We start from the raw sequence: 56305 nt of genomic DNA on the forward strand, positions 1-56305 counted from the left end.
CGCACCCCACAAGGCCAGACCGTTGCTGAAGATGGCTACGACCGCACTGGCTCCGCTACCGTCGCTGAAGATGGCTTCGACCGCACTGGCTCCGCTACCGTTGCTGAAGATGGCTTCGACCGCACCGGCTCCGCGACCGTCGCTGAAGATGGCTACGATCGCACCGGTTCCGCCAACCTCAGCTAATCCTTGTACGCGGCATCACAGCCCGGCTTCGGCCGGGCTTAGTCGTTTTTGGCAACCCACAAAAGCGCTCCGGTGCTGGAATTCAACGGGGCGCCGCTGCACTATTCCCCCTTCGCCCACCAGAGCCCAGACCATGCCTGACGATATTCATTTCTACGAACCATCCCAGGGCCACGGCCTGCCCCACGACCCGTTCAATGCCATCGTCGGCCCGCGCCCCATCGGCTGGATCTCCTCCCAGGACGCCGCCGGCCGCCTGAACCTGGCGCCCTACAGTTTCTTCAACGCCTTCAACTACATTCCGCCGATCATTGGTTTTTCCAGCGTCGGGCGCAAAGACAGCCTGAACAATATCGAGCAGACCGGGGAGTTCGTCTGGAACCTGGCGACCCGGCCCCTGGCCGAGCAGATGAACCAGAGTTGCGCGGCAGTGCCCGCCGAAGTCGACGAGTTCGAACTGGCCGGCTTGACGCCGGTGGCCTCGCGGGTGATTGCCGTGCCACGGGTTGGCGAGAGCCCGGTGTCTTTCGAATGCAAGGTCACCCAGATCATTCAACTGCAAACCGCAGACAAGGCCCTGGTGCCGAGTTGGCTGATCCTCGGCGAAGTGGTTGCCGTGCACATCGCCAAGTGGCTGCTCAAGGATGGGATTTACGACACCGCCGCGGCAGAACCGATTCTACGCGGCGGTGGGCCAGCGGATTACTTCCAACTAGGGCCGGAAGCGCTGTTCAAGATGCACCGCCCGGGCGCGGTCAGATAGTTTCCCAGCTCAATTCGCCGTCTTCGTTTACGTCGATCAATTGCGTCAGCTTCAGGGCAGCCGCTTGATCGGCGTCATCGGCGGTCTTGAATTTTTGATCATCCAGGACTTTATGAAAACGCGGAGCCCCCGATTCTCCCAGGGCTTTGACCGCGATGGCGGCGCTGTACCCGCCCTCTCCTGGAACCACGGCGGAAACCGCCTCGTATTGCGCGAACTCTTTACGTGCCATGTTGCAGGTCCTGGCCTATGGAAAAGTCGGCCATTCTAAACCTTCAACCGGCCAGTTGCTGCACCGGCGCCCGCTCCAGCAGCGCGTATTCGCCCTGGGCCTGGGCCGCGCAAACGTTGCTGAAGGTGTGAAAATCCAGGCTGTTGACCACCAGTTCCTGCACCAACTCGGTAAAGACCGCCAAGGCCGGCGAGTTGAAGTAAGCAGTCATCGCCTGCTGGCTGCTCCAGAAACCCGAGACCAGCCACAACTCTGCGTCGCACTGGGAATGCTGCAGGGCAAAGTGCAGGCAGCCGGGGCTTTGCCGCGAAGGCTCGATCAGGCCGCTCAAGCGTGCGCCCAACTCCGCTGAACGCCCGGCGCGGGCACGAACGAAGGCCAGATGACTGACCGGAATAGGCATGGACATGTGTGACCCTCCCAGGGTGATGTCGAGGCAGCCATGGGACGGGCTGCGACAGGGTCAACGATAAGGGCCGGGAGGTCGCCGTCGTTAGTCGATTCCTGCCGGGGGTTTGCCCAATCCTGCGACGATGCAAGCGGTTAGGTGCTCGGAAGCAGGGATGGCGTCACACGCTCCACACAAGTGTTTCAAGCAAGTGACAGGCTCTGGCAAGGTTCCATGCTGTTCATCGCCCGCACGCGCGGCAGGATCAGGCAAGTTTTACGCAGGAATCGCCTACCCTCCTCCCTTGCACAAATTTAAGCTGTGCCGATCCCACAACCCCCGGAGGGTGCCCCATGCCGTCACTCGAAACCCCGTTAGCGCCCCTGGACGAGGAGATGGAAAAACAACGTGCGGAGCTGGCTGGGATCATTCGCCGCAATACCTCCGAGGACGGTAGCTACGCCACCGCCATCGATACCTTGATGGTCTCGCGCCACAGCAGCTCCCATCAGTTCGCCCCGGTACTGGCCCAGCCAGCGTTGTGCATCATGGCCCAGGGCCGCAAGGAAGTGCGCCTGGCCGACGAGACCTTCAATTACGACCCGCTGAATTACCTCGTGGTGTCGGTCTCGGTGCCCCTCAGTGGCAAGGTGGTGATTGTCTCTCCGGAGGAGCCCATCCTAGCCCTGCGCCTGGACATCGATCCCGCGGAAATCACCGCACTGATCGCCGACGCCGGCCCCCTCGGCGTACCGAGTCGGCCCACCGGACGCGGCCTGTATGTGGAGCGGCTGGACCCGCCGATGCTCGACGCGGTGCTGCGCCTGGCGCGCTTGCTGGACACGCCCAAGGACATCGCCATGCTCGCTCCGCTGGTGCGACGCGAGATTCTGTATCGGCTGTTGCGCAGCCGCCAGGGCCATCGGTTGTATGAAATTGCCATCGCCAATAGCCAGAGCCACCGGGTCAGCCAGGCGATCAAATGGCTCAACGGCCATTTTGAACAACCGTTGCGCATCGACGACCTGGCCCGGGAAGTGAACCTCAGTGTCTCGACCCTGCACCACCGCTTCAAGGCGATGACCGCCATGAGCCCCCTGCAGTACCAGAAACAGCTGCGCCTGCAGGAAGCCCGGCGCCTGATGCTGGCCGAAGGGCTGGAGGCCTCGGCGGCAGGTTACCGGGTGGGCTATGAAAGCCCGTCGCAGTTCAGCCGTGAATACAGCCGGCTGTTCGGCGCGCCACCGTTGCGGGACATGGCGCGCCTGCGGATCAGTGTGTGAGCGGCCCATGGGGCCGCCCCGTACCTAGACCGCGCGGATCACGTGCTTGATCTCTTGAAACGCCTGTAAACCCCAGGGGCCCAGCTCGCGACCGATGCTGCTCTGTTTGTAGCCGCCCCAGGCGGTTTGCGGAAAGATCACCTGGGGCGAGTTGATCCACACCAAACCGGCCTGCAAGGCATTGGCGACCCGCTCGGCCCGCTCGCTGTCGCTGCTGACCACACTGGCCACCAGGCCGAACTCACTGTCATTGGCCAGGGCAATGGCTTCGGCTTCGCTGGCAAAACTGCGCACGCAGAGCACCGGGCCAAAGATTTCCTCGCACCACAGGGCGCTGTCCAACGGGACTTCGGTGAACACCGTCGGCCGCATAAAGAAGCCACGGGGCAATTCACTTGGGCGCTCGCCACCACAGACCAGTTTGGCCCCGGCACTCAGGCCGCGATCGATGTGCCCCAGGACGCGCTGATACTGCGCCTGATTGACCAGGGCGCCCATCTCCACCTCCGGGTCAAAAGGGTCGGCCACACGAATGGCCTCGGCCCGCTCTTTGAGGCGCGACAGAAACTCATCGGCCACGTCGTCGGCCACCAGTACCCGGCTGGTGGCCGAGCACATTTGCCCGGCATTGAAAAACCCGCCGCCACACGCCAGCTCCACCGCCAGCTCGAGGTCGGCATCGGCCAACACCAGCAGCGAAGACTTGCCCCCCAGCTCCAGGCTCACGCCTTTGACGCTTTCCGCTGCGCGCTGCATGACCTGCACCCCCACCGCGTTGCTGCCGGTAAAGGAGATTTTCGCCACCCGCGGGTCCGCCGCCAGCGGTGCGCCCACCGCCAGGCCAGTGCCACAAACCAGGTTGAACACGCCGTTGGGCAGACCGCTGTCGGCAATGATCGCGGCCAGTTCCAACTCAGGCAGCGGCGTCACTTCCGAAGGCTTGAGCACCACACTGCATCCGGCCGCCAGCGCCGGGGCGAGTTTCCAGGCCGTGGTGACCATGGGAAAGTTCCAGGGCACGATCAACCCAACCACGCCGCAGGGCTCGCGGCGCAGGCGTGCCTTGAAGTCCTCGCTGGGCAATGCCACGTCGCGGTCTTGCTGGGCCTCCAGACCTTCAGCCAGGCCCGCGTAATACTCAAATGTGGCGATCACATCGTCGACGTCGATGGACGCCTCGAACTGCGGCTTGCCGTTGTTGCTCGACTGCAAGTACATCAAGTGCTCACGGCGCGCGGCCACCCCTGCGGCAATCTTGCGCAGCACCGCGCCACGCTCGGCGGCCGGGGTATTGGACCAGCGAACGAAACCCGCCTGGGCTGCGTCGATGGCCTGCTCCAGCGCCTGCCGGTCACCCCCGCTGACAGTCGCCAAGGCTTCCTCGGTGGCCGGGTTGATCACCGCCAACAGCTCGCCACCGGCGCGCCACTGACCGTCGATGTACACCCCCTTCACGGTTGCTTCAGCGCTCATGCCTGCACCCCCTGCATCCAGTTGTTCTGGTCGATTTCAATCAGAGTCGGGCCATTGCGCTCCGCTGCTGCGGACAGGGCATTGCGCAGTTGAGCGACCGTGCCGACCGCCTCGGCCTCGCAGCCCAGGGCCTTGGCCAAGGCAATGAAGTCGGGGGTATAGATGTCCACGCCCACCGGTTCAATGGCGCGGTTGACCATGTACTTCTTGATCTCTTCATAGCCCTGGTTATTCCACAGCAGGACGATGATCGGCGTGCGCGCCTCGACCGCGCAGGCCAGCTCCGCCAGGGTGAATTGCAGGCCGCCGTCACCGATCAGGCACGCCACCGGCCGGCGGTTGCCGCGCTCGGAGCCACCGCCAAGCCAGGCACCGATCGCCGCCGGCAAGGCATAACCCAGGGTCCCGTAGCCGGTGGACGAGTTGAACCAGCGCCGCGGCTGCTGGGGGTTGAAGGTCAGGTTGCCGGTGTACACCGGCTGCGTGGAGTCGCCGACCAGTACCACTTCCGGCAAGGTCTGCACCACGGTGTCGAGAAACAGGGTCTGGGCCCGGGTCGGGGCGTCCCAGCCAAGCGCCAAGGCGTCGCGCAAAGCGGCGGCGCGGGCCTCGCCCCAGTCACTGCGGCGCTCGGCCAGAGGTTGTCGCTGCACCTGTGCCAACAGCGCCTGGGCAGCCACCTGGGCGTCGGCCACCAGGGCCACATGGGGCGGGTAGTTGCGCACCGTCTGGTCCGGGTCGATGTCGATACGCAGCAAGGTCCCGGGGATTTCAAAACCGCCGGCAAAGGTCACGTCGTAGTCGGTTTCCGCCAACTCCGTGCCGATGGCCAACACCACATCGGCCTCCGCCACCAGGGCCCGGGTCGCCACCAGGGATTGGGTAGAGCCGATCAACAAGGGGTGCTCGCCGGGCAACATGCCCTTGGCATTGATGGTCAGGGCCACCGGCGCTTGCAGGTACTCGGCCAATTGTGTCAGTTCGGCCGCCGCATCAATGGCGCCGCCACCGGCCAGGATCAACGGCCGCTGGGCCTGGCTCAGCCACTGGCTCATTTGCTCGATGGCTGCCGGCGCGGCACCGGCCCGGGCGATGTTCACTGGGCGACTGTCGAGCAAGTGATCAGCAGGCTGCACCAGCACGTCGAGGGGAATCTCGATGTGCACCGGGCGCGGCCGACCGGCCTGGAACAGGGCAAAGGCCCGGGCCAGTACGACGGGCAACTCGTCGGCGCACATCAGCGTATGGGAGAACGCCGCCACGCCACTGACCAGTGCGCTCTGGTTCGGCAACTCATGCAGCTTGCCACGCCCCCCTCCCAACTGGCTGCGGGACTGCACGCTGGAAATCACCAGCATCGGGATCGAATCGGCATAGGCCTGGCCCATGGCGGTGGTGATGTTGGTCATTCCAGGGCCGGTGATGATGAAGCACACCCCCGGTTTGCCGCGGGTGCGGGCGTAACCGTCGGCCATGAAACCCGCCCCCTGCTCGTGGCGGGGAGTGACATGCTTGATGCTGGAACCGGCCAGCCCACGGTACAGCTCGACGGTGTGCACCCCGGGAATGCCGAACACCTGCTCGACCCCGTAGCCTTCAAGTAACTTGACCAATACTTCGCCGCACGTCGCCATGTCATCGCCCTTCTTGTTCATTGGAATCAGGCCCCCGGACAGCGCGCAGCAGGCGCGTCAGAGGCACAGAGAGGGGCTTATTGGACGGCCGGCCGGTAGCGGGAACAATGGATAAAAAGTCATACTAGCCATGTCATTTCGTCATGCCTTGGCGGCCCCATGAAACGCCTTCCTCCCCTGCCCGCGCTGCACACATTTCTGATCACCGCCCAGTGCTGCAACTTCACCCGGGCCGCCGAGCAGTTGCACATCACCCAGGGCGCGGTGAGCCGACAGATCGCCGGCTTGGAGCAGCACCTGGGGTATGCCCTGTTCCAGCGCCAGGCCCGGGGCTTGAGCCTGACCGCGCAAGGTCGGGCCTGGTTGCCGCAGATCGAGAAAGTCTTCGCCTTGATCCACGAGACGGTGGAGACGGTCGGCGCGGGCCACGAAACCCTGCAACTCAAGGCCCCGACCTGCGTCATGCGCTGGCTGCTACCGCGCCTGTTGCAGTGGCAGAAGGAGCGCCCCGACGTACCGGTGCAACTGACCACCACGGTGCAGCACGGCGTTGATTTCGCCCGGGAGCCGTTCGACGCCGCGGTGATGTACGGCGCACCGCCACCCGCGCAGTGGGCCTCGCGTCATCTGTTCGACGAGCAATTGACCCCGGTCTGTTCCCAGCCCCTACTGGACGGCCCCATCGCCCTGAAGACCCCGGCCGACCTGCAACACCACCTGCTGCTGCACCCGACCCGGGACGAAGGGGACTGGAGCCGCTGGCTGCAAGCGGCGGGCACGCACGTGAACAACCTGGGCAAAGGGCAGCATTTCGAGACCTTGGACCTGGCCATGTCCATGGCTTCCCAAGGCACCGGGGTGGCGATCGGTGATTGGGCGTTGATTGGTGAAGACCTCAAGGCCGGGCGCCTGGTGATGCCGTTCGACCTGAAGGTGCCCACCGGCCAGGGTTATTACCTGGTGTACCCACGGCGGGGGGAGCCGGCGCCACGCCTGCAGGCACTGCTCGACTGGCTGGTGGAACAGGTACAGCAGCGCTGATCGCCGCCCTGCGCCATGTAAAACGCCGACGTACCCGCGACAACGGCATCAAGGCCGTGGTCGCCGGTACGCCGGCGTTGGTAGCGCTCGACTCAGTAGCCGACAGTGAAACGCTGGCGAACGTGTTTCGGGCTTTCCACTTCATCGATCAGGGCGATGGCGTAGTCGGCGAAGCTGATCCAGCTCTTGCCTTCGGTGCTGACCAACAGATCGTCCTGGCCCAGACGGAAGGTCCCGGTCCGCTCACCCTCGACAAACTCTGCGGAGGGCGAAAGAAAGGTCCAGTCCAACACCGGCTCCTGGCGCAAGGTCTCAAGGTAAACACCGCCGGCGCTGGCTTCAGCCCGGTAGGCGTCCGGGAAGCCCGGGCTGTCGATGACTTTGCCCCCGCCCGGCAACAGCAGCGAACCGGCACCGCCCACCACCAGCAGACGCTTGACCCCGGCCTGTTTCACCGGATCGATAATGGCGCGGGCGGGAATGGTGGAAAAATGCGCAGCGCTGATCACCACGTCATGACCGGCCACCGCCGCTTGCAGCGCAGCACTGTCGGTAACGTCAACATCCTTGGTCACCACCCCGGCACGCGCGCCGATCTTGGCGCTGTTACGGGCAATCGCGGTGACGCTGTGACCACGACGCAGGGCTTCTTCCAGCAGTTGGCTACCGGCACGGCCGGTGGCACCGATGATTGCAATCTTGCTCATGAACAACTCTCCCAAGGGGCTAGGTAAGGTGGCGGTTCAAGCGGTTTTCACCACTGCATTTCGCCTTTGGCAACCTTGGCGCTGAGCTCCAGGGAGCTTTCTTCGCCCAGGTCCGGGTAACGCTTTTTCATCGCGGCGATCAGCTCGGCGGAGTTCTTGGCCTTGGCGGTTTCCTCATCAAAGGCCTTGATGTAATCGGCGGTGAACTGCACAGCAGCCAGGGAGCGTTTGCTTTCTCCCAGGTAGTGGCCTGGAATCAGGGTTTTGGGGTTCAGGCCTTCGATGGTGCTCAGGGTCGCCAGCCAATCCTGATGGGATTGCGCGGTCTGGGTATCGGCCATCCACACGTGAATGTTCTCTGCGACCACCACACCGCCCACCACGGCCTTGATCGACGGGATCCAGACAAAGGTGCGATCCGGCTGCTTGCCGTCCAGGCCGATGATTTCCAGCTTCTGTCCTTCCAGGGTCAGGCTGTGGCCGTCCAGCACGCTGGGCACCAGGGTCTTGGCCGGGGCATCAGCTTCCATCTTCGGTCCCCAGAACGCGACTTTGCCGGCCACGGTGGCCTTGATGTGGTCGACGGTGGGCTGGGTGGCCACGACCTTGGCCTTGGGGAACGCCTGGGTCAGGGTGTCCAGGCCAAAGTAGTAGTCCGGGTCACCGTGGCTGATGTAGATGGTGGTCAGCTGCTTGCCACTGGCGCGGATTTTCTGCACCAGTTGCTCGGCCTGGGATTTGCCGAATTGAGCATCCACCAGAATGGCTTCTTTCTTGCCGCTGACCAGCACCGAGCTCACCGGAAAAATCGCTGCTGCTCCCGGGTTGTAGACATCCAGGGTCAGCGCCGGCTCCGCGGCGGCGGCATGGGCGACAAACCCCAGGGTAGCGGTGGCCAGTAACAGGCGTTTGAGGGAAGTGAGTCCGATCATGGGGCGCTCCAAATCTGTGGTCTTGGGTTGAGGTGCAAGGAGCTTAGTGGCCGCACAGGTTCCAAAAAATGCGATGCTTGAACATAGTTTGTTTCTGAAAGCGGGCAAATCATGGATCGTCTTCAAGCAATGCAGGTGTTTGTCAGCGTAGTGGAACTGGGCAGCCAATCGGCCGCAGCCGACCACCTGGATCTGTCACGCCCGGTGGTCTCGCGTTATCTGGCCGAGTTGGAAAATTGGGTCGGTGCGCGGTTGCTGCATCGCACCACGCGCAAACTCAGCCTGACGGCCGCGGGCACGGAAATCCTCCCGCGCTGCCGGCAGATGCTGGAGCTGTCGGGCGACCTGCAGGCGGCGGTCAGCGAACCGGACGAGGCGCCACGCGGGCTACTGCGCATCAGCGTCAGCACCTCATTCGGCCAATCCCAACTGGCGGATGCCATGGCCGCCTACGTCAAGCGCTTCCCCGGGGTCAGCGTTGACCTGCAAATGCTCGATCGCACGGTCAACCTGGTGGATGAACGCATCGACCTGGCGATCCGCACCAGCAATGACCTGGACCCGAACCTGATCGCCCGGCGCCTGACCGTGTGCCGCTCGGTGATCTGTGCCGCCCCGGCCTACCTCAAGGAACACCCGACACCGCAGCGGGTGGAAGACCTGAGCCAGCACAACTGCCTGACCCACTCCTACTTCGGCAAGAGCCTGTGGCACTTCGAACAGGACGGCGAACAGGTGTCGGTGCCGGTCCAGGGCAACATCAGCGCCAACGAAGCCAGCACCCTGCTGCGGGCGACCATGGCCGGCGCCGGCATCGCCATGCTGCCCAGCTACCAGGCCGGCGTGCACATTCACCAGGGTGAGTTGATCCGCCTGCTGCCTGGAGCCGAGCCCCGGCAAATGAACATGTACGCGGTGTATGCCTCGCGCAAGCACATGCCGACCGCCCTGCGCAGCATGCTGGACTTCCTGGTGCTGCGGTTTCCCGAGGAACCCGAGTGGGACAAGGGGTTGTAGGGCCTGAATCGACGTTTTTGCCTGGCGGCCATCAACCCGGTGAATGCCCGTTCAAACAGCGGACTTGGGGGCCTGGCAAGCCCTGAATGCTGACCTATGCTGATAACAGTGCCCCCCAAAACCACCGCGAGGGCATTCGTTCAGAGGTCCTGCCATGAACATCAAAACAAGAAGGTACCTGGCCATATTCGTGACCTGCGGCATCACCCTGGCGCTGTACGGCACCGCCGCCTACCGGGTCGAGCAAGCGCGCCAACTGCCCAGGAACTACGCCAGTTGCAACGTGGAGCAATGCCTCCCTCACAACGCCACGCTGAACACCCTGAGATAAGCCGGCAGCCTACTCGGCGGCGTCCTGGTCGCTTTTCAGGCGATCACGGAAGGCCTTGGGCGAGACCCCGACACGACGCCGGAACAGGCGGGTGAAGTTGGTAGGGTCGGAAAACCCCAGCGCGTCGGAAATTTCATAGATGGTCATGCCGGTGTAGGTCAGCAGGCGCTTGGCCTCCAGCAACTGCCGTTCGTGCATGATCTGCAACGCCGGCTGCCCCGCCAGCTCGCGGCAGGTGCCGTTGAGGTGGGAGACCGAGATCCCCAGTTTGTGGGCCAGGTCCTCGACTTTCACATGCTCGCGATAATGGGCTTCGACCAGTTGGATAAAGCCATTGAAATACTCCCGGGCCCGCTGCGGACGCTGGTTGGCACTGCGCCGCTGCAACGCCTGGCGGCTGACCCAGACCACGATCGTGCTGACCAGGGCATGCATCAGCATTTCGCGCGCGGGCTGATGCCCTTGGTACTCGTTCTGCAAATCTGAAAACAGCCGATTGAGGTAGGCGCTGTCGCCCCGAGCGGGGTAACTCTCGGACACCGCCAGGGCATTCACCGAGTGCCCCAGTTGCCCCTGCAGGTGGGCCACCAGCGGCGCCGCCAGGGTCACCACGAAGCCTTCGATGTCCTCGGAAAAACGAAAGCCATGCACCGACAGCGGCGGCAGGACCTGGATCGCCGACTCGCCCAGCACTGTGCGCTGGCTTTCCACTTGCAGCTCCGCCTGGCCCCGGTACACAAACAGCAACTGACACAGATCGGCATGGCGGTGGGGCTTGATTTCCCAGTGGTGCTCGCGGCTGCGCTTGGAAATGGTCTCGCAATGCAGCAGATCGGGCGTCGACCAGTCCAGGCTTTCGCCATAGAGCTTGAACACCGGAATGCTCGGAAGGGCAGGCTTGTTCATCACTGCAGTCCAGGCCTCTAAATGACGGGCGATAATCGCACCGATTGGCGAAATGAACAGGTATCGGCTCAGTTTTCCCCTTCAATTGACAGGGTCGCCCGTGAAAAATGCAAGCACTCGAAACATAAAAATAACCTTTCACCGAATCCATTCGCGTGAAGCTTGCGAGTCATAAAAACAATGAAAACCTTGAAAACTCAAGTCGCCATCATTGGCGCCGGCCCCTCGGGCCTGCTTCTCGGCCAACTCTTGGAGAAGGCCGGTATCGATACCCTGATCGTCGAACGCCAGAGCCCGGACTATGTCCTGAGCCGGATCCGTGCCGGGGTGTTGGAGCAGGGCATGGTCGATCTGTTGCGCCAGGCCGGAGTCAGCCAGCGCATGGACGCCGAAGGCCTGGTACACGACGGCTTCGAGCTGGCCTTGAACGGCCGCCAGGTAAAAATCGACCTGCATGCCCTGACCGGCCAGAACGTGATGATCTACGGCCAGACCGAAGTCACCCGGGACCTGATGCACGCCCGTGAAGCCATGGGCGCCACCACGCTCTACGAAGCCCGGGACGTGCGTCCCCATGACATGAAAACCTCCCAGCCTTACCTGACCTTTGAACATCAGGGCCAGCCCGTGCGTGTGGAGTGCGACTACATCGCCGGCTGCGACGGCTTCCACGGCATTGCCCGGCAGTCGATCCCTGCCGAGACCCTGAAGGTTTTCGAACGGGTGTACCCCTTTGGCTGGCTGGGCATTCTGGCCGACACGCCGCCGGTTCACGAGGAACTGGTGTACGCCCGCCACGAGCGCGGTTTCGCCCTGTGCAGCATGCGGTCCACCACCCGCACCCGGTATTACCTGCAGGTGCCGGCCGAGGAAAAGGTCGAGAACTGGTCCGATCAACGCTTCTGGGACGAGCTCAAGACCCGTCTGCCCCAGGCATTGGCCGAGCAATTGGTGACCGGCCCGTCGATCGAAAAAAGCATCGCGCCGCTGCGCAGTTTTGTGGTCGAACCCATGCAATACGGACGCATGTTCCTGGTCGGCGACGCTGCCCACATCGTTCCGCCCACCGGGGCCAAAGGTTTGAACCTGGCGGCCAGCGATGTCAGCACGCTGTTCAATATCCTGGTCAAGGTTTACCGCGAAGAGCGCACCGATCTGTTGGAGAAATACTCGGAAATCTGCCTGCGCCGAGTGTGGAAGGCCGAGCGCTTTTCCTGGTGGATGACTTCGATGCTGCATCAGTTTCCCGATGCCGACGCCTTCAGCCAGCGCATCAGCGAAGCGGAACTCGAGTACTTCGTCGGCTCTGAAGCCGGGCGCAAGACCATCGCAGAAAATTACGTCGGACTTCCTTACGAGGCTATCGAGTAGGAGCCTATCGAGTAAACTGGCGAGCATTCCCGCTCGCCTTGCCTCCTGCAGGTTCCTTTCGTGACCCACCTCCACACCCCCGGCCCTACCAAACCGGCCATTCGCAGCGTACTGATCGCCCTGATGCTGGCGATTTTTCTCGGTGCCCTGGACCAGACCATCGTCGCCGTCTCCATGCCGGCCATTTCCGCCCAGTTCAAGGATGTCAGCCTGCTGGCCTGGGTCATCTCCGGCTACATGGTGGCCATGACCGTGGCGGTGCCGATCTACGGCAAGCTGGGCGACCTCTATGGCCGGCGCAAACTGATGCTGTTCGGCATGGGCCTGTTCACCCTGGCCTCGTTGTTTTGTGGCCTGGCCCAGAGCATGGAACAACTGGTGCTGGCGCGGATCATCCAGGGCATCGGTGCCGGCGGGATGATTTCGGTCAGCCAGGCGATCATCGGCGACATCGTGGCGCCCCGGGAACGCGGGCGCTACCAGGGCTACTTCAGCAGCATGTACGCCGTGGCCAGCGTCGCCGGCCCAGTGCTGGGCGGCTACATGACCGAGTACCTGTCCTGGCGCTGGGTGTTTTTGATCAACCTGCCCCTGGGCCTGGGCGCCTGGTGGGTGGCCCATCGCACTCTGGTAGGCCTGCCCGTGCCGCAGCGTGTACCGATCATCGATTACCTGGGCACCGTGTTGCTGATCGTCGGCCTGAGTGCGCTGCTGCTGGGGATCACCCAGTTCGGCCAAGGCCACGCCTGGCACAGCCAGGAAGTCCTCGGCCTGCTGGCCTGCGCGGTGGCCGCATTGGCCGTGTTTGTCTGGCACGAACGGCGTGCCCGGGAGCCCCTGCTGCCCATGCACCTGTTCGCCAACCGCAATGCACTGCTGTGCTGGTGCACGATATTTTTCACCAGTTTCCAGGCCATCTCGTTGATCGTACTGATGCCCCTGCGCTTCCAGAGCGTCACCGGGGCCGGGGCCGACAGCGCCGCGCTGCACCTGCTGCCGCTGGCCATGGGCTTGCCCATCGGCGCCTACTGCGCCGGGCGCCTGACCTCGGTCACCGGGCGCTACAAACCGATGATCCTCGGCGGCGCCTTGCTGATGCCGGTGTCGATCCTCGGCATGGCCTTCGTACCGCCACAAGCCTTACTGCTCAGCAGCGCCTTCATGCTGCTGAGCGGGATCGCCGCCGGCATGCAGTTTCCGACCTCGTTGGTGGGCACCCAGAATTCGGTCGAGCAGCGCGATATCGGCGTGGCCACCAGCACCACCAACCTGTTCCGTTCCCTGGGCGGCGCGGTGGGGGTGGCGCTGATGTCAGCACTGTTGCTGGCGTTGCTGCAGGACTCAAGCCTGGCCCATCTGGGTGGGGCCTCGCTGCTGGTCGAAGGCGGTTCGGGCAATGCCCTGCTGGACGGGCTGAATGCGGCGCCCGGCCCGGCCCAGGATGCCTTGCGGGCAGAGCTGTTGCTGACCTTCCGGCATTTGCTGATGGTCAACGCGGCGGTGTCGTTGCTGGGCCTGGCAGCGGCCATCGCCATGCCCAACCGCGTGCTGCGTGGGCGGGAAGACAAGGCCGGTTGAACGGGCGAACCGGTAGCCGCTGAAACCTCAGCGGCTACCGCACCGGACTTACGGGCTGTAGTAACCCACCGCCACCAGGAAATGCCCGACCTTGCGCAGGTAGGCATGCTTGTCTTCGACCTTGCCGGTCACCGGGTTCTTCCAGCGGTACTCATATTCCCCCTGGGGCTGCCGGGCAATCAGCGCCAGGATCGGCTCGCCCACCGGCTTGCCTTCAGGGTCCTTGACCTTGCCGAAGTCCGTGTTGATCAGCCGCAGATTGGTGCCGTGGGCGACGTAACGCTGGGTATCGAGATCGACCACGAACACATACAGGTCATCCTGCAAGAAACCGCCCTTGAGGCTGTTGATCGCGGTGAGGGTGCCCTTCTCGTCACTGGCCAATTGGGTCGCCGCCTTGTCCAGCAGCGCCTTGGCCTGATCCGCCGAGGCCCGGGGCAGGTAATAACCCACCGCCAGGATCCGCTCGCCAACGCGCTGAAAGTACACGTGCTTGCGTTCGATCTTGCCGTCGCTCCAGTTCTGCCAACGGTACTCGGCCTGCTGGATGCCATTGCCCTCGGGAATTTTCAGCGCGTCCTTGAAGGCCTTCTGCAGGTCTGGCCCCAGCACTTCGGACACATCACGACCAATCAACGCGGAAGACGGCCCGCCGCTGGCCAGCATCACGCCCCGGGTGTCGACCACGAACACATAGCGGTCCTTATCGACAAACTCGCCCTGGCGGCTGAACACCGCAAAGGCCTTGTCGCCCTGGTCGTGGTAGTACGCCAGGGCCTTTTCCAGCAGCGCCCTGGCGGCCGTGCCTTCGTCCGCCGGCGCGGCGGCGTGGGCCTGGCCCAGGCACAGCAGCAGCCAACCCAACCACGTGATCTTCAGCAAAAGCCTCATTGCCCGCCCCTCATTTTTATAGGTGTCTGAAGAGCGTAGACGGCTGCGCAAGATGAGCGAACATTCAGCAAACACGGGGGCATAGAGCCTTCCCGCGGAGCTCGCGGGAAGGCTGGAGGGGCTCAGGGACGAGCGTCGAGTTGTTGTTGCAGGTTCTGGATCTGGCTTTGCAGGGTGTTGATGTTGCGGGTGACCTGGCCACGGAACGCATCGAACTCAGCGGTGCTGGCGCCATTCTGCGCAGCGGCGGCCGGACGATTGTCTTGCTCGCTCTTGAGCACAATCATGTCCTGCTCCAGGCGCTCGATGGCAGCGCTGGGGTTGCCCTGCTTCTTCAGGGTCGCCAGGTCGGCGCTCAGGCTCTTGAGCTGGGCATCGACTTTACTGCCATCGGTCTGGGCCCCCTTGAGTGCAGCCAGTTCCGTACCCAGGGCTTTGACCTGGGCCTGCAACTGAGCGTTGGCCGTCTGTTGCTCGGTGGTTTGCGCGCTCATTTGTGCCAGACGCTTGTCCAGGTCCGTCGCCTGCCCGGCCACGCCCTGCTGTTGCTTGCTCTGGTCCTGCAGTTTGCTTTCCAGCTGTTTGATCTGCAGCTTGAGCGCCTCGCTGTCACTGGTGACGTTGCTCTGGCTGGCCACCACCTTGCCGGAAATGTCCTGCAGGCGCCCGGCAGCCTCTTCACTGATACGGGCAAAGCTTTCCTGGGTCGCCACCAGTTGCTGCTCCATCAGCGAGATCTGCTGGAAGCTCCACCAGGCCAGGCCGGCAAAGGCAAACACCAGCGCCCCGACCAGCGCCCACAGTGGCCCGGTGCTCGGGCCTTTTACCTTGACCACCGGCGTACTGCGCGAATGCACCGTGGTGCGCTCGCGGGCCGCGGGGGTGGTGGGGAAATCGTCATCATCATGGGGGTCGGCGCGCAGGCTGGGTACATCATCGAAGTCGTCGTGGGCATCATTACGCATGGGGCAACCTTTCTGAACCGCGTGGTGACTGAGTGCGGCGAGTATAAACCGCTATTTCGCCGCACTCATCGACACTGCCGGGCAAACCCGGTTCAGTGTTTATTTTCAAAGCATGTCCTGGGCCTTCCACCAGGCACAAAATTCATCGAGGGCCGTCCACAGGCTGACCTTGGGCTCATAGTCCAGGTAGTGCCGGGCGCGGCTGATGTCCAGGGTGAAATTCTTGTTCATCACTTGCATGCCCAGGCGCGACAGGGTCGGCTCCGGGCGCCCGGGCCAGAGTTTGCAGAAGCCTTCGTTGAGCGCCGCAACACTGTAGGCCAGGCCATAAGAGCGGTAGCGGGTGACTTGCGGCACCTGCATCTGGCGCATCACGTAATTGATCACGTCCCACACCGGCACCGGCGCCCCGTTGCTGATGTTGTAGGCCTTGCCCAGGGCCGAGCCGGTGGCCAGCAGGCTGCTGAGCAGCGCCTCGTTGAGGTTCTGCACGCTGGTGAAGTCCACCTTGTTCAGGCCATTGCCGACAATCGCCAGGCGCCCCTTGCGCTGCATCTTCAACAGCCGCGGAAAAATGCTCATGTCCCCCGCGCCGGTAACAAAGCGCGGGCGCAGAGCCAGGGTTTCCAGGCCGAACTCCTGGGCACCGAAAACCTTCTGCTCGGCCAGGTACTTGGTGGCCGCATAGGGGTGCTTGAAGCGCTTGGGCACCTGCTCTTCGGTCAGGTCCAGGTGGTCACGGCCGTCAAAGTAGACCGACGACGAAGACAGGTGCACCAGGCGCCGAACCCGTTGCTTGAGGCAGGCTTCCACCACGTTTTCAGTGACCAGCACATTGCCTTGGTGAAAATCCTGATAACGCCCCCACAGGCCCACGGCACCGGCGCAATGCACCACCGCCTCGACGTCGCGGCACAGTTCGCGCACCAGATCGGCGTCGCCCAAATCCCCCTGGATAAACTCGGCGCCACGCCGCACCAGGTGCTCTACACCTTCGGCACGGCGACCGTTGACCCGGACTTGCAGGCCTTGCTCAAGGGCAAAGCGAGCAAAACGCCCGCCTATAAAGCCGCTTGCGCCGGTGACCAGAATTTTCATGAGTTCTCCTAGAAATGCAGTGACTCGCGCCAGGCTGAAGGCGCCAGGTCAAAACGACCCGCAGACTCTTCACCGGCTGCATGCAGCTTGACGCTTATGGCTGCCCCCAGGGCACCAACCATTGCGCCGAGCAACGGGCCAGGTGCTCGGTCAACAACCCCAGCAGTTGGCCGCCATTGCGCCAATGATGCCAGTACAGCGGCACATCGATCGGTTTATCCGGCAACAACTCCACCAGCCAGCCCCGTTCGAGTTGCTCGCGCACCTGCAATTCAGGCACCAGCCCCCAACCCAGGCCGGCTTCGGTCAAGCGAATAAAACCCTCGGACGACGGGCACAGGTGGTGCTCAAAACCGCCTTCGACTCCCAGCGAGGCCAGGTAACGGTGTTGCAGGAAATCGTCAGGACCGAATACCAGCGCCGGGGTGCGGGCCAGTTCTTCGGCGCGAACGCCATGGGGAAAATGCCGGGCGATAAATGCCGGGCTGGCCAGGGCCCGATAGCGCATGGCCCCCAGCAACTGGCTGCGACCGCCCGCCACCGGCCGCTCGCTGGCACAGACACAGGCCGCCACCTCGCCGGCACGCATGCGCTTGAGGCCCACGGTCTGGTCCTCCACCACCAGGTCCAGCAGCAGGTGATGCTCGGCACAGAAATCTCCCACCGCCGCCGCCCACCAGGTGGCCAGGCTGTCGGCGTTGAGGGCGATCCGCAGACGCTCCGGCAAGCCCTCTTCATCCAGGGCCGGCACCAGGCTTTGCAGGTCGCGCTCCAGCAGGCGCACCTGCTGCACGTGGTTGAGCAAGCGGCGACCGATTTCCGTTGGTGCTGGTGGCGTCGCACGTATCAACACCGGCTGGCCGATGCGGGCCTCAAGCAATTTGATCCGCTGGGAAATCGCCGACTGAGACAGGCCCAGCACTTGCGCGGCACGTTCAAAGCCAGCCTGTTCGACGACGGCGGCCAAGGCGGAGAGCAATTTATAGTCGAACATCAGTTTTCCTAATGAGCGATCAGCAATATTGGTTTTTCTTATACAGGCTGAGCCCGGAAAATAGCCAGCATGCCTCTTCGCTCAAGGACCTTTTTCATGACCGGTGAAACCTCCCTCGCCACCCTGTTGCGCAGCATGAGCCCGCACCTCAACGACGGCGACTACGTATTCTGCTCCATTGCCCAACGCAGCCAGCTTGGGGACTGCGACCCCCTGGGCAGCTTTCGCGAACAGGAAGGGCTGACGGTGATCCTTGAGCGCCAACAGGCTGAACGCCTGGGGCTGGGCTTCGATTACGTGGCGGCGTGGATCACCCTCACGGTGCATTCGGCCCTGGACGCGGTCGGCCTCACCGCCGCTTTCGCCAGTGCCCTGGGAGACGCTGGAATCAGCTGCAACGTGGTCGCGGGCTATTACCACGATCACCTGTTTGTCGGCCGGGCCGACGCACAGCGCGCCATGGACGTGCTGCACAAACTGGCAACCCAAGGGGAATAGGCGCATGTGGCAAAGCTATGTAAACGGACTCTTGGTGGCGGCCGGCCTGATCATGGCCATCGGCACCCAAAACGCCTTTGTCCTGGCGCAAAGCCTGCGCCGGGAGCATCACCTGCCGGTGGCAGCGCTGTGCGTCACCTGCGACGCCTTGCTGGTGGCTGCCGGGGTATTCGGCCTGGCCACCTTACTGGCGCAGAACCCGACCCTGCTGGCTGTGGCTCGCTGGGGCGGCTCGGCCTTCCTGATCTGGTACGGCACCCAGGCCCTGCGGCGCGCCTGCGCCCGGCAAAGCCTGGAGCAAGGGACCCAGCAGAAGGTGCGCTCATTGCGCGCGGTATTGCTCAGTGCCTTGGCGGTGACGCTGCTCAACCCTCACGTGTACCTGGACACGGTATTGCTGATCGGCTCCTTGGGCGCCCAACAGACTGAACCCGGTGCTTATGTGATGGGCGCCGCCAGCGCTTCCCTGCTGTGGTTTTTCACCCTGGCCCTCGGCGCGGCGTGGTTGGCACCCTGGTTGGCCCGGCCTGGCACTTGGCGGGTTCTCGACCTGTTGGTGGCGGTCATGATGTTCAGCGTCGCCTACCAACTCATCAGCGCTCCATGAGTTATTCCAAAAGGCTCTGGAACCTCTATCCCACACAGTTGTTGCGTGGTTAAGCCGCACCCCCGGTGCTATGATCCGGTCCCTGCGCCGCAAAGAGTACAAACTCCCCGGCGCTTGTTTGGCCGCCCGTGATCGGCCTTGCGCTCACCGCAACTGACCTGATTAGGAGAATCATCATGGCTTTCGAATTGCCGCCGCTGCCTTATGCACACGATGCCCTGCAGCCGCACATCTCCAAGGAAACCTTGGAATTCCACCACGACAAACACCACAACACCTACGTCGTGAACCTGAACAACCTGGTGCCAGGCACCGAGTTCGAAGGCAAGACCCTGGAAGAGATCGTCAAGTCTTCTTCGGGCGGCATCTTCAACAACGCCGCTCAGGTCTGGAACCACACCTTCTACTGGAACTGCCTGGCGCCAAACGCCGGCGGTCAACCAACCGGCGCGCTCGCTGAAGCAATCAACGCAGCCTTCGGTTCGTTCGACAAGTTCAAGGAAGAGTTCACCAAGACTTCCGTCGGCACCTTCGGTTCCGGTTGGGGCTGGCTGGTGAAAAAGGCTGACGGTTCCCTGGCCCTGGCCAGCACCATCGGCGCCGGCAACCCGCTGACCAGCGGCGACACCCCGCTGCTGACCTGCGACGTTTGGGAACACGCTTACTACATCGACTACCGCAACGTTCGCCCTAAATACGTCGAAGCGTTCTGGAACCTGGTCAACTGGAAATTCGTGGCTGAGCAGTTCGAAGGCAAGACCTTCGTCGCCTAAGCCCGTTTGCAGTGTAAAAAACCCGGCCTGTCCGGGTTTTTTTTCGCCTGTAGCCCAGCCGATTTCTTGCTCCGCCGCACTGGCGCGCTAACATCATTTTCGGGTAAAAGTTAAGCCCCAGCCCTCAAGTTACAGGGCTTGTTTACCGACACACTACCAGCAGGCGTAATTGTTCTTGATCGGAACACCCCAGCCAAGCCTGCCGGCGATAGACCCCGGCCATGATTGTCTCTTTACGGCCAAGACGGGAATGCCAATACTGATGGCACTTTGACGCTACGCGCACGGAACAAGGAATAGCCCTTTGAAGCTGGAACTCAAAAACAGCTTGTCGGTGAAGTTGCTCCGGGTTGTGCTGCTGTCGGCACTGATCGTGGGCGTGGTCCTGAGCTGCGCACAGATCGTTTTCGATGCTTATAAGACTCGGCAGGCAGTGGCCAACGATGCCCAGCGCATCCTCGATATGTTTCGCGACCCCTCGACACAGGCCGTCTACAGCCTGGACCGCGAGATGGGCATGCAAGTCATTGAAGGCCTGTTCCAGGACGACGCCGTGCGCATGGCGTCCATCGGTCATCCCAACGAAACCATGCTCGCGGAGAAAAGCCGCGACCTGCAGAACTCCCCCAGCCGCTGGCTGACCGACCTGATTCTTGGCCAAGAACGCACCTTCACCACCCAGTTGGTCGGCCGTGGCCCCTACAGCGAGTACTACGGCGACCTGAGCATCACCCTCGACACCGCCACTTACGGCCAGGGCTTTATCGTCAACTCGGTGATCATTTTCATCTCGGGTGTGCTGCGCGCCCTGGCCATGGGCCTGGTGCTGTACCTGGTCTATCACTGGTTGCTGACCAAACCGCTGTCGCGAATCATCGAGCACCTGACCGACATCAACCCCGACCGTCCCAGCGAACACCAGATTCCTTTGCTCAAGGGCCATGAAAAAAACGAACTGGGGCTCTGGATCAACACCGCCAACCAGTTGCTGGCCTCCATCGAGCGCAACACCCACCTGCGCCACGAAGCGGAAAACAGCCTGCTGCGCATGGCCCAGTACGACTTCCTCACCGGCTTGCCAAACCGCCAGCAATTGCAGCAACAGCTGGACAAGATCCTGGTGGACGCCGGCCGCCTGCAACGCCGAGTAGCGGTGCTCTGTGTGGGCCTGGACGACTTCAAGGGCATCAACGAACAGTTCAGCTACCAGACCGGCGACCAACTGCTGCTGGCCCTGGCCGACCGCCTGCGTGCCCACAGCGGCCGCCTCGGTGCACTGGCCCGCCTGGGGGGCGACCAGTTCGCCCTGGTCCAGGCCGACATTGAACAACCCTACGAAGCAGCGGAACTGGCGCAGAGCATTCTCGACGACTTGGAGGCGGCGTTCGCCCTCGATCACCAACAGATCCGCCTGCGCGCCACCATCGGCATCACCTTGTTCCCGGAAGACGGCGACAGCACCGAAAAGCTGCTGCAGAAAGCCGAACAGACCATGACCCTGGCCAAGACCCGTTCGCGCAATCGCTATCAGTTCTACATCGCTAGCGTGGACAGCGAAATGCGCCGCCGCCGCGAGCTGGAGAAGGACCTGCGCGACGCCCTGGCCAAGGAGCAGTTCTACCTGGTCTATCAACCGCAGATCAGCTACCGCGATCACCGGGTGGTGGGCGTCGAAGCGCTGATCCGCTGGCAGCACCCGGAACACGGCCTGGTGCCACCGGATCTGTTCATTCCCCTGGCCGAACAGAACGGCACCATCATCGCCATCGGCGAGTGGGTGCTGGACCAGGCCTGCCGCCAGCTGCGCGAATGGCATGACCTGGGCTTCAGCGACCTGCGCATGGCGGTCAACCTGTCCACCGTGCAACTGCACCACGCCGAACTGCCGCGGGTGGTCAACAACCTGATGCAGATGTACCGCCTACCGCCCCGCAGCCTGGAACTGGAAGTCACCGAAACCGGCCTGATGGACGACATCAGCACGGCCGCCCAGCACCTGCTCAGCCTGCGTCGCTCCGGGGCGCTGATTGCTATCGATGACTTCGGCACCGGCTATTCATCCCTGAGTTACCTCAAGAGCCTGCCCCTGGACAAAATCAAGATCGACAAGAGTTTCGTCCAGGACCTGCTGGACGATGATGACGATGCGACCATCGTCCGGGCCATCATCCAATTGGGCAAAAGCCTGGGCATGCAGGTCATCGCCGAAGGCGTGGAAACCGCCGAGCAAGAGGCCTACATCATCTCCGAGGGCTGCCACGAGGGTCAGGGCTACCACTACAGTAAACCCCTGCCGGCACGTGAGTTGAGCGCCTACCTGAAACACGCCCAGCGCAGCAACGCGGCGATCCTCTGAAGCTGCCTCGGCACCGGCCCCACTGACCCAGCGCAATCAACCTGTGAATAAGAAATATTTACAGGTACAACCCTTTACACCTAATGCAAATCTTTCGCATTATGTTGCAGTTTTGCGCGCCCCCGCGCCCGTCTACCCCTCTCGAAGCAGGATGTTCGCCATGATTCGTATGCCTCTGGCTACCGCCAGTCTGTTGGCCATCGCTATTTCCCTCGCCGGTTGCGGCGAAGGCAAAGACAAGGCTGCCGCACCGCAAGCGCCAACCGCAGCTGCCAGCACGGCTGCTCCTGCGGCGGCTGCCAACGCCGGCAAAGTCGACGAAGCCGCCGCCAAGGCCGTGGTCGCGCATTACGCCGACATGGTCTTCGCCGTCTACAGCGATGCCGAATCCACTGCGAAAACCCTGCAAACCGCAGTCGACGCCTTCCTTGCCAAGCCCAATGACGAAACCCTGAAAGCCGCCAAGGCGCCTGGGTCGCTGCACGCGTGCCTTACCTGCAGAGCGAAGTGTTCCGTTTCGGCAACACCATCATTGATGACTGGGAAGGTCAGGTGAACGCCTGGCCGCTGGACGAAGGCCTGATCGACTACGTCGACAAGTCCTACGAACACGCCCTGGGCAACCCGGGTGCCACCGCCAACATCATCGCCAACACTGAAGTCCAGGTCGGTGAAGACAAGGTCGACGTCAAAGACATCACCCCGGAAAAACTCGCCAGCCTCAATGAGCTGGGCGGTTCCGAGGCCAACGTCGCCACCGGCTACCACGCCATCGAATTCCTGCTCTGGGGCCAAGACCTCAACGGCACCGGCCCAGGTGCCGGCGCTCGTCCTGCGTCCGACTACCTGGAAGGCGCCGGCGCTACCGGTGGCCACAACGAACGTCGTCGTGCCTACCTGAAAGCCGTGACCCAACTGCTGGTCACCGACCTGGAAGAAATGGTCGGCAACTGGAAGCCCAACGTGGCTGACAACTACCGCGCCACCCTGGAAGCCGAACCGGCTGAAACCGGCTTGCGCAAAATGCTCTTCGGCATGGGCAGCCTCTCCCTGGGCGAACTGGCGGGCGAGCGGATGAAAGTATCCCTGGAAGCCAACTCGCCGGAAGACGAGCAGGACTGCTTCAGCGACAACACCCACAACTCGCACTTCTACGACGCCAAGGGCGTGCGTAACGTCTACCTGGGCGAATACACCCGCGTCGACGGCACCAAGCTGACCGGCGCCAGCCTGTCGTCCCTGGTGGCCAAGGCCGACCCGGCCGCCGACGCGGCCCTCAAGGCCGATCTGGAAGCCACCGAAGCCAAGATCCAGGTCATGGTCGATCACGCCAACAAGGGTGAGCACTACGACCAGTTGATCGCCGCCGGCAACACCGCAGGCAACCAGATCGTGCGCGACGCCATCGCCTCCCTGGTGAAGCAGACCGGCTCGATCGAGCAGGCTGCCGGCAAGCTGGGCATCAGCGACCTGAACCCGGACAACGCCGATCACGAATTCTGATCGCTGCGTCTGTGTAAAAAGGCGGCCTGATGGCCGCCTTTTTTATTTGCCCTGCATCAAACCAAACGATAATTCCTCTTATTCAATCCCCCCTGCCCTGTTAGACTTTGCGCCCTTGTTTTGCTCGTCTTGCAGGATGTCCGATGCCCCCGCTGCTGCTTCGCTGCACCGCACTCTTCATGGCCCTGGGCCTGAGTGCCTGCGATGATGCCCCGCGCTTTACCCAGGCCGAACCGGGTGAAGCCCGCTCGGGCGGTGCAGCGACCGTGCGCAAGACCGACCAGAATGCTTATTCCCTGCCTTCCGCCAACCTGTCGCCGACCCGGCGCCTGGACTTCAGCGTGGGTAACAGCTTCTTCCGCAGCCCCTGGGTGATCGCCCCGTCCACCACCACCGCGCGCGATGGCCTGGGCCCGTTGTTCAACACCAATGCCTGCCAGAACTGCCATGTCAAAGACGGCCGCGGCCATCCGCCGGCACCGGATGCGGAAAACGCCGTGTCGATGCTGGTGCGCCTGTCGATCCCCGATGCCCCGCAATACGCCAAGGTCATCGAGCAGATGGGCGTAGTCCCGGAACCGGTCTACGGCGGGCAGCTGCAGGACATGGCCGTGCCCGGCGTGGCCCCGGAAGGCAAGGTGCGGGTCGACTATGAGCCGCTGCCCGTGCGTTTCAAGGACGGCACCCTGGTGGAGTTGCGCAAACCGCGGCTGCAGATCACCCAACTGGGCTACGGACCGATGCACCCCGAGACGCAATTCTCTGCCAGGGTGGCGCCGCCGATGATCGGCCTGGGGTTGCTGGAAGCCATTCCCGAGGCGGCGATCCTGGCCAATGCCGCCGAGCAGGGCAAAGCCAAAAATGGCATTGCCGGCCGGCCGAACTGGGTCTGGGACGATGCCCAAGCCAAAACCGTTCTCGGGCGTTTTGGCTGGAAAGCCGGGCAACCCAACCTCAATCAACAAAATGTTCACGCGTTCTCTGGTGATATGGGCCTGACCACCGGCCTGAGACCCTTTGATGATTGCACCGACACCCAGACCGCCTGTAAGCAGGCCCCCAATGGCAACGGCCCGGACGGCGAACCGGAAGTCAGCGAGAACATCCTGCGCCTGGTGCTGTTCTACACCCGTAACCTGGCCGTTCCCGCTCGCCGCGACGTGGGCGCCGAGCAGGTCCTGGCCGGCAAGAATCTGTTCTACCAGGCCGGCTGCCAATCCTGTCACACGCCACAATTCACCACCGCGGCCGATGCTGCGGAACCTGAACTGGCCAATCAAGTGATTCGCCCTTACAGCGACCTGCTGTTGCATGACATGGGCGAAGGACTGGCCGACCACCGCAGCGAATTCAAGGCCGGCGGCCGCGACTGGCGCACCCCGCCGTTGTGGGGCATCGGCCTGAGCGAAACGGTCAGTGGCCACAGCCAGTTCCTGCATGACGGCCGCGCCCGCAACCTACTCGAAGCCGTGCTCTGGCACGGTGGCGAAGCCCAAGCGGCGCAGCAACAGGTATTAACCTTCAATGCCCAACAGCGCGCCGCGTTGCTGGCATTCCTGAATTCTCTATAAACGCCTTCTCTAAAAGAAACGGGAGCCCGAACATGTTCCGCCCCAAACTGCTCTTCACCAGCCTTGCCGCCATCGCCTTGGGCGCCTGCTCACCCCAGGACCCACAAGCCGTGACGTCTGCCGCCATCGCCAAACAAGTGATCCTGCCGACGTACAGCCGCTGGGTCGACGCCGACCGCCAACTGGCCATCAGCGCCCTGGCGTTCTGCGAAGGCAAAGAGAACCTGGACACCGCCCGTGCCGACTTCCTCCACGCGCAAAAAGCCTGGGCTGAGTTGCAGCCGCTGTTGATCGGCCCGCTGGCCGAGGGCAACCGCGCTTGGCAGGTGCAGTTCTGGCCGGACAAAAAGAACCTGGTGGGCCGTCAGGTCGAACAGCTGGTCACCGCCAGCCCGCAGATCGACGCCGCTGCCCTGGCCAAGTCCAGTGTTGTGGTGCAGGGCCTCTCGGCCTACGAATACATTCTGTTCGACGCCAAGGTCGACATGGCTAACAGCGAGCAGAAAGCCCGTTATTGCCCCCTGCTGACCGCCATTGGCGAACGTCAGAAGCAACTGGCCGAGGAAATCCTCTCCAGCTGGAACACCAACGACGGCATGCTGGCGCAGATGAGCAAGTTCCCCAACCAGCGCTACGCCGACTCCCACGAAGCGATTGCCGACCTGCTGCGGGTCCAGGTCACCGCCCTGGACACCCTGAAGAAAAAGCTCGGCACCCCGATGGGTCGCCAGAGCAAGGGCATTCCCCAGCCATTCCAAGCCGATGCCTGGCGCAGCCAGTCGTCCCTGCAGAGCCTGGAAGCCAGCCTCAGCGCGGCGCAAACCGTCTGGGCTGGGGTCGACAACAAAGGCCTGCGCGGCCTGTTGCCGGCTGAGCAGAAGCCGTTGGCGGAGAAGATCGACGCCGCCTATGCCGCGTCCCTCAAGCTGTTCGCCAGCAGCCAGCGCTCCCTGAGTGAAATGCTCAACGACGACGCCGGGCGCCAGCAACTCAATGACCTCTACGACAGCCTCAACGTGGTCCATCGCCTGCATGAAGGCGAGCTGGCCAAGGCGCTGGGCATTCAACTGGGCTTCAACGCCAACGACGGTGACTGATGATGCTGCGACGCCAGGCTTTAGCACTGGGCAGCCTGCTGCTCAGCGCCGTGACCTTGGGTGGCTGGACGCTGTTCAAGCAAAAGGACAAGCCGCCGGTACTGCTGTCGGCCAGGGATGATGGGGACGGCAAGCATTACGCCGTCGGTTATCAACTGGACGGCAAACAGCTATTTGCCACCCAGGTCGGCCAACGTTGCCACGACATCATCAACCACCCGAGCTTGCCGATTGCCTTGTTCGTCGCCCGCCGCCCGGGCACCGAAAGCTACCTGATCGACCTGCGTGACGGCCGCTTGCTGCAAACCCTGGTGTCCCGACCCAACCGGCACTTCTACGGGCATGCGGTGATCCACAAGAGCGGCGACTGGCTGTACGCCACCGAGAACGACACCTTGGATCCCGGCCGTGGCCTGCTCGGGGTGTACCGGTTCGAAGGCGAGCGCCTGGTGCATGACAGCGAGATCTCGACCCACGGCATCGGGCCCCACCAGGTGTCGTGGATGCCCGACGGCGAGACCCTGGTGGTGGCCAACGGCGGTATCCGTACCGAAGCCGAAAGCCGGGTAGAGATGAACCTCAACGCTATGGAGCCGAGCCTGGTGCTGATGCAGCGCGACGGCACCCTGCTGAGCAAGGAAACCCTGGCCCAGCAGATGAACAGCGTGCGCCACATGGGCATTGCCAGCGACGGCACCATCGTCACCGGCCAGCAGTTCATGGGCGCCGCCCATGAGCCCTCCGAGTTGCTGGCCATCAAACGCCCCGGCCAGCCCTTCGTGGCCTTTCCGGTGGCCGAGCATCAGCTACAAGCCATGGGGCACTACACCGCCAGTGTCGCGGTGCACAGCAAACTGCGCCTGGTGGCCCTGACGGCTCCCCGGGGCAACCGCTTTTTCATCTGGGACCTGGACAGCGGCGAGGTGCGCCTGGACGCCCCTCTGCCCGACTGTGCGGGCGTTGGCGCGGTGGCCGATGGCTTCGTAGTGACCTCCGGGCAAGGGCGTTGCCGCTTCTACGACTGCCGCCAGAAACAGCTTGTAGCAAAACCCCTGGACCTGCCCGCAGGCCTTTGGGACAACCATCTGCATTTGATCTAGAGTCGCGCCCTTCGCCGCGCTGGCGAAGGGCGTACGGATGGCCGGATAGCCATCTGGAACAGCCCTGCAAGTCGGAGTAATGTTCCCGGCTACCACGCTTGTCTTTCCCGGCTTTTTCTCCAAGGAAACGGAATATGCTGCGTCGCCGCATGCTGATCATGTTGGGCATTGTCTTGTTGGTCGTGCTGTTGCTGGCCGGCTACAAGGCGTTCTCCATCTACCAGATGGTCCAGATGTTCTCGGTGCCCAAGCCGCCGATCAGCGTTGCCGTGGCGACGGCCAACGAGCAGCCCTGGCAGGAACGCCTGCCCAGTGTCGGCACCCTCAAGGCCCTGCAAGGGGTCAACCTCAGCCTGGAAGTGGCTGGCACGGTGAAGGACCTGCAGTTCCAGTCCGGGCAGAAGGTCAAGGCCGGGCAACCTTTGCTGCAACTGGACAACGCCGTGGAAAGCGCCCTGCTGGAAACGGCCCAGGCCGACCTCGGCCTGGCCCAGCTGGACTATGGGCGCGGCAGCCAACTGGTGGGTAGCCAGGCCATTTCCAAAGGCGAGTTCGACCGACTCTCGGCGCAACTGCAAAAGAACAAGGCCACGGTCAACCAACTCAAGGCGTCCTTGGCCAAGAAGCGCATCCTCGCGCCCTTCAGCGGCACCATCGGCATTCGCCAGGTGGACGTCGGCGACTACCTGGCCAGCGGCACGGTGGTCGCCACCCTGCAGGACCTGAGCAGCCTTTACCTGGACTTCTACGTACCGGAACAATCGGTGCCCGCCATCAGCCTCGGCCAGGCCGTACAGATCAGCGTCTCCGCCTACCCGGGCGAGCATTTCACCGGCAACATCAGCGCGATCAACCCCAAGGTCGAGAGCACCACCCGCAACGTGCTGGTTCGCGCCACCCTGGCCAACCCCGACAGCAAGCTGCTGCCAGGCATGTTCGCCGACTTGCAAGTGCTGCTGGCCAACCCCAAGAACCGCGTGGTGCTGCCGGAAAGCACCATCACCTACACCCTCTATGGCAACTCGGTGTATGTGGTGGCGCAGAAGAAGGCCGCTGACGGCAGCCTGGAGAAGGACGACAAGGGCCAGCCGATCCTGATCGCCGAACGGCGCTTCGTCGACACCGGCGAACGCCGCAGCGGCCTGGTGCTGATCAACAAGGGCGTGGCTCAGGGCGAGCAAGTGGTCAGCGCCGGCCAGATCAAACTGGACAATGGCGCACACATCGCCATCAGCCCGGACAAATTGCTGCCAGCCCCACAGAACAGCCCGCCTCGCGCTGACTGATCAAGGAACCCCCATGGCCTTTACCGATCCGTTCATCCGCCGCCCGGTGCTCGCTACCGTGGTCAGCCTGTTGATTGTCCTGCTGGGCTTCCAGGCCTGGAGCAAGCTGCCGCTGCGCCAGTACCCGCAAATGGAAAACGCCCTGATCACGGTGACCACCGCCTACCCCGGGGCCAACGCCGAGACCATCCAGGGCTACATCACCCAACCCATGCAGCAGAGCCTGGCCAGCGCCGAAGGCATCGACTACATGACCTCGGTCAGCCGGCAAAACTTCTCGGTGATTTCGATCTACGCACGGATCGGCTCCAACAGCGACCGGCTGTTCACCGAATTGCTGGCCAAGGCCAACGAGGTCAAGAACCAGTTGCCCCAGCAAGCCGAAGACCCGGTGCTGAGCAAAGAAGCCGCAGACGCCTCGGCGCTGATGTACATCAGTTTCTACAGCCAGGAATTGAACAACCCGCAGATCACCGACTACCTGTCACGGGTCATCCAGCCCAAGCTGGCCACCCTGCCCGGCATGGCCGAGGCGGAGATCCTCGGCAACCAGGTATTCGCCATGCGCCTCTGGCTGGATCCGGTCAAGCTCGCCGGCTTCGGTCTCAGTGCCAGCGACGTGACCAACGCGGTGCGCCAGTACAACTTCCTCTCGGCCGCCGGCGAGGTGAAGGGCGAATACGTGGTCACCAGCATCAACGCCAACACCGAACTCAAGTCGGCCGAAGCCTTTGCCGCCATTCCAGTGAAGGTCGAGGGTGACAGCAGGGTTCTGCTCAGTGACGTGGCGCGGGTGGAAATGGGCGCCGAAAGCTACAACGCCATCAGCTCCTTTGGCGGTATCCCTTCGGTGTACATCGGGATCAAGGCGACCCCGGGCGCCAACCCGCTGGACGTGATCAAGGAAGTGCGCAAGATCATGCCGCAGCTGGAAGCCCAGTTGCCGCCCAACCTCAAATCGGAAATCGCCTACGACGCCACCCTGTTTATCCAGGCCTCCATCGACGAAGTGGTCAAGACCCTGTTCGAAGCGGTGTTGATCGTCATCGTCGTGGTTTTCCTGTTCCTCGGCGCCCTGCGCTCGGTGGTGATCCCAGTGATCACCATTCCGCTGTCGATGATCGGCGTGATGTTCTTCATGCAGTTGATGGGCTACTCGATCAACCTCCTGACCCTGCTGGCGATGGTGTTGGCCATCGGCCTGGTGGTGGACGATGCCATCGTGGTGGTGGAGAACATCCACCGGCACATCGAAGAGGGCAAGACGCCGTTCGATGCCGCCATCGAGGGCGCCCGGGAAATCGCCATGCCGGTGGTGTCCATGACCATCACCCTGGCGGCAGTCTACGCGCCCATCGGCTTTCTCCAGGGCCTGACCGGGGCACTGTTCAAGGAGTTTGCCCTGACCCTGGCCGGGGCCGTGGTGATCTCCGGGATCGTCGCCCTGACCCTGTCGCCGATGATGTGTGCGCTGCTGCTGCGCCATGACGAAAACCCCAGCGGCCTGGCCTATCGCCTCGACCAGATTTTCGAAGACCTCAAGCGACGCTACCAGCGCATGCTCCATGGCACCCTCAACACCCGCCCGGTGGTGCTGGTGTTTGCACTGATCGTGCTGTGCCTGATTCCGCTGCTGCTCAAATTCACCAAGTCCGAGCTGGCCCCCGATGAAGACCAGGGCATCATTTTCATGATGGCCAGTGCGCCCCAGCCCACCAACCTGGACTACCTCAACGCCTACACCGATGAGTTCCTGACGATCTTCAAAGAGTTCCCCGAGTACTACTCGTCGTTCCAGATCAACGGCTTCAACGGCGTGCAATCGGGCATCGGCGGCTTCCTGCTCAAGCCCTGGAACGAGCGCAGCCAGACCCAGATGCAGATCCTGCCCAAGGTGCAAAGCAAACTCGACGGCATCGCCGGGCTGCAGGTCTTCGGCTTCAACCTGCCGTCCCTGCCCGGCACCGGCGAAGGCCTGCCGTTCGCCTTCGTGATCAACACCCCCGACGGGTACGAGGCGCTGCTGGAGGTGGCCAACCGAATCAAGGCGCGGGCCATGGAGTCCGGCAAGTTTGCCTTCGTCGACCTCGACCTGGCCTTCGACAAACCCGAAGTGGTGGTGGACATCGACCGGGCCAAAGCGGCGCAGATGGGCGTGTCGATGGAAGACCTGGGGGGGACCCTCGCGACCCTGCTGGGGGAAGCGGAGATCAACCGCTTCACCATCGACGGGCGCAGCTACAAGGTCATTGCCCAAGTTGAGCGCGCCTACCGCGACAACCCCGATTGGCTGAACAACTATTACGTGAAAAACAACCGGGGCGAAGCCTTGCCGCTGTCGACCCTGATCAAGGTCAGCGACCGCGCCCGGCCTCGGCAGTTGAACCAGTTCCAGCAGCTCAACGCCGCCACCCTCTCCGGTGTGCCTCTAGTGAGCATGGGCGAAGCCATCGAGACCGTACGCCAGATCGCCCGGGAAGAAGCCCCGGCCGGCTACGCCTTCGACTACGCCAGCGCCAGTCGGCAATTCGTCCAGGAAGGCAGTGCCTTGTGGGTCACCTTCGGCCTGGCCCTGGCGATCATCTTCCTGGTGCTGGCTGCGCAGTTCGAGAGTTTCCGTGACCCGTTGGTGATCCTGGTGACGGTGCCGCTGTCGATCTGCGGGGCCTTGATCCCGCTGTTTCTCGGCTGGTCGAGCATGAACATCTACACCCAGGTGGGCCTGGTGACGCTGATCGGCCTGATCAGCAAACACGGGATCCTGATCGTCGAGTTCGCCAACCAGTTGCGCCAGAGCAAGGGCCTGAGCGCCCGAGAGGCTGTGGAAGAAGCGGCCGCCATCCGCCTGCGCCCGGTGTTGATGACCACCGCCGCCATGGTCTTTGGCATGGTGCCGTTGATCCTGGCCACCGGCGCCGGTGCCGTCAGTCGCTTTGACATCGGCATGGTGATCGCCACGGGGATGTCCATCGGCACCCTGTTCACCCTGTTCGTGCTGCCCTGCATTTACACCCTGCTGTCCAAGGCCGAACGCTGATCCCTGGGCAAAAGAAAAGGCCTCGCAATGCGAGGCCTTTCGGTCTGTAGGCTGTGCTTCAACTCTGTGGCCTCATGCCTTGGGCCATACCGAACATGAACAACAGGATGTCATGGTCGGGTTTGGCCGCCACGGATGTCTTGACCACCCGAGGCAAAGGACAATGTGCGTCTCCGACGCTGAGGATCTGAGTCCGCGGCTGCTCCCAGGCAACCACAGCCAACGAGGCAACTGCCAAGGCTCCTACTAAAAACAAACCTCGTGCAATTTCGAGTTTCATCAGGTTAAACCCTTGATAGCGCTGCCAAACGCCGTTCTATAAAAATAGTAGAGTTTCTGCCAGTCCGGGTCGCTCCACGACGAGTGGCGACGCAGTTGCTTCAGATCATGGGCCGCAGCCCGCTGAGCGCTCAAACGCTGGCGGCACTTTTCGAAATCCAGCAAGGCCACATCAATCCGAGCCTGTTCGCCCGTCCCCGTGACCCTTACAAACACATGCTTGGCATACAGGCAGCCATGTTGCCAGCGGCCCTTGTGCATGCGCACCAGGGTCGCGGCCAGGGCTTGCATGAGCCGATCATGGAGCGCCTCGCCATGACGCTCACGCTCACCCGCGGCGTACCACGTATCGATCTCTACAAAGCCCTCCAGGGCCGCTGTCACCAGCAGCGCCTGCCAGCCTTGCTGAGAATTACGCCGGGCGCCACAGAACACCAGCTCCGGCACGCCCACGCCTAATACGCCAAGGCCCTTGAGCGCGTCCTGCTCACGCAACACCGTGGGCCGGCCGAACGGATGCAGCCAACTGCGATAGATGTGCCCGACCTGACGCTTCACATACAGCAGGCGACCGTCACTGACCAGTCGCTGTACCCCGCTCTCTCCGCCACGCCGCTGATTGGGGGGTTCGACCCATTCACCCTGCTGGTTCCAGAAATGCTCGAAGCGTTCCGTAGCCGCACCTTCCATGTGCGAGACACATTCCACAGCCATCCTCTTACCTCTTGCGTAATACGTAGACTCGCCACATGGCGTAGAGCGGGAAAAAGTCAAAATGGTCCTGGATACGAAACCCGGCCTCTTCAAACTCCTGTTCAACCGTAACGACAGGTAACACGAAACGATTCTGGTAACCCGACGACTCCGTTTGCGCACGGCGTTTTTGCTCCATGCGCTTGCGTTTGAACGCCTTGAAATTGCCGTCGACCCACAACGAGACGATCACGCTGTCGCGAGTAACCCGTTGAAACTCACGGAGTAATGCCAGTCGATGAGCCGACTCACCAATGTGGTGCAGCAAGCGCATGGAGAAAATGCTATCCACTGCGTTATCCGGCAGGTCGATAGCGAAAGCTGACGTCTGCAAGGGTTGTACCCGTTTCACCACATCGGCTGGTTGGGCCACCGTGGCCAGACTGAGCATAGCTGCAGAATTGTCAGCACCGATGATCACGCGATTGGGTTTTTCCGCCAGCAACGGCCAGAAACGTCCCGCGCCACAGGGCAGGTCCAGCACCAGGCCCGGCTCACCGGCCAGCGCCAGGGCTGCACGAGCCAGTTGCTCGTCACGGCGGTGGGACAATTTGCGCGCCAGGCCATCCTGGTGCTTGAACAAATATTCCTGGGCGTGTTGGTCGTCGTACTTGTTGGAAAATTCCAGCTTGATCGGGGTAGCCATCACCAAAGTCTCCTGCAACTGATGGCGCCACCTTAGGCAGCCGCATGTCAGCGTCAGGTCATGTCTTTGTGAAAACTTCGTCCCGTCCACGGCGGAAATATTTCAAGGTTTTACCGCTCAAGCACACTGGCCTGGGGCCACCTCAGAAGAATAAAGCGCCCCGACCGGTCGGGGCCTCGCGATCATGGCTGCGCAGGACTGAGTTCGACGTGGAAGCGGCAGCCGTTGGGGGTCATGGTGCTGAGGCTGACGCTCCAGCCCTGGTTCTCGCAAATTCGCTGCACCAGGGACAAGCCCAGGCCCAGGCCCTCGCCGCGCTTTTCATCGCCACGCACAAAGGGCTCGAACATGGCTTCACGCTTCTCTTCGGGAATGCCCACACCACTGTCCTCCACCACAAAGCCGCTGGACTCCAGGGTCAGGCGGATAAAACCGCGTTCGGTGTAATGCAGGGCATTGCGCAGCAGGTTGCCCATCACCGCGTGCAGGAAGGTCACGTTGTAGCGGGTGTCCAGAGGCTGGCCGGGTTCGAAGATCAGCTCGATGCCCTTGTCGTTGATCGGCCCTTGCCACACCCCGAGCAAGTCTTCGGCCGCCTGGCGCAGGGTCACCTGGGCCGACATGCTGGCGTCTTCACGCTGGGCCCGGGCGAGCATCAGAAAGGTCTGCACCAACTCGCGCATCTCCTCGCTGGCCCGGGCGATGCGCTCGACCTGGGCACGCCCGCGGTGGTCGATACCGGGGTTTTCCAGGAGCAGTTCACAGGAGCTGGCCAGCACCATCAACGGCGTGCGCAATTCATGGCTGACATCACTGGTGAACAGCCGCTCGCGACTCAGGGCTTGGCGCAGGCGGCCCAGGGTGGCGTCGAAGGCAATGGCCAACTCACCCACCTCATCGGCGGCATAGTCCGGGGCCAAGGGGGGCGCCAGGCCGAGCAATTGGTCGCGGTGTCGCACTTGACGGGCCAAACGAACCACCGGCGCCATGACTTTGCGCGCCAGGACCCAGCCCAGAAACACCGCCAAGGCCAAGCTCAGGACAAAACCCACCAGGACCACGGCGAACAACACCCGCTCGCGCTCTTCGAAATCGCTTTGATCCTGCAGCAACACGTAACGCCGCCCGTCCACCACCTCCACCATGGCGTGATAGGACAGTTGCTCACGAAACACTTCGTGAAAACCCGGTTCCAGATGACGCAGGTCCTTGGGCAGTTCGAAATCGCCATGCCCGCCACTGAAGTAGAACAACTGATCCGGTTCGGGGCGGTGGCTCCAGTCGGCGACATTGTCCATCAGCAACAAGCGCTGCAAGTCGCCCCCCAGCCCTGCGGAGATCAATTTCTCTTCGACCAGGTGCACGGTGGCCACAATACCCATGGCGAAGGCCCCCGCCACCAAGGCGCTCATCAGGGCAAAAGCGATGATGATGCGCTGGGCGAGGCTCTGCTTAAACTCCATCACGACCCTCGGCCAAGCGGTAACCGACGCCGTGCACGGTATGCAGCAGCGGCTTGGCGAACGGTTTGTCGATCACCTGGCGCAACTGGTGAACGTGGCTGCGCAGGCTGTCGCTGTCCGGGCAGTCGTCGCCCCACAAGGCCTCTTCCAAGACTTCGCGACGCAGCACATGGGGGCTCTTCTGCATCAACACCGCCAGCAGTTTGAGGCCCACCGGGTTGAGCTTGAGCAAGCGGCCCTCGCGGGTGACCTCCAGGGTGTCGAGGTCGTAACTCAAATCACCGACCTGCAAGGCCCGACGGCCACCGCCCTGGGTGCGACGCATCACGGCTTCGATGCGCGCCGCCAACTCGGACAGGGCAAAGGGTTTGACCAGGTAGTCGTCGGCACCGGACTTGAAACCCTGGAGACGGTCATCCAACTGATCGCGAGCGGTGAGCATGATCACCGGGGTGTCACGCCGGGCGTCTTCACGCAGGCGCTTGCACAGGGTGTAGCCATCGATGCCGGGGAGCATGATGTCGAGCACGATCAAGTCGTAATGTTCGGTGGCGGCCAGGTGCAGGCCCGACAGGCCGTCCTGCGCGCAGTCCACGGTGTAGCCCTTGAGCCCCAGATAATCCGCCAGGTTGGCCAGGATATCGCGGTTGTCTTCAACCAATAAAATTCGCATGGGCACTTTTCTCCCTACACAGTTGCCGCCGTCTTGGCTCGCGCAGCTTAAGGCCAAGCGTAGCTCTCCGCTAGCGCCGTAAAGCCGGTGTTGGCGTGGTGCGCGCCCGAGTGCCGGCTTGACGTTTTTTTCACTATCGGTTCACAGGCTGATGACAGCAGCGGCCGCAGACTGCGCGCGAATCCGCGACTTGATCGCCTCACCTGCCCAAGGACCCCGCATGACCTCAGCCCTCATCCGCCCAGCTTCCAGGCCCCTCAACTTCTGGGTATGCCTGGGGGTTCCCGCTGTCACGGCGGCGATTCTGATCCTGCTCGAGCTGACGTCTTTGGACATGGACCTGGCCAAGCGTTTCTACGACCCGGTGGCCGGCGCGTTTATCGGTGGGCACAGCTACCTGCTGGAAACCATCCTCCACGATCGGGCCAAACAGGTGGTCATCGCCTTTGCGGTGCTCTCGATCATCGGTTTCGTGGCGTCCTTCATGATGGCTCGGCTCCAACCGTTCAAGCGGGAACTGGGCTGCCTGGTGCTGTCCCTGGCCTTGGCCACGGGCTTTGTGACACCGGTCAAGGCCGTGACCGCCGTGCAATGCCCCTGGAGCCTGAAGGAGTTTGGTGGTAAGGAAACCTACAGCGAACTGCTGAGCCCCCGCCCGCCGACCGACAAGCCCGGCCGCTGCTGGCCCGGCGGCCACGCGGCGACCGGTTTCACCTTGTTTGCGCTGTTCTTTGTACTGCGTGATCGCCGGCCACGGCTGGCGCGCAAAGCCCTGGTCTTCGCCTTTGCCCTGGGCACCGTGTTCTCCATCGGCCGCATGATGCAAGGCGCGCACTTCTTCTCCCACAACGTCTGGACGGCGATTTTTTGCTGGCTGATCAGCCTGGGCACCTATTACTTCATTCTTTACCGTCCCTCGCCCGCCGCCGTGCCGATACCTTCCGCCCAAGCGGTACAGGGATAGCATCCGCGGCGTTGCAGCCCGACAGGCAGCGGGACAGCGCCGACTCTGAGCGACACATTTCACGGGCAATAAAAAACCCCGCCGGTGTTCACCGGCGGGGTTTTTCAGTACGGGGGTAAGGCTGGCTTACATCATGCCGCCCATGCCACCCATGCCGCCCATGTCTGGCATGCCGCCGCCAGCTGGTTTGTCTTCAGCGATTTCAGCAATCATCGCTTCGGTGGTGATCATCAGGCTGGCGATAGAGGCTGCGGCCTGCAGAGCAGAACGAGTCACTTTAGCCGGGTCCAGGATACCCATCGCGATCATGTCGCCGTATTCGCCGGTCGCTGCGTTGTAACCGTAGTTACCTTCGCCTTGCTTGACCTTGTCGACAACTACGCTTGGCTCGTCGCCGGAGTTGGCAACGATCTGGCGCAGTGGCGCTTCAACAGCGCGACGCAGCAGTTGGATGCCCACGTCTTGGTCAGCGTTGTCGCCTTTCAGCTCGCTGATGGCTTGCAGGGCACGAACCAGTGCCACGCCGCCGCCAGGTACCACGCCTTCTTCAACGGCTGCACGGGTAGCGTGCAGGGCGTCTTCAACGCGGGCTTTCTTCTCTTTCATTTCAACTTCGGAGCCAGCGCCAACCTTGATCACTGCAACGCCGCCGGACAGCTTGGCCAGACGCTCTTGCAGTTTTTCACGGTCGTAGTCGGACGAAGTGTCGGCGACTTGTTGACGGATCTGAGTCACACGAGCCTGGATGTCCGCTTCAACGCCAGCACCGTCGATGATGGTGGTGTTTTCTTTGGACAGGATCACGCGCTTGGCGTTACCCAGGTGCTCCAGGGTGGTGCTTTCCAGGCTCAGACCGATCTCTTCGGAGATAACGGTACCGCCGGTCAGGACGGCGATGTCCTGCAGCATGGCCTTGCGACGGTCGCCGAAGCCTGGTGCCTTGACGGCAGCGACTTTAACGATGCCACGCATGTTGTTCACAACCAGAGTCGCTAGGGCTTCGCCCTCAACGTCTTCAGCCACGATCAGCAGTGGGCGGCCGGCTTTGGCAACGGCTTCCAGTACTGGCAGCATTTCGCGGATGTTGGAGATCTTCTTGTCAACCAGCAGGATCAGCGGGCCGTCGAGTTCGGCGACCATGGTGTCCGGCTTGTTGATGAAGTAAGGGGACAGGTAGCCACGGTCGAACTGCATGCCTTCTACAACCGACAGTTCGTTTTCCAGGCCCGAGCCTTCTTCAACGGTGATCACGCCTTCTTTACCGACTTTTTCCATGGCTTCGGCAATGATGTCGCCGATGGAGTTGTCGGAGTTGGCAGAGATGGTGCCAACCTGAGCGATGGCTTTGGAGTCAGCGCATGGCTTGGACAGGCCTTTCAGCTCTTTGACGATGGCGATGGTCGCCTTGTCGATGCCGCGTTTCAGGTCCATCGGGTTCATGCCGGCAGCGACGGCTTTCAGGCCTTCGTTGACGATCGACTGAGCCAGAACGGTAGCGGTGGTAGTACCGTCGCCAGCGTCATCGTTAGCACGGGAAGCAACGTCTTTAACCAGCTGCGCGCCCATGTTTTCGAAGCGATCTTTCAGCTCGATTTCTTTGGCAACGGAAACGCCGTCCTTGGTGATGGTCGGAGCGCCGAAGCTCTTCTCGATGATCACGTTACGGCCTTTCGGGCCCAGGGTCGCTTTTACTGCGTCAGCCAGGACATTGACACCGGTGAGCATTTTCTTGCGGGCGGAATCGCCGAATTTAACTTCTTTAGCAGCCATGATCGATATTCCTTAAATACTTTGTAGTAACGGGAAGATGCGCGGGAATCAGCCTTCGATAACGGCGAGAATTTCGTTCTCAGCCATTACCAGCAGGTCTTCGCCGTCGACTTTCACAGTGTTGCTGCCGGAGTAAGGGCCAAACACAACCTTGTCACCCACTTTCACGGCCAGCGCACGTACTTCACCGTTGTCCAGCACACGGCCGGTACCCACAGCGACGATTTCGCCACGGTTAGGTTTTTCAGCGGCCGAACCTGGCAGAACGATACCGCCAGCAGTTTTCGATTCTTCTTCGCTGCGACGGATAACGACGCGGTCATGCAGAGGACGAAGCTTCATTGTCGATCTCTCCTAATTGTGGTTTTCAACGGCCGGTGTGGATACCGGCGGGTTAACAAATTCCGGCGTGGCCGGTTGCGGCTCGACGAGCGAGACGCGGAAGTCTGTCTGGTGCAACCACCAGAAACCTTGCGGTGACCGTTACATAAGGGCGCATAAGCTTATTACAAGGGCAGCGCGATGAAATTTTTTACATCGTCGTCGCCAGAAACACACACGGCACCCGAAGGTGCCGTGTGTGAGTCAGCCGAGGTTACGAGTCCCGGTGTTCGAACTCGCCTTCGATCACATTGGGCTCACGGCCCAAGGGTTGCTGGGGCGACGGGCCACCGCGGGCGGTGCGCATGTCATCGGCAAAGGCGCGTTGACGAATGGCCTGTTCCTCAGCCCGCTTGCGCATTTTGTTGGCCAGCAGGCGGCGAGTGATAGGCAGCAGCATGATCAGGCCGAAAATGTCGCTGATAAAGCCTGGGATAATCAACAGACCGCCACCCAGGGCCAGCATCAGCCCTTCCAGCATGGTCTGGGCCGGCAGTTCGCCGCGGTTCAGGCTTTCACGAGCCCGCAACGCGGTGGCCAGACCGGCCACCCGCAGGACCAGCACACCCAGCATCGAGCCGAGAATGATCAGCAGCAGGGCCGGGAAAAACCCGATCGCCGCGCTGACCTTGACGAAAACAAACAGCTCTAGCACCGGGAACAGCAGAAAGAGCAACAGAAAAGGGCGCATCAAATGGTTTCCTCTACGGAAGAATGCCTTCCAGTAGACCGTAGATGACGTCGCCAATTCGTGAATTCAAGCGTCGACACCTGCATTTTTCGGCCAATGGTCGGCGTGAGCCAGAAAAACCAGGGCTTCGCGCACTTGTGTCGGCGTATTACAAGGTGCCTGGAAGGGCAACCAGTGGAGGCCCTGGCCGATACGCAAGTGCATGCCTTCGGTGTCGATCCCGGCCAATTGCGCGGGCACGCTGCTCGGCAAACCCGCCAGCTCGACATAGTGGGCAATGGCCTTGGCGTGGTCACTGTTCATGTGTTCGACCATGCTGACCTCGGCCTTGCCGGCAAAGGGGTTGGCCAGGGTCAGTTGATCGACCCAGTGGATCGCGCCAAAACCGCCGATGTAACGATGGCGCACCGGCTTGAGTACCCAGAAATCGAAATCATGGGCTTGGTGGTAATTCTGCGAATCGGGAAAGTAACGGTAGTAACGCTCGGCTGCCGCCTCGATCTGCACGTCGTCGGTGAGTTTCTCGGCCTCGGCCAGGTACGTCAGGCGCCCAACGGCTTGCACATCCTCGGCTTCGCGCTCGCCCACCAGCAACGAACACTTGGGGTCCTTCTGCAGGTTGTGGGTGTGCTGGGCGATGCGGCTGATCAGAATCAGCGGCCGGCCCTGCTCGTCCAGGCAATAGGGAACCACTGAACCGAAAGGAAAACCGGGCATTGCCTTGGAGTGGGTGGACAGCACGCCACGGTATTCCTTGAGCAGTAATTCTCGTGCATTCTTGGCCGCTTCAACGCTCACTTTATGACTCCTTTAAACTAATCCGTCGGAAACGGACGGGCGCCTGGAGCTTGGTTCCAGCGACACCCTTGGGGGCAATTCTGATCTGCAACCGGGCCGTATCGGGCGTCGTGCGCAGGTTCCCCGCAATGGAACCCCCTTCCGACCGGCTAGCGAGACATGCGAATGCAACTCGACGACAAAGTAATCATTATCACTGGCGGTTGCCAAGGTCTGGGCCGTTCCATGGCCGAGTATTTCGCTGCCAAGGGCGCCCGCCTGGCGCTGGTGGACCTGAACCCGGAAAAACTCGACGCCGCCGTGGCCGCCTGCCAAGCCTTGGGCGCCGAGGCCCGGACCTACCTGTGCAACGTGGCCAATGAAGAGCAGGTGGAGCACATGGTCGCCCGGGTGGCCGAGGATTTCGGAGCCATCCACGGTTTGATCAACAACGCCGGCATCCTGCGCGACGGTCTGCTGCTCAAGGTCAAGGACGGCGAAATCAGCAAGATGAGCCTGGCCCAGTGGCAGGCGGTAATCGACGTCAATCTGACCGGGGTCTTCCTCTGCACTCGAGAAGTGGCAGCGAAGATGGTCGAGCTGAATAACAGCGGCGCCATCATCAATATTTCTTCGATTTCCCGCGCTGGCAACATCGGCCAGACCAATTATTCCGCGGCCAAGGCCGGGGTGGTCGCCGCCACCGTGACCTGGGCCCGGGAACTGGCGCGCTACGGTATTCGCGTGGCGGGCATTGCGCCGGGCTTTATCGAAACCGAAATGACCCAGAGCATGAAGCCCGAGGCCCTGGAAAGAATGACCTCCGCCATCCCCCTCAAACGCATGGGCAAGCCGGAAGAAATCGCCCACTCGGCGGCCTATATCTTCGAAAACGACTATTACACCGGGCGCATCCTGGAAATGGACGGCGGCCTGCGAATCTGACCCTGCCCTTGTAGGAGCCGGCTTGCCGGCGATGGCGATTTAACGGTCGCGATCGCTGGCAAACCAGCGCCTACAGCAAGGCTTTTCCGAGGTGTCAGTCGTCGCTGATGGTGATGTTCGGCATCGCCGGGGCGGCTGCTTCCTGCAACACGATGCGCGCACCGACGTGGCGAGCCAGCTCCTGGTAAACCATGGCGATCTGGCTGTCGGGCTCAGCAATCACGGTGGGCTTGCCACCATCGGCCTGTTCGCGGATCAGCATCGACAGCGGCAACGAAGCCAGCAGCTCGACATCGTATTGGCTGGCCAGCTTCTCGCCGCCGCCTTCACCGAACAGGTGCTCGGCGTGGCCGCAATTGGAGCAGATGTGCACCGCCATGTTTTCCACCACGCCCAGCACCGGGATGTTGACCTTGCGGAACATCTCCACGCCCTTGCGCGCATCCAGCAGCGCCAGGTCTTGCGGGGTGGTAACGATCACAGCGCCGGCCACCGGCACTTTCTGCGCCAGGGTCAGTTGGATATCGCCGGTGCCTGGTGGCATGTCGATCACCAGGTAATCCAGGTTGCCCCAGTCGGTCTGGGTCACCAGTTGCAGCAAGGCCCCGGAGACCATCGGCCCGCGCCAGACCATCGGCGTGTTGTCATCGGTGAGGAAGGCCATGGACATGACTTCCACGCCATGGGACTCGATCGGCACGAACCACTTCTGGTCCTTGATCTTCGGGCGGGTGCCTTCGGCGATGCCGAACATGATGCCTTGGCTTGGGCCATAGATATCGGCGTCGAGAATGCCCACCTTGACGCCTTCACGGGCCAGGGCCAGGGCCAGGTTGGCAGCGGTGGTGGATTTGCCCACACCGCCCTTGCCGGACGCCACGGCCACCACGTTCTTGACGTTGGCCAGGCCCGGGATCTGCGCCTGAGCCTTGTGCGCGGCAATCACGCTGGTGATCTCGACCTTGGCCGAACGGACACCGTCCAGGCCTTCGATGGCCAGTTGCAGCATCTGCGCCCAGCCGCTCTTGAACAGACCGGCGGCATAACCCAGTTCCATCTGGACCAGGACCTTATCGCCCTGGACGTCGATGGTCCGCACGCAGCCGGCGCTGACCGGGTCCTGGTTCAGATAGGGGTCGGTGTATTGGCGAAGAACGGCTTCCACCGCTGCGCGATTGACGGCGCTCATGGGCAACTCCGATAACAAGACAGAAAAATCAGGCAGCTATCCTACCTGTTCTGATCCATGGGCGGGATGTTCAAACAACGATGGCGAACGCCTTACACGGGGTGAAAAATCCGCGCCGGCGCTTTATAGTGGCCGACCTCCGTTTCATCAAGTAGCCGAGCCCCATGTCCGAGCCACGCAAGATCCTCGTCACCAGCGCCCTGCCCTATGCCAATGGTTCGATCCACCTTGGCCATATGCTTGAGTACATCCAGACCGATATGTGGGTGCGCTTCCAGAAGCATCGCGGCAACCAATGCATCTATGTCTGCGCGGACGACGCACACGGCTCGGCCATCATGCTGCGCGCAGAAAAGGAAGGCATCACCCCGGAACAACTGATCGCCAACGTCCAGGCTGAACACAGCGCCGACTTTGCCGAGTTCCTGGTGGATTTCGACAACTTCCACTCCACTCACGCCGAAGAAAACCGTGAGCTGTCGAGCCAGATCTACCTGAAACTGCGTGACGCCGGGCACATTGCCCAGCGCTCGATCACCCAGTATTTCGACCCGGAAAAGAAAATGTTCCTGGCCGACCGCTTCATCAAGGGCACCTGCCCGAAATGCGGCACTGAAGACCAGTACGGCGACAACTGCGAAAAATGCGGCGCTACCTATGCGCCCACCGACCTGAAGGATCCGAAGTCGGCGATCTCGGGCGCCACGCCGGTGCTCAAGGACTCCCAGCACTTCTTCTTCAAGCTGCCGGACTTCCAGGCAATGCTGCAAACCTGGACCCGCAGCGGCACCCTGCAAGACGCTGTGGCCAACAAGATCGCCGAGTGGCTGGACGCGGGCCTGCAGCAGTGGGACATCTCCCGCGATGCGCCGTACTTCGGTTTCGAGATCCCCGGTGAGCCGGGCAAGTACTTCTACGTGTGGCTGGATGCGCCGATCGGCTACATGGCCAGCTTCAAGAACCTGTGCGCGCGCCGTCCGGAACTGGATTTCGACGCGTTCTGGAACAAAGACTCCAGCGCCGAGCTGTACCACTTCATCGGCAAGGACATCGTCAATTTCCACGCACTGTTCTGGCCCGCCATGCTCGAAGGCGCCGGCTACCGCAAGCCGACCGGCATCAACGTACACGGCTACCTGACCGTCAACGGCCAGAAAATGTCCAAGTCTCGCGGGACCTTCATCAAGGCCCGTACCTACCTTGAGCACCTGTCGCCGGAATACCTGCGCTACTACTACGCCTCCAAACTGGGCCGTGGCGTCGACGATCTGGACCTGAACCTCGAAGACTTCGTGCAGAAGGTCAACTCCGACCTGGTGGGCAAGGTGGTCAACATCGCCAGCCGTTGCGCCGGTTTCATCCACAAAGGCAATGCCGGCGTGCTGGTGGACAGCAACGCCGCACCCGAGCTGACCGAAGCCTTCCTGGCCGCCGCGCCAAGCATTGCCGATGCCTATGAAGCCCGTGACTTCGCCCGTGCCATGCGCGAAATCATGGCCCTGGCCGACCGTGCCAACGCCTGGATCGCCGACAAGGCCCCATGGTCGCTGAACAAACAGGAAGGCAAGCAGGATGAGGTCCAGGCCATCTGCGCCACGGGCATCAACCTGTTCCGCCAACTGGTGATCTTCCTCAAGCCGGTGCTGCCATTGCTGGCCGCCGATGCCGAGGCGTTCCTGAATGTCGCCCCGCTGACCTGGAACGATCACCTGACGCTGCTGAGCAACCATCAGTTGAACGAATTCAAGCCACTGATGACCCGGATCGATCCGGTCAAGGTCCAGGCCATGTCCGATGCGTCGAAAGAAGACCTGACCGCCAGCCAGACCGACACCGGCGACGTTGCGCCACAAGGTAACGGCGAACTGGCCAAGGACCCGCTGTCGCCGGAAATCGACTTCGATGCCTTTGCCGCCGTGGACCTGCGCGTGGCCCTGATCGTCAAGGCCGAACACGTGGAAGGTGCGGACAAGCTGCTGCGCTTGACCCTGGACATCGGTGGCGAGCAACGCAACGTGTTCTCCGGGATCAAGAGCGCCTACCCGGACCCGTCCAAGCTCGATGGTCGCCTGACCATGATGATCGCCAACCTCAAGCCGCGGAAAATGAAGTTCGGCATCTCCGAAGGCATGGTGATGGCCGCCGGCCCTGGCGGTGAAGAGATCTACCTGCTGAGCCCCGACAGCGGCGCCAAGCCGGGCCAGCGCATCAAGTAAAAAGCCTGGCTGGCCCCTATCCCCCCGTGGCGCGTTTGCGTGACGGGGGGATTTTCATATCCGCCTGGCCCCTGTGCCTCGTCGGATCATGCCTACTCTTTATAGGCCACCGACCGTTCTCACCGGCCACCGACATGAACGACCTCCTTCTCACGCTTGTCAGCACTGCCCTGATCAACAACTTCGTGTTGCAGTGGCCCCTGGGCGTCGATCCGCTGCTGCAGGCGAGCGAGCAACCCGCCGCCGAGCGCAGCAAAATCCACGCCCTGGGCATCGCCACCACCACCCTGATGTTGCTGTGCAGCCTCGCGGCTTACCCGCTGTACCACGGGGTGCTGGTGCCACTGGGACTGACGACGTTGCAATTGTTTATCTTCCTGCCCTTGAGTGTGCTGCTGATTCGCCCGCTGTTGAGGCTGCTGCCCCGGGCACTGCCCAAGTTGCCGTTCGAGGGACTCTGGCCCTTGCTGCTGGGCAATGCCGGCATACTTGGCCTGTTACTGATGAATAACCAACAGGACCTGGGGCACTCTATCGCCCTGAGCCTGGGCGCCGGCCTGGGTTTCTGGCTGGTGCTGGGCCTGTTCGACGACCTGCGCCAGCGCGTTTCCCAACCTGATGTGCCCCTGCCCTTGCGCGGCTTGCCGATCGACCTGATCAGTGCCGGCTTGCTGGCGGTGGCCTTTCTCGGTTTCAACGGACTGACCACCCCATGAGCCTGATTCAACGCATTGACGCCCTCTTGCCCCAGACCCAGTGCGGCAAATGCGGCCACCCCGGATGCCTGCCCTACGCGGAAGGCATTGCCGCCGGCGAGGCCATCAACAAATGCCCGCCCGGGGGGCGCGAGACCCTGGCCAACCTGGCGCAGCTGCTCAAGGTGCCGGTGCTGGAACTGGACACAAGCCGGGGCTCGGCACCTGCGCAAGTGGCCTTTATCCGTGAAGCGGAATGCATCGGCTGCACCAAATGCATCCAGGCCTGCCCGGTGGACGCCATCGTCGGTGCGGCGAAGTTCATGCACACGGTGATCATCGACGAATGCACCGGTTGCGACCTGTGCGTGGCGCCGTGCCCGGTGGACTGCATCGACATGCACCCGCTGCCCTTGGACACCGTGGTGCCCATCGTCGGCGGCCTGGCCATCAACGTCGAACAACTGCAGGCACGCGCCGCCAAACGCAACCACGCCCGCCAACGCTTTGAACAACGCAACGCCCGACTGCATCGTGAAGAACAGCAAAGGCACGCCGAACGCCTGGCGCGCAGCCAGCGCTCGGCCCAGCCCAATGCAGCCGCCGGCAATCCGGTGCAGGACGCCATTGAGCGGGTACGTGCGCAAAAGGCCGCTGCGGCCGACGCGGCGCTGAAAAAAGCCAAGATTGACCTGGCGATGAGCCGGGCACAGTTGAATAAATCCCTCAAAGCCTTCGGTCATCCGCCGACCTTTGAGCAGCAGTCACAACTGATTGTGCTTCAACGTCAGTTCGAGGCCGCCGAACAAGCCCTGGCCGAACTTGAGCGCAACGCCGAACCGCCAGCAGCCCCTGCCGTACCCAAGGATGCCGAGATCAAGCGAGCCAAGATCCAATTGGCCATGCGCCGCGCAGAACTGAAAAAGGCCCAGGGTGGTGATGCGTCCAGCGCAGAGTTGGCCACCTTGGCCGCCGCCCTGGCAGCCGCCGAACAGGCTCTGCATGCCGCCGAAGAGGCCAGCGGGCAACCGGCACCGGACTTGGTACGGATCGAGAAACGCCCCATCGATGCACCGTTGCGGCAGCTGAAAACCGAGCTGGCCTATGCCCGGGCCGAGGTCAGCAAACTGGAGCGCCGGCCAGACACAGACCCCGCCGATCTGGCCAAGGCCCGGGAACGGCTGGCCGCCGCCGAGCGCCAGGTGCAAGCCCATGCTGCGCCCTGAAGCCCCCACAGACCTGCGCCTGCGCCAGGCCATGCAGCGTGTGCTGCTGGCGACGGTGCCGGGCCTGCTGGTGCTGTTGTGGCTCTACGGCTGGGGCGTGCTGATCAACCTGCTGCTGGCCCTGGGCACAGCCCTGGCGCTGGAGGCCGCCGTGTTGCGCCTGCGCCAACGGCCAGTACGCCCGAGCCTGGGGGATGGCAGTGCCTTGATCAGCGCCACCTTGCTGGCCATGGCCCTGCCGCCCTATTGCCCCTGGTGGCTGACCGTCAGTGCCGTGGCCAGTGCGTTGCTGCTCGGCAAGCACCTGTACGGCGGCCTCGGCAAAAACCCTTTTAACCCGGCAATGCTCGGTTACGCCCTGGCGCTGGTGTCGTTTCCACAGCCAATGACCCATTGGCCAGCCACCCAGGGCCTGGACCTGGTCGCAGCGCTGCAGCCGGTATTCGGCTGGCATTTCGGTGCCGCGCCGCCTGACGCCTGGGCCCAGGCGACGGCCCTGGACAGCCTGCGGATCAATCACAGCCTGACCGTCGACGAACTGTTTGCCGGCCACCCAGCCTTTGGTCACGTTGGCGGCAGAGGTGTGGAATGGGTCAACCTGGCGTTCCTCGCCGGCGGCCTCTGGCTGTTGCAACAGAAGGTGTTCAGTTGGCACGCGCCGGTGGGCATGCTCGCCAGCCTGTTCGTGATCAGCCTGCTGTGCTGGAACGGCTCTGGCTCCGACTCCCACGGTTCCCCGCTGTTCCACCTGCTCACGGGCGCCAGCATGCTGGGTGCGTTTTTTATCGTCACCGAACCGGTCTCGGGGCCCAAAAGCGCCAAGGCTTGCCTGCTGTTCGGCGTCGGGGTCGGCCTGTTGACCTACCTGATCCGCACCTGGGGCGGCTACCCCGATGGCCTGGCCTTCGCCGTGCTGCTGATGAACCTCGGCGTGCCGGCCCTGGAACGCTGGGTGGCTGCCACTTCAAGGGCGGATCGAGGATGAATCGCCAGCCGGTGACGGTGCTGCTGGTGGCGGTGGTCGGCCTCACGGTGGGATTTCTTGTGCACCAGGCCACAGCGCCGCGGATCGCCGCCGAACAACGGGCGCTGGAGGCTCGGCACCTGCTGGACGTGCTGCCGGCCGGCAGTTACGACAATCAGCCGCTGGACCACCCCCTGCCCTTCACGGCGCAGACGCTGAAACACAGCAACCTGATCGGCGGTTACCGGGTGACGCGCAATGGCCAGCCCAGCGCAGTGCTGCTGCTCAGCCGGGTGACGGGCTACGGCGGCCCCATCGAACTGCTGATCGCCATTGATGCCCAGGGCCGGCTGTTGGGCAGCAAAGCCCTCAAGCAAAGCGAAACCCCCGGCCTCGGCGGTCGCCTCACTGAACAGCCCAATCCCTGGCTGCAAGGTTTTGTCGGCCGCTCCCGTGCGGAACCGGGGGACAACGGCTGGGCCCTGAAAAAAGACAGTGGCCAGTTCGACCAGATCGCCGGGGCAACCATCACCTCCCGGGCGGTGATCAATGCCCTGCATGACGCCTTGGGCTATTTCGACGGGCATCGCCCCCAACTGCTGGGAGGCCCCGACCATGAATAAAGCCTCGCCACTTTTGGGCACCCTGATGTTGACGCCGTTGGTCGGCGCCAGCGATTCCCTGGTCAACGCCCTCGGCCTGGCGCTGGCTTTCGCCTGGGTGATGAGCCTTTTCGGCCTGTGCATGGTCCCTTTGCGGGCCAGGCTCAACCCCACCCAGCGCCTGCTGGCCAGTGTGCTGCTCAGCGCCAGCCTCGTTAGTTGCGTGCTGATGGGCCTGCAAGCCTGGGCCTTTGAACTGCATCAACACTTGGCCCTTTATCTCGGGCTGCTCGCCCTGCAATGCGTGGTGCTGGAACAGACGCACTTTTTCCAGACACCCGGCATGCTGCGCCGGGCCGCGCAGTTCTGCTGTCTGCTCATTGGCCTCGGCGCCCTGCGCGAAGCGCTCGGTGGCGGCGTGCTGGGCCAGCACCTGCAATGGCTGGCCGGCATCAACGACACGGACTGGCCAGGCTGGCGCTGGAGCCAGGGCGGTCCGCACTTACTCCTCCTCGCCCCCGGTGGTTTTATCCTCCTGGGCCTGCTCCTGGCGGCGAAAAACGCCTGGACTCAACTGCGCAATCCCCATTGAACGCCTGCAAGGAACTGCCTCACCCATGAACGCCGCAAAACGTCTGGAAATATTCCGCCGACTGCACGAAGACAACCCGGAGCCGAAAACCGAGCTGGCTTACAACTCTGCGTTCGAGTTGCTGATCGCAGTGATTCTGTCGGCGCAGTCCACTGACGTCGGGGTCAACAAGGCGACGGCCAAGCTGTTCCCCGTGGCCAATACGCCAGCCGCCATCTATGCCTTGGGGGTCGAGGGGCTGTCCGAATACATCAAGACCATCGGTTTGTACAACAGCAAGGCCAAGAACGTCATCGAAACCTGCCGCCTGCTGGTGGAACGTCATGACAGTGAAGTCCCGCAAACCCGGGAAGCGCTGGAAGCCCTGCCCGGGGTGGGCCGCAAGACGGCCAACGTGGTGCTCAACACGGCGTTCCGGCAACTGACCATGGCGGTGGACACCCATATCTTCCGGGTCAGCAACCGCACCGGGCTGGCGCCGGGAAAAAACGTCGTGGAGGTGGAAAACAAGCTGATGAAGTTTGTGCCCAAACAGTTCCTCCTCGACTCCCACCACTGGTTGATCCTGCATGGCCGTTACGTGTGCCTGGCCCGCAAGCCACGTTGTGGCAGCTGCCGGATCGAAGACTTATGCGAATACAAGCAAAAGACTTCAGACGATTGAGTGACTATTGATTTTATTGATCAGGCGATTGAAAAAATCTTTTTTACCCGACCGGTGATTATCGTTATAAGGAGCGCCAATGCAGTCTTAGCCTGGAGTTGACCTTATGAGCGCTGGCAAAGAACAACTGGACGTAGAAGACGACTTCACCGCTGTTGAAACAGAAGAGGCCGAACCTGTGGTCGAGGTGGCCAAGACCAATCTGAGCAAGCGCCGGACCATCGACAATCTCTTGGAAGAGCGTCGCCTGCAGAAGCAATTGGCCGATTATGATTTTGATCTTTAACCCCTAAAACCTCCCCCAGATGGAGGTTTTTTTGTGCCTGCACAAGTGCTGCCGGCGTGACCGGCAGCCTCTTCACGGGACACTCCCGTCCGCCAGGGCTCGCTGGGGGGCGGCGGGTCAGACCACTTTTTGACGCTGGGCAAACTCGATCAAATCAACCAATGAACGAGCATTGAGCTTGGAAAGCAGGCGTCTTTTGTAGGTGCTCACGGTTTTATTGCTCAAGCGCAGATCATCGGCAATGTCCTTGTTGCTCTGGCCCACGGCAAGTTGCTTGAGGACCATCAATTCCCTACGCGACAGCAAGTCCATCATCTCCCCTTCACTGGTGATTCCCTGGTTTGCGCGAAACGACTGCAACGCTTCGCTGGGGAAATAGCTGTAGCCCGCCAAGACCGCCCGCACCGCGTTGATCAATTCAGTGATGTCCTGCTGCTTGCACACATACCCCGCGGCACCGGCCTGCATGCAACGCATCGAAAAAGGGCCGGGCACTTGCAGGGTCAAGACCAGAATCTTGATCGGCGCGGCCTGGGCCATCAGGCGCGTGATCACTTCCAACCCGTCCAGCCTTGGAATGCCGATGTCCAGGATCAAAACGTCGGGCATATGCTCAAGAGCCAACTTCAATCCATCCATGCCGTTGTCTGTTTCCGCTACCACCTCGAAACCGTGCCGTTCCAGCAACATACGCACAGCCAGGCGAATGACAGGATGATCATCCACGATCAGTACTCTATTCATAGTTACATCCAAGTCTTGAATGTTATTAAAGCCAGCACGATACCCCAGACATTTGGCTCTTCGCATCGGACTTTGATTAACTTCCACGCGTCAAAGAAGATCCTTACAAACAATAACGAATTGCCCTACAAGCCATGAAGACAAAGGGCCTTCGCCCCCTGACGGCTTTGAGGGACGTCGTCAACACGGCTACTTTTCGTACTGAAACCGGGTATCTAACAACGGCTTATTCAGGTTTTTCTTACTTGCTAAAACAACAACCTGAGTGGCCGTACTTTATTTAATGGCCCGTCACACGTTAGATATTCCCCACAGTCCTTATTCTTGGAAAAAAGCCGATCATTCTGGGGAATAAACAACCCGCCGGACGGAAATACAGGCATAAAAAAAACGCCGCGTCCTCGAACCGAGAAAGCAGCGTTTTATTGGACTCTCAGCCCGCCACCTGAAGGCAAAAACCCTCAGGTCTGCGGCTCAAGCGAACGGCATCACACCAAGGTACGGCCTTTGTTCGCAGCAATACGCATGCGCAGGGCGTTGAGCTTGATGAAACCAGCCGCGTCGGCCTGGTTGTAAGCACCGCCGTCTTCTTCGAAGGTGGCGATGTTGGCATCGAACAGCGATTCATCGGATTTGCGGCCGGTGACAATCACGTTGCCTTTGTACAGTTTCAGGCGAACCACACCGTTTACGTGGGCCTGGGAGGCATCGATCATCTGTTGCAGCATCAGACGCTCAGGGCTCCACCAGTAACCGGTGTAAATCAGGCTGGCGTACTTGGGCATCAACTCGTCTTTGAGGTGAGCCACTTCACGGTCCAGGGTGATGGACTCGATGGCGCGGTGAGCGCGCAGCATGATGGTGCCGCCCGGGGTTTCGTAGCAGCCACGGGACTTCATGCCCACGTAACGGTTTTCCACGATGTCCAGACGACCGATGCCGTGTTCGCCACCGATACGGTTCAGGGTCGCCAATACGGTGGCCGGGGTCATTTCGACGCCGTCCAGCGCGACGATGTCGCCGTTGCGGTAGGTCAGTTCCAGATACTGCGGGGCATCAGGCGCTTTCTCCGGGGAGACGGTCCAGCGCCACATGTCTTCTTCGTGCTCGGTCCAGGTGTCTTCCAGCACGCCGCCTTCATAGGAGATGTGCAGCAAGTTGGCGTCCATCGAGTACGGGGACTTCTTCTTGCCGTGGCGCTCGATCGGGATGTTGTGCTTCTCGGCATAGTCCATGAGTTTTTCACGGGACAGCAGGTCCCACTCACGCCAAGGGGCAATCACTTTTACGCCGGGCTTCAGGGCGTAGGCGCCCAGTTCGAAACGCACCTGGTCGTTGCCCTTGCCGGTGGCGCCATGGGAAATGGCGTCAGCGCCGGTTTCGTTGGCGATTTCGATCAAGCGCTTGGCGATCAACGGACGTGCGATGGAAGTACCCAGCAGGTACTCGCCTTCGTAGACGGTGTTGGCGCGGAACATCGGGAAAACGAAATCGCGCACGAACTCTTCGCGCAGATCGTCGATGTAGATCTCTTTAACGCCCATGGCTTGCGCCTTGGCGCGGGCCGGTTCGACCTCTTCGCCCTGGCCCAGGTCAGCGGTGAAGGTCACCACTTCACAGTTATAAGTGTCCTGCAGCCACTTGAGGATCACCGAAGTGTCCAGGCCGCCGGAATACGCCAGAACGACCTTGTTTACGTCCGCCATGCCATCACTCCACGGGGTTCTACGGAAAGCCGCCAAGTCTACCGATCCACGCGGGTAATTTACAGAGGCGCGACAGCTTATGACGACAAAGCGACAGATTATGTCGAGCGCGCGACGGCTACCGCCGTATCAGGACGTCGCCGCGGCGTTGGGCGTGGAAGTGGCTTGCGGTGCGGCCTTTTCAGCCGGCGCCACCCGATCCAGGTGGATATTCACCCGGCGGTTCTTGGCCCGGTTGGCCGGGTTGGTGTTGGGCGCCAACGGGTAACGTTCGCCGTGGAAGCGCAGGGTAATCTGCGACTCGGGAATGCCATTGGCCTTGAAAAAGTCCTGCACCGCCAGGGCCCGACGCCGTGACAGGTCGCGGTTGGTCAAGCGATTGCCACTGTTGTCCGAGTGGCCGTCGATGTCGATGTGATTCACCGTCGGGTCGGCCTTGAGGTATTCAAGCATCACCTGCAGCTTGGCCTTGGCCTGGGGATCCAGGTCGATACCGCCACCGGGAAAACCGATCTGCGCGTCCTTGACCTGTTCATAGTTCATCGGCAACAGCTTGGCGACACAGCTTTGATAGTCGCTGTAGGCCTTGCTGAACTTCACCGGCAACAGACGGACTTCAGAAACGCCGTTGTCGCGGGAGAACTGTCGCACCACCGGGCTGCGCCCATCCATCAGGCCATTGATCAGGCGCCCGGCCTGGACTTGCGAACTGTTGAACAGCACGCCGTCGCTGCCGGCCTTGACCGCACCGAGGTTGATATCGCCGCGCCCCGGCTGCCAGGGCGCCGCCGCCGCCAGCAGGGTCGCCCCGCCTGCGCCCTGCATCGGGTTGAAACTCTTGAGGCGGAAAATCGCCTGCTCACCGGCACGACGAACGAACTCGCCGGAACCAAAGTCGGTGATGGGCTGAGTCAGGCGGCACTCGAATTTGTCACCTTCGACCGTCCACTCAATGCTCTCCAGACGAGTCTGGAAAGTGAGAGCCATCGCAGGCAGGCTGGCAAACACACTGAGCAAGGCTAGATAACGCTGGCGCACGGGAGGCTCCACTGACGTGTACAACAGAAAAAGTCGACAGGCGTAAATTACGCCGTACCTTCGGGGTATCGGTTGCTCGTTGTAAAACTTGATAGCGAGTGCCTGGATGAGTCTTTTCCGGTAGCATTCCCCCGAGTTTGACCCGCCTGGAATCCCCAATGTCCGACCGCCTGACCCTGCTGCGTCCCGACGACTGGCATATTCATCTTCGCGATGGTGCCGTGTTGACCAATACAGTCGCGGATGTCGCGCGCACCTTTGGCCGCGCCATCATCATGCCTAACCTGGTACCTCCGGTGCGCAACGCCGTGGAAGCCGACGCCTATCGCCAGCGCATCCTCGCTGCGCGGCCGGCCGGCAGCCGCTTCGAGCCACTGATGGTGCTCTACCTCACTGATCGCACCCAGCCAGAAGATGTCCGCGCGGCCAAGGCCAGTGGTTTCGTGTACGCGGCCAAGCTCTACCCGGCCGGCGCGACCACCAACTCGGACTCGGGCGTTACCAGCATCGACAAGATCCTCCCGGCGCTGGAAGCCATGGCTGAAGTCGGCTTGCCGCTGTTGATCCACGGTGAAGTCACCCGTGGCGACGTGGACGTCTTCGACCGCGAGAAGCTGTTTATCGACGAACATATGCGCCGCGTCGTCGAACGCTTCCCAACGCTCAAGGTGGTGTTCGAACACATCACCACCCGTGAAGCCGTGCAGTTCGTCAACGAGGCCTCGGCCAACGTTGGTGCAACCATCACCGCTCACCACCTGCTGTACAACCGCAACCACATGCTGGTCGGCGGTATTCGGCCGCATTTCTACTGCCTGCCGATCCTCAAGCGCAACACCCACCAGGACGCCCTGCTCGATGCCGCCACCGGTGGCAGCGAGAAGTTCTTCCTCGGCACCGACTCGGCTCCCCATGCCCAGCACGCCAAGGAAGCCGCTTGCGGTTGCGCCGGTTGCTACACCGCTTATGCCGCGATCGAGTTGTATGCCGAAGCGTTCGAACAGCGCAACGCGCTGGACAAGCTAGAAGCTTTCGCCAGCCTCAACGGCCCACGTTTCTATGGCCTGCCGGCCAACACCGATCGCATCACCCTGGTTCGTGAAGAATGGACCGCCCCTGCCAGCCTGCCGTTCGGCGAGTTGACCGTTATCCCGCTGCGCGCCGGAGAAAAACTGCGCTGGCGCCTGCTGGAGGAACACTCGTGAGTGAAGACCATTTCGATGACGAACAAGACGGCCATGGCGGCGGTGGCGGTTCACGCCACCCGATGGCGGCGCGTTTTCGTGGCTACCTGCCCGTCGTCGTCGATGTAGAAACCGGCGGCTTCAACTCGGCCACCGATGCGCTGCTGGAAATTGCCGCGACCATCATTGGCATGGACGACAAAGGTTTTGTGTTCCCGGAACACACCTATTTCTTCCGCGTCGAGCCTTTCGAAGGCGCCAACATCGAAGCAGCGGCCCTGGAGTTCACCGGCATCAAGCTGGACCACCCCCTACGCATGGCCGTGAGCGAAGAGACGGCACTGACCGACATTTTCCGCAGCGTGCGCAAGGCGTTGAAAGCCAATGGCTGCAAGCGCGCGATTCTGGTGGGGCACAACAGCAGCTTCGACCTGGGTTTTCTCAACGCTGCGGTCGCGCGCCTGGACATGAAGCGTAACCCGTTCCACCCATTCTCCAGCTTTGACACCGCAACGCTGGCAGGCCTGGCTTACGGCCAGACCGTGCTGGCCAAGGCGTGCCAGGCAGCAGACATCGACTTTGACGGTCGTGAAGCGCACTCCGCGCGCTACGACACTGAAAAGACCGCTGATCTGTTCTGTGGCATCGTCAACCGCTGGAAAGAAATGGGCGGCTGGGAAGACTTCAACGACTGATCCCGTTCCATCGCGACATAAAAAAACCGGCCCTGAGGCCGGTTTTTTGTGCGTGACGCGGCTTACAGCTTGCCGGCGTTCTCGCTCAGGTAAGCAGCTACGCCTTCTGGCGAAGCGGTCATGCCTTTGTCGCCTTTTTTCCAGTTGGCTGGGCAGACTTCGCCGTGCTCTTCGTGGAATTGCAGGGCGTCAACCAGACGGATCAGCTCTTCCATGTTACGACCCAGTGGCAGGTCGTTGATGATCTGCGAACGGACAACACCTTTGTCGTCGATCAGGAACGCGCCACGGAAAGCAACGCCGCCTTCGGACTCAACGTCGTAGGCCTTGGCGATTTCGTGCTTCATGTCAGCAGCCATGATGTATTGAACCTGACCGATGCCGCCGGCATTGATCGGGGTGTTACGCCAGGCGTTGTGGGTGAAGTGGGAGTCGATCGACACCGCGATCACTTCAACGTTGCGCGCCTTGAAGTCAGCCATGCGGTGGTCCAGAGCGATCAGCTCGGACGGGCAGACGAAGGTGAAGTCCAGCGGGTAGAAGAACACCAGGCCGTATTTGCCTTTGATGGCCGACGACAGGGTGAAGCTGTCGACGATTTCGCCATTGCCGAGAACAGCGGGAACGGTGAAGTCAGGGGCTTGTTTGCCTACGAGTACGCTCATTGGATATCTCCTGGTGTGGTCGAATGAAGAATGAGATACGGCCCAGGTTGCCAGAATGATGCGACAGCCCTGTGACCTGATCTCGCTTCGTAAGGACCGACCATCATACACCGCGTTTTTGAGCTGTCCTTAGCGGTTTTTCAACGCTTTGCGCCCTGGCGCACTTAATCGGCGCATTTTGCGCTGGCGAAAAACCAAGCCGGGGAAACCGTTCGTCACTCGATCAGGAAACTGACACAAAGCTTTCTCAAACCACTTTGACAATCATTCTCGTTAACATTAAGATCCATCGCACTTGGGCCTCAACCAGCGACGGTTCTCTCCTTATGTATGTCTGCCTCTGCACCGGTGTCACCGACGGACAAATCCGCGAAGCAATCTATGAAGGTTGCTGCAGCTACCGCGAAGTGCGCCAAGCCACCGGCGTTGCCAGCCAATGCGGCAAATGCGCTTGCCTGGCCAAGCAGGTCGTACGCGAAACCCTGACCGAATTGCAGAGCAGCCAAGCCACCATTCCCTACCCTGTGGAATTTAATGCGGCCTGAAACATCACCTAAATAACGAATTTTTAAAGAACCGGACTTAGCGTCCGGTTTTTTTATGCCTTTAATTCAAGCGCTTAGCTTCAAGATGCGGATTGCAAACATTCTTATTCCGATTAATTTTCATATATTATTCAATAACTTAGGTTTGACAGTAATCTTTATGCGGCTCAGACTTGCCCAATATTCCACGAATTACAGGGCAGGACCCCATCATGAAAGGCGACATTACAGTCATCCAGCATCTCAACAAAATCCTTGCCAATGAACTGGTCGCGATCAATCAGTACTTCCTGCATGCACGCATGTATGAAGATTGGGGCTTGAACAAGCTGGG

Annotated in this window: 53 protein-coding genes and 4 pseudogenes (1 of these 57 cut by a window edge); 32 read left to right on the forward strand and 25 right to left on the reverse strand. The window is 61.8% G+C overall.

Features of this window, described 5'->3' with window-relative positions; genetic code table 11:
• Together M1B35_RS16975 and M1B35_RS16980 are read left to right on the forward strand one after the other, a co-directional pair.
• Positions 1-186: pseudogene (locus M1B35_RS16975) on the forward strand (hypothetical protein); the annotation flags it as partial.
• A gap of 133 nt (positions 187-319) precedes the next feature.
• Entirely contained in the window at positions 320-949 is a 630-nt protein-coding gene (locus M1B35_RS16980) for a flavin reductase family protein (RefSeq protein ID WP_123328627.1), read from the forward strand.
• Here the strand turns inward: M1B35_RS16980 and M1B35_RS16985 are convergent.
• Positions 942-1215, reverse strand: a pseudogene (locus tag M1B35_RS16985) (hypothetical protein). The gene M1B35_RS16980 and the pseudogene M1B35_RS16985 sit on opposite strands and share 8 nt — an antisense overlap.
• Before the next feature lie 9 nt (positions 1216-1224).
• Positions 1225-1590 (reverse strand): putative quinol monooxygenase, encoded by a 366-nt coding sequence (locus M1B35_RS16990; RefSeq protein WP_123328629.1) that lies wholly within the window; start codon positions 1588-1590, stop codon positions 1225-1227.
• 332 nt (positions 1591-1922) lie between these two features.
• Between M1B35_RS16990 and M1B35_RS16995 the strand changes: the two genes are divergently transcribed.
• A complete protein-coding gene (locus M1B35_RS16995; protein WP_123328630.1) occupies positions 1923-2852 on the forward strand; it encodes an AraC family transcriptional regulator in 930 nt (309 codons plus the stop codon).
• 24 nt (positions 2853-2876) lie between these two features.
• Here the strand turns inward: M1B35_RS16995 and M1B35_RS17000 are convergent, their stop codons facing one another.
• Both M1B35_RS17000 and M1B35_RS17005 read right to left on the reverse strand, forming a co-directional pair.
• Positions 2877-4325, reverse strand: a complete 1449-nt coding sequence (locus M1B35_RS17000) for an aldehyde dehydrogenase family protein (RefSeq protein WP_268262581.1) — start codon at positions 4323-4325, stop codon at positions 2877-2879.
• A complete protein-coding gene (locus M1B35_RS17005) occupies positions 4322-5959 on the reverse strand; it encodes a 5-guanidino-2-oxopentanoate decarboxylase (RefSeq protein ID WP_123328632.1) in 1638 nt (545 codons plus the stop codon). The genes M1B35_RS17000 and M1B35_RS17005 overlap by 4 nt, the downstream gene beginning before the upstream one ends.
• Positions 5960-6118: 159 nt before the next feature.
• On the opposite strand from M1B35_RS17005, the gene M1B35_RS17010 reads away from it, so the two are divergent.
• A complete protein-coding gene (locus M1B35_RS17010) occupies positions 6119-7000 on the forward strand; it encodes a LysR substrate-binding domain-containing protein (RefSeq protein WP_268262582.1) in 882 nt (293 codons plus the stop codon).
• A gap of 92 nt (positions 7001-7092) precedes the next feature.
• Here M1B35_RS17010 and M1B35_RS17015 read toward each other — a convergent pair whose 3' ends face one another.
• A complete protein-coding gene (locus M1B35_RS17015; protein ID WP_123328634.1) occupies positions 7093-7707 on the reverse strand; it encodes an NAD(P)-dependent oxidoreductase in 615 nt (204 codons plus the stop codon).
• Between the two features lie 47 nt (positions 7708-7754).
• Positions 7755-8639 (reverse strand): MBL fold metallo-hydrolase, encoded by an 885-nt coding sequence (locus M1B35_RS17020; RefSeq protein WP_268262583.1) that lies wholly within the window; start codon positions 8637-8639, stop codon positions 7755-7757.
• A 111-nt stretch (positions 8640-8750) separates the two neighbouring features.
• On the opposite strand from M1B35_RS17020, the gene M1B35_RS17025 reads away from it, so the two are divergent.
• Positions 8751-9656, forward strand: a complete 906-nt coding sequence (locus tag M1B35_RS17025) for a LysR family transcriptional regulator (RefSeq protein WP_123328636.1) — start codon at positions 8751-8753, stop codon at positions 9654-9656.
• Between the two features lie 154 nt (positions 9657-9810).
• On the forward strand, positions 9811-9987 hold the full coding sequence (locus tag M1B35_RS17030) for a hypothetical protein (RefSeq protein ID WP_185039075.1): 177 nt from the start codon (positions 9811-9813) through the stop codon (positions 9985-9987).
• 9 nt (positions 9988-9996) lie between these two features.
• Here the strand turns inward: M1B35_RS17030 and M1B35_RS17035 are convergent, their stop codons facing one another.
• Entirely contained in the window at positions 9997-10893 is an 897-nt protein-coding gene (locus tag M1B35_RS17035) for a helix-turn-helix domain-containing protein (RefSeq protein WP_123328637.1), read from the reverse strand.
• Positions 10894-11082: 189 nt separating this feature from the next.
• Here M1B35_RS17035 and pobA point away from each other — a divergent pair, with 189 nt between their 5' ends.
• Both pobA and M1B35_RS17045 read left to right on the forward strand, forming a co-directional pair.
• Positions 11083-12264, forward strand: coding sequence for a 4-hydroxybenzoate 3-monooxygenase (gene pobA, locus M1B35_RS17040; RefSeq protein ID WP_185039101.1), 1182 nt, complete (start codon positions 11083-11085; stop codon positions 12262-12264).
• A 60-nt stretch (positions 12265-12324) separates the two neighbouring features.
• Positions 12325-13842, forward strand: a complete 1518-nt coding sequence (locus M1B35_RS17045) for an MDR family MFS transporter (RefSeq protein ID WP_268262584.1) — start codon at positions 12325-12327, stop codon at positions 13840-13842.
• Positions 13843-13890: 48 nt separating this feature from the next.
• On the opposite strand, the gene M1B35_RS17050 is transcribed toward M1B35_RS17045, so the two are convergent.
• The 4 genes from M1B35_RS17050 to M1B35_RS17065 all read right to left on the reverse strand — a co-directional run bounded on the left by M1B35_RS17050 (position 13891) and on the right by M1B35_RS17065 (position 17790).
• Positions 13891-14733: a cache domain-containing protein gene (locus tag M1B35_RS17050; protein WP_268262585.1), complete on the reverse strand. Its 843-nt coding sequence runs from the start codon at positions 14731-14733 to the stop codon at positions 13891-13893.
• A 122-nt stretch (positions 14734-14855) separates the two neighbouring features.
• Positions 14856-15698, reverse strand: a complete 843-nt coding sequence (locus M1B35_RS17055) for an ATPase (RefSeq protein WP_123328641.1) — start codon at positions 15696-15698, stop codon at positions 14856-14858.
• Between the two features lie 105 nt (positions 15699-15803).
• Positions 15804-16796: an NAD-dependent epimerase/dehydratase family protein gene (locus tag M1B35_RS17060; RefSeq protein WP_268262586.1), complete on the reverse strand. Its 993-nt coding sequence runs from the start codon at positions 16794-16796 to the stop codon at positions 15804-15806.
• A gap of 94 nt (positions 16797-16890) precedes the next feature.
• Positions 16891-17790, reverse strand: coding sequence for a LysR family transcriptional regulator ArgP (locus M1B35_RS17065; RefSeq protein WP_123328643.1), 900 nt, complete (start codon positions 17788-17790; stop codon positions 16891-16893).
• Between the two features lie 96 nt (positions 17791-17886).
• On the opposite strand from M1B35_RS17065, the gene M1B35_RS17070 reads away from it, so the two are divergent.
• The 10 genes and pseudogenes from M1B35_RS17070 to M1B35_RS17115 form a co-directional block, all read left to right on the forward strand.
• Positions 17887-18288 (forward strand): ACT domain-containing protein, encoded by a 402-nt coding sequence (locus tag M1B35_RS17070; protein ID WP_123328644.1) that lies wholly within the window; start codon positions 17887-17889, stop codon positions 18286-18288.
• Between the two features lie 4 nt (positions 18289-18292).
• Entirely contained in the window at positions 18293-18895 is a 603-nt protein-coding gene (locus M1B35_RS17075; protein ID WP_268262587.1) for a LysE/ArgO family amino acid transporter, read from the forward strand.
• 176 nt (positions 18896-19071) lie between these two features.
• Complete coding sequence (locus M1B35_RS17080) at positions 19072-19668, forward strand: superoxide dismutase (RefSeq protein WP_123328646.1); 597 nt, start codon at positions 19072-19074, stop codon at positions 19666-19668.
• A 304-nt stretch (positions 19669-19972) separates the two neighbouring features.
• Complete coding sequence (locus M1B35_RS17085) at positions 19973-22024, forward strand: putative bifunctional diguanylate cyclase/phosphodiesterase (protein WP_123328647.1); 2052 nt, start codon at positions 19973-19975, stop codon at positions 22022-22024.
• A 160-nt stretch (positions 22025-22184) separates the two neighbouring features.
• Positions 22185-23527, forward strand: a pseudogene (locus M1B35_RS17090) (imelysin family protein).
• Between the two features lie 143 nt (positions 23528-23670).
• Complete coding sequence (locus M1B35_RS17095; protein ID WP_123328649.1) at positions 23671-25098, forward strand: di-heme oxidoreductase family protein; 1428 nt, start codon at positions 23671-23673, stop codon at positions 25096-25098.
• A gap of 32 nt (positions 25099-25130) precedes the next feature.
• Positions 25131-26195: an imelysin family protein gene (locus M1B35_RS17100; protein ID WP_123328650.1), complete on the forward strand. Its 1065-nt coding sequence runs from the start codon at positions 25131-25133 to the stop codon at positions 26193-26195.
• 2 nt (positions 26196-26197) lie between these two features.
• Positions 26198-27295, forward strand: a complete 1098-nt coding sequence (locus M1B35_RS17105; RefSeq protein ID WP_268262623.1) for a DUF1513 domain-containing protein — start codon at positions 26198-26200, stop codon at positions 27293-27295.
• Between the two features lie 134 nt (positions 27296-27429).
• Entirely contained in the window at positions 27430-28581 is a 1152-nt protein-coding gene (locus tag M1B35_RS17110; protein WP_123328651.1) for an efflux RND transporter periplasmic adaptor subunit, read from the forward strand.
• 13 nt (positions 28582-28594) lie between these two features.
• Positions 28595-31649 (forward strand): annotated as a pseudogene (locus M1B35_RS17115) (multidrug efflux RND transporter permease subunit); the annotation flags it as partial.
• A 27-nt stretch (positions 31650-31676) separates the two neighbouring features.
• Here the strand turns inward: M1B35_RS17115 and M1B35_RS17120 are convergent.
• The 5 genes from M1B35_RS17120 to colR all read right to left on the reverse strand — a co-directional run bounded on the left by M1B35_RS17120 (position 31677) and on the right by colR (position 35432).
• Positions 31677-31898, reverse strand: coding sequence for a hypothetical protein (locus M1B35_RS17120; RefSeq protein ID WP_123328653.1), 222 nt, complete (start codon positions 31896-31898; stop codon positions 31677-31679).
• Complete coding sequence (locus M1B35_RS17125; RefSeq protein WP_268262588.1) at positions 31898-32611, reverse strand: lipopolysaccharide kinase InaA family protein; 714 nt, start codon at positions 32609-32611, stop codon at positions 31898-31900. The genes M1B35_RS17120 and M1B35_RS17125 overlap by 1 nt, the downstream gene beginning before the upstream one ends.
• 4 nt (positions 32612-32615) lie before the next feature.
• On the reverse strand, positions 32616-33296 hold the full coding sequence (locus tag M1B35_RS17130; protein ID WP_268262589.1) for a class I SAM-dependent methyltransferase: 681 nt from the start codon (positions 33294-33296) through the stop codon (positions 32616-32618).
• Between the two features lie 182 nt (positions 33297-33478).
• Positions 33479-34759, reverse strand: a complete 1281-nt coding sequence (locus M1B35_RS17135; RefSeq protein ID WP_268262590.1) for a sensor histidine kinase — start codon at positions 34757-34759, stop codon at positions 33479-33481.
• Positions 34749-35432 carry a two-component system response regulator ColR gene (gene colR / locus M1B35_RS17140; protein WP_123328657.1) on the reverse strand — a complete coding sequence of 228 codons (684 nt, stop codon included), beginning with the start codon at positions 35430-35432 and terminating at the stop codon, positions 34749-34751. Before colR ends, M1B35_RS17135 begins: the two co-directional genes overlap by 11 nt.
• A gap of 220 nt (positions 35433-35652) precedes the next feature.
• Between colR and M1B35_RS17145 the strand changes: the two genes are divergently transcribed.
• Positions 35653-36396 (forward strand): phosphatase PAP2 family protein, encoded by a 744-nt coding sequence (locus M1B35_RS17145; protein ID WP_268262591.1) that lies wholly within the window; start codon positions 35653-35655, stop codon positions 36394-36396.
• A gap of 126 nt (positions 36397-36522) precedes the next feature.
• Here the strand turns inward: M1B35_RS17145 and groL are convergent, their stop codons facing one another.
• The 4 genes from groL to M1B35_RS17165 form a co-directional block, all read right to left on the reverse strand.
• Positions 36523-38166 (reverse strand): chaperonin GroEL, encoded by a 1644-nt coding sequence (groL, locus tag M1B35_RS17150; RefSeq protein ID WP_123328659.1) that lies wholly within the window; start codon positions 38164-38166, stop codon positions 36523-36525.
• Between the two features lie 48 nt (positions 38167-38214).
• Positions 38215-38508: a co-chaperone GroES gene (locus M1B35_RS17155; protein ID WP_011063093.1), complete on the reverse strand. Its 294-nt coding sequence runs from the start codon at positions 38506-38508 to the stop codon at positions 38215-38217.
• Between the two features lie 253 nt (positions 38509-38761).
• A complete protein-coding gene (locus M1B35_RS17160; RefSeq protein WP_123328660.1) occupies positions 38762-39238 on the reverse strand; it encodes an FxsA family protein in 477 nt (158 codons plus the stop codon).
• A 66-nt stretch (positions 39239-39304) separates the two neighbouring features.
• Positions 39305-40036, reverse strand: coding sequence for a HugZ family pyridoxamine 5'-phosphate oxidase (locus M1B35_RS17165; protein WP_268262592.1), 732 nt, complete (start codon positions 40034-40036; stop codon positions 39305-39307).
• A 165-nt stretch (positions 40037-40201) separates the two neighbouring features.
• Here M1B35_RS17165 and M1B35_RS17170 point away from each other — a divergent pair, with 165 nt between their 5' ends.
• Positions 40202-40960, forward strand: a complete 759-nt coding sequence (locus tag M1B35_RS17170; protein ID WP_268262593.1) for an SDR family oxidoreductase — start codon at positions 40202-40204, stop codon at positions 40958-40960.
• Between the two features lie 94 nt (positions 40961-41054).
• Here M1B35_RS17170 and apbC read toward each other — a convergent pair whose 3' ends face one another.
• Positions 41055-42149, reverse strand: coding sequence for an iron-sulfur cluster carrier protein ApbC (gene apbC, locus M1B35_RS17175; RefSeq protein ID WP_268262594.1), 1095 nt, complete (start codon positions 42147-42149; stop codon positions 41055-41057).
• Positions 42150-42313: 164 nt separating this feature from the next.
• On the opposite strand from apbC, the gene metG reads away from it, so the two are divergent.
• The 8 genes from metG (at position 42314) to M1B35_RS17215 (ending at position 49394) form a co-directional block, all read left to right on the forward strand.
• Positions 42314-44365: a methionine--tRNA ligase gene (metG, locus tag M1B35_RS17180; protein WP_123328664.1), complete on the forward strand. Its 2052-nt coding sequence runs from the start codon at positions 42314-42316 to the stop codon at positions 44363-44365.
• A gap of 134 nt (positions 44366-44499) precedes the next feature.
• The gene (locus M1B35_RS17185; protein ID WP_268262595.1) at positions 44500-45081 is read left to right on the forward strand and encodes an Rnf-Nqr domain containing protein; all 582 of its coding nucleotides are present in this window, start codon (positions 44500-44502) and stop codon (positions 45079-45081) included.
• Complete coding sequence (gene rsxB / locus M1B35_RS17190; protein WP_268262596.1) at positions 45078-46286, forward strand: electron transport complex subunit RsxB; 1209 nt, start codon at positions 45078-45080, stop codon at positions 46284-46286. The genes M1B35_RS17185 and rsxB overlap by 4 nt, the downstream gene beginning before the upstream one ends.
• Entirely contained in the window at positions 46273-47271 is a 999-nt protein-coding gene (locus tag M1B35_RS17195; protein WP_268262597.1) for an RnfABCDGE type electron transport complex subunit D, read from the forward strand. Before rsxB ends, M1B35_RS17195 begins: the two co-directional genes overlap by 14 nt.
• Positions 47268-47873, forward strand: coding sequence for an RnfABCDGE type electron transport complex subunit G (locus M1B35_RS17200; protein WP_268262598.1), 606 nt, complete (start codon positions 47268-47270; stop codon positions 47871-47873). The genes M1B35_RS17195 and M1B35_RS17200 overlap by 4 nt, the downstream gene beginning before the upstream one ends.
• Positions 47866-48444 (forward strand): Rnf-Nqr domain containing protein, encoded by a 579-nt coding sequence (locus M1B35_RS17205; protein WP_268262599.1) that lies wholly within the window; start codon positions 47866-47868, stop codon positions 48442-48444. Before M1B35_RS17200 ends, M1B35_RS17205 begins: the two co-directional genes overlap by 8 nt.
• Positions 48445-48469: 25 nt before the next feature.
• A complete protein-coding gene (gene nth / locus M1B35_RS17210) occupies positions 48470-49108 on the forward strand; it encodes an endonuclease III (RefSeq protein WP_268262600.1) in 639 nt (212 codons plus the stop codon).
• 106 nt (positions 49109-49214) lie between these two features.
• Positions 49215-49394, forward strand: a complete 180-nt coding sequence (locus tag M1B35_RS17215; RefSeq protein ID WP_123328671.1) for a PA3496 family putative envelope integrity protein — start codon at positions 49215-49217, stop codon at positions 49392-49394.
• Positions 49395-49511: 117 nt separating this feature from the next.
• On the opposite strand, the gene M1B35_RS17220 is transcribed toward M1B35_RS17215, so the two are convergent.
• The 3 genes from M1B35_RS17220 to M1B35_RS17230 form a co-directional block, all read right to left on the reverse strand.
• Positions 49512-50138, reverse strand: a complete 627-nt coding sequence (locus M1B35_RS17220) for a response regulator transcription factor (RefSeq protein ID WP_123328672.1) — start codon at positions 50136-50138, stop codon at positions 49512-49514.
• 488 nt (positions 50139-50626) lie between these two features.
• Positions 50627-51844, reverse strand: a complete 1218-nt coding sequence (locus tag M1B35_RS17225) for an argininosuccinate synthase (RefSeq protein ID WP_123328673.1) — start codon at positions 51842-51844, stop codon at positions 50627-50629.
• 129 nt (positions 51845-51973) lie between these two features.
• A complete protein-coding gene (locus tag M1B35_RS17230; protein ID WP_123328674.1) occupies positions 51974-52882 on the reverse strand; it encodes a flagellar protein MotY in 909 nt (302 codons plus the stop codon).
• A 158-nt stretch (positions 52883-53040) separates the two neighbouring features.
• On the opposite strand from M1B35_RS17230, the gene pyrC reads away from it, so the two are divergent.
• The gene (gene pyrC, locus M1B35_RS17235; RefSeq protein WP_268262601.1) at positions 53041-54087 is read left to right on the forward strand and encodes a dihydroorotase; all 1047 of its coding nucleotides are present in this window, start codon (positions 53041-53043) and stop codon (positions 54085-54087) included.
• The gene (gene rnt, locus M1B35_RS17240; RefSeq protein ID WP_123328676.1) at positions 54084-54761 is read left to right on the forward strand and encodes a ribonuclease T; all 678 of its coding nucleotides are present in this window, start codon (positions 54084-54086) and stop codon (positions 54759-54761) included. Before pyrC ends, rnt begins: the two co-directional genes overlap by 4 nt.
• A gap of 62 nt (positions 54762-54823) precedes the next feature.
• Here the strand turns inward: rnt and M1B35_RS17245 are convergent, their stop codons facing one another.
• Entirely contained in the window at positions 54824-55426 is a 603-nt protein-coding gene (locus M1B35_RS17245; RefSeq protein WP_123328677.1) for a peroxiredoxin, read from the reverse strand.
• Positions 55427-55752: 326 nt separating this feature from the next.
• Between M1B35_RS17245 and M1B35_RS17250 the strand changes: the two genes are divergently transcribed.
• Entirely contained in the window at positions 55753-55971 is a 219-nt protein-coding gene (locus M1B35_RS17250) for a bacterioferritin-associated ferredoxin (RefSeq protein WP_123328678.1), read from the forward strand.
• Positions 55972-56183: 212 nt separating this feature from the next.
• On the forward strand, positions 56184-56305 hold the 5' end (the start) of the coding sequence (bfr, locus tag M1B35_RS17255; RefSeq protein WP_123328679.1) for a bacterioferritin. It continues 352 nt past the right edge of the window; only the first 122 of its 474 coding nucleotides appear in the window; it begins with the start codon at positions 56184-56186; its stop codon lies off the right edge, out of view.

This window comes from Pseudomonas morbosilactucae (assembly GCF_023241665.1).
GTDB classification, from domain to species: domain Bacteria; phylum Pseudomonadota; class Gammaproteobacteria; order Pseudomonadales; family Pseudomonadaceae; genus Aquipseudomonas; species Aquipseudomonas morbosilactucae.

Excerpts from the sequence above, each read along its gene's own strand:
- M1B35_RS16980 (WP_123328627.1), top strand. The coding sequence starts at position 320 with ATGCCTGACGATATTCATTTCTACGAACCATCCCAGGGCCACGGCCTG.
- M1B35_RS16990 (WP_123328629.1), bottom strand. The coding sequence starts at position 1,590 with ATGTCCATGCCTATTCCGGTCAGTCATCTGGCCTTCGTTCGTGCCCGC.
- M1B35_RS16995 (WP_123328630.1), top strand. The coding sequence starts at position 1,923 with ATGCCGTCACTCGAAACCCCGTTAGCGCCCCTGGACGAGGAGATGGAA.
- M1B35_RS17000 (WP_268262581.1), bottom strand. The coding sequence starts at position 4,325 with ATGAGCGCTGAAGCAACCGTGAAGGGGGTGTACATCGACGGTCAGTGG.
- M1B35_RS17005 (WP_123328632.1), bottom strand. The coding sequence starts at position 5,959 with ATGGCGACGTGCGGCGAAGTATTGGTCAAGTTACTTGAAGGCTACGGG.
- M1B35_RS17010 (WP_268262582.1), top strand. The coding sequence starts at position 6,119 with ATGAAACGCCTTCCTCCCCTGCCCGCGCTGCACACATTTCTGATCACC.
- M1B35_RS17015 (WP_123328634.1), bottom strand. The coding sequence starts at position 7,707 with ATGAGCAAGATTGCAATCATCGGTGCCACCGGCCGTGCCGGTAGCCAA.
- M1B35_RS17020 (WP_268262583.1), bottom strand. The coding sequence starts at position 8,639 with ATGATCGGACTCACTTCCCTCAAACGCCTGTTACTGGCCACCGCTACC.
- M1B35_RS17025 (WP_123328636.1), top strand. The coding sequence starts at position 8,751 with ATGGATCGTCTTCAAGCAATGCAGGTGTTTGTCAGCGTAGTGGAACTG.
- M1B35_RS17030 (WP_185039075.1), top strand. The coding sequence starts at position 9,811 with ATGAACATCAAAACAAGAAGGTACCTGGCCATATTCGTGACCTGCGGC.
- M1B35_RS17035 (WP_123328637.1), bottom strand. The coding sequence starts at position 10,893 with ATGAACAAGCCTGCCCTTCCGAGCATTCCGGTGTTCAAGCTCTATGGC.
- M1B35_RS17050 (WP_268262585.1), bottom strand. The coding sequence starts at position 14,733 with ATGAGGCTTTTGCTGAAGATCACGTGGTTGGGTTGGCTGCTGCTGTGC.
- M1B35_RS17055 (WP_123328641.1), bottom strand. The coding sequence starts at position 15,698 with ATGCGTAATGATGCCCACGACGACTTCGATGATGTACCCAGCCTGCGC.
- M1B35_RS17060 (WP_268262586.1), bottom strand. The coding sequence starts at position 16,796 with ATGAAAATTCTGGTCACCGGCGCAAGCGGCTTTATAGGCGGGCGTTTT.
- M1B35_RS17065 (WP_123328643.1), bottom strand. The coding sequence starts at position 17,790 with ATGTTCGACTATAAATTGCTCTCCGCCTTGGCCGCCGTCGTCGAACAG.
- M1B35_RS17070 (WP_123328644.1), top strand. The coding sequence starts at position 17,887 with ATGACCGGTGAAACCTCCCTCGCCACCCTGTTGCGCAGCATGAGCCCG.
- M1B35_RS17075 (WP_268262587.1), top strand. The coding sequence starts at position 18,293 with ATGTGGCAAAGCTATGTAAACGGACTCTTGGTGGCGGCCGGCCTGATC.
- M1B35_RS17080 (WP_123328646.1), top strand. The coding sequence starts at position 19,072 with ATGGCTTTCGAATTGCCGCCGCTGCCTTATGCACACGATGCCCTGCAG.
- M1B35_RS17095 (WP_123328649.1), top strand. The coding sequence starts at position 23,671 with ATGCCCCCGCTGCTGCTTCGCTGCACCGCACTCTTCATGGCCCTGGGC.
- M1B35_RS17100 (WP_123328650.1), top strand. The coding sequence starts at position 25,131 with ATGTTCCGCCCCAAACTGCTCTTCACCAGCCTTGCCGCCATCGCCTTG.
- M1B35_RS17105 (WP_268262623.1), top strand. The coding sequence starts at position 26,198 with ATGCTGCGACGCCAGGCTTTAGCACTGGGCAGCCTGCTGCTCAGCGCC.
- M1B35_RS17110 (WP_123328651.1), top strand. The coding sequence starts at position 27,430 with ATGCTGCGTCGCCGCATGCTGATCATGTTGGGCATTGTCTTGTTGGTC.
- M1B35_RS17120 (WP_123328653.1), bottom strand. The coding sequence starts at position 31,898 with ATGAAACTCGAAATTGCACGAGGTTTGTTTTTAGTAGGAGCCTTGGCA.
- M1B35_RS17125 (WP_268262588.1), bottom strand. The coding sequence starts at position 32,611 with ATGGCTGTGGAATGTGTCTCGCACATGGAAGGTGCGGCTACGGAACGC.
- M1B35_RS17130 (WP_268262589.1), bottom strand. The coding sequence starts at position 33,296 with ATGGCTACCCCGATCAAGCTGGAATTTTCCAACAAGTACGACGACCAA.
- M1B35_RS17135 (WP_268262590.1), bottom strand. The coding sequence starts at position 34,759 with ATGGAGTTTAAGCAGAGCCTCGCCCAGCGCATCATCATCGCTTTTGCC.
- colR (WP_123328657.1), bottom strand. The coding sequence starts at position 35,432 with ATGCGAATTTTATTGGTTGAAGACAACCGCGATATCCTGGCCAACCTG.
- M1B35_RS17145 (WP_268262591.1), top strand. The coding sequence starts at position 35,653 with ATGACCTCAGCCCTCATCCGCCCAGCTTCCAGGCCCCTCAACTTCTGG.
- groL (WP_123328659.1), bottom strand. The coding sequence starts at position 38,166 with ATGGCTGCTAAAGAAGTTAAATTCGGCGATTCCGCCCGCAAGAAAATG.
- M1B35_RS17155 (WP_011063093.1), bottom strand. The coding sequence starts at position 38,508 with ATGAAGCTTCGTCCTCTGCATGACCGCGTCGTTATCCGTCGCAGCGAA.
- M1B35_RS17160 (WP_123328660.1), bottom strand. The coding sequence starts at position 39,238 with ATGCGCCCTTTTCTGTTGCTCTTTCTGCTGTTCCCGGTGCTAGAGCTG.
- M1B35_RS17170 (WP_268262593.1), top strand. The coding sequence starts at position 40,202 with ATGCAACTCGACGACAAAGTAATCATTATCACTGGCGGTTGCCAAGGT.
- apbC (WP_268262594.1), bottom strand. The coding sequence starts at position 42,149 with ATGAGCGCCGTCAATCGCGCAGCGGTGGAAGCCGTTCTTCGCCAATAC.
- metG (WP_123328664.1), top strand. The coding sequence starts at position 42,314 with ATGTCCGAGCCACGCAAGATCCTCGTCACCAGCGCCCTGCCCTATGCC.
- M1B35_RS17185 (WP_268262595.1), top strand. The coding sequence starts at position 44,500 with ATGAACGACCTCCTTCTCACGCTTGTCAGCACTGCCCTGATCAACAAC.
- rsxB (WP_268262596.1), top strand. The coding sequence starts at position 45,078 with ATGAGCCTGATTCAACGCATTGACGCCCTCTTGCCCCAGACCCAGTGC.
- M1B35_RS17195 (WP_268262597.1), top strand. The coding sequence starts at position 46,273 with ATGCTGCGCCCTGAAGCCCCCACAGACCTGCGCCTGCGCCAGGCCATG.
- M1B35_RS17200 (WP_268262598.1), top strand. The coding sequence starts at position 47,268 with ATGAATCGCCAGCCGGTGACGGTGCTGCTGGTGGCGGTGGTCGGCCTC.
- M1B35_RS17205 (WP_268262599.1), top strand. The coding sequence starts at position 47,866 with ATGAATAAAGCCTCGCCACTTTTGGGCACCCTGATGTTGACGCCGTTG.
- nth (WP_268262600.1), top strand. The coding sequence starts at position 48,470 with ATGAACGCCGCAAAACGTCTGGAAATATTCCGCCGACTGCACGAAGAC.
- M1B35_RS17215 (WP_123328671.1), top strand. The coding sequence starts at position 49,215 with ATGAGCGCTGGCAAAGAACAACTGGACGTAGAAGACGACTTCACCGCT.
- M1B35_RS17220 (WP_123328672.1), bottom strand. The coding sequence starts at position 50,138 with ATGAATAGAGTACTGATCGTGGATGATCATCCTGTCATTCGCCTGGCT.
- M1B35_RS17225 (WP_123328673.1), bottom strand. The coding sequence starts at position 51,844 with ATGGCGGACGTAAACAAGGTCGTTCTGGCGTATTCCGGCGGCCTGGAC.
- pyrC (WP_268262601.1), top strand. The coding sequence starts at position 53,041 with ATGTCCGACCGCCTGACCCTGCTGCGTCCCGACGACTGGCATATTCAT.
- M1B35_RS17245 (WP_123328677.1), bottom strand. The coding sequence starts at position 55,426 with ATGAGCGTACTCGTAGGCAAACAAGCCCCTGACTTCACCGTTCCCGCT.
- M1B35_RS17250 (WP_123328678.1), top strand. The coding sequence starts at position 55,753 with ATGTATGTCTGCCTCTGCACCGGTGTCACCGACGGACAAATCCGCGAA.